The organism is Pseudomonas sp. LBUM1646, from assembly GCF_059716165.1.
Map to the genome: position 1 here is coordinate 6,240,001 of NZ_CP166810.1, position 57,671 is coordinate 6,297,671.

Sequence of the window (57,671 nt, forward strand, 5' to 3'; positions counted from 1 at the left end):
GCGATCAACAACCTCACCATCTATACGCACGCCACCAGAATTCAGGAGGTCGCGCGCCACTGCCGAGTTCTTCACCAGGCCTGCCTTATTAAGGACAGCAGCAATCGGCATATCCTCAGCAGCAGTCAGTTCGATCTCTGGCAGATCATCCGGCAACTCGCCTTCCTTCATACGGTTACCCGCCGCACGGTGAGCATTGGCCGCAGCCTCTTCACCATGGAAGCGTGCAACGATCTCTTCAGCCAGCTTGATCTTGATATCCCGCGGATTGGCACCTGCCTCGACATCAGCACGGAACGCATTGATCTCATCCATGGAGCGGAAGCTCAGCAATTCGAAATAGCGCCACATCAAAGCATCCGGAATGGAAACTAGCTTGCTGTACATGACGCCCGGCGCTTCCTGGATACCGACGTAGTTGCCCAACGACTTGGACATCTTCTTCACGCCATCCAGACCTTCGAGCAGCGGCATGGTCAGAATGCACTGAGGCTCCTGACCATAACCACGCTGCAGCTCACGCCCCATCAACAGGTTGAATTTCTGATCGGCACCACCCAACTCGACATCCGCGCGCAAGGCGACCGAGTCATAACCCTGAACCAGCGGATAGAGGAACTCATGAATGGCGATAGGTTGATTAGTTGTGTAGCGCTTGTCGAAGTCATCGCGCTCAAGCATGCGAGCCACGGTGTACTGCGAAGTCAGGCGAATGAAGTCGGCCGGCCCCATCTGGTCCATCCAAGTGGAGTTGAACGCCACTTCGGTTTTGGCCGGATCAAGAATCTTGAAAACCTGAGTTTTGTAGGTCTCGGCATTCTCGAGAACCTGCTCGCGGGTCAGCGGAGGACGGGTAGCACTCTTGCCACTCGGATCACCGATCATCCCGGTGAAGTCCCCTATAAGGAAGATCACCTGGTGCCCCAGCTCCTGGAACTGACGCAGCTTATTAATAAGCACCGTGTGCCCCAGGTGCAAATCCGGCGCAGTCGGATCGAAGCCTGCCTTAATACGTAGCGGCTGGCCACGCTTGAGCTTTTCGATCAGCTCGGACTCGACCAACAGTTCTTCCGCACCACGTTTGATCAGCGCTAGCTGCTCTTCAACCGACTTCATAACAGACCCGCAAGGCTCGAATTCAAAGGGAACCAACCATACAAGATCGCACGTCAAATACAAGGTTTGCCCGGCGCACGGACGCCAATCCACGGGCAGAATGTCCGCGGACTTGCTTCAGAGATGATTTGGTTATATTTTATACAGTTATTTCATCTTCATCATGTCATTCATCTTTTCCAATTCATCTTTTCAAAGTCAAAAACTACCTATGACCACAGAACCGTCTAAAGCGCCCCCGCTTTACCCGAAGACCCACCTGCTTGCCGCAAGTGGCATCGCCGCCCTTCTCAGCCTGGCTCTCCTGGTATTCCCTTCCAGTGATGTTGAAGCCAAAAAGACGACCCTGAGCCTGGAACTGGAAAGTCCTGCTGAACAACTGACACAAGATCAAGACGCTGCCGAAGCCGTCCAAGCCACAAATGAACCGGCAGCCTCCCCTTTCGCGCAGATCGAAGACAGCACCGAAGACACCAAGGAAACCGCCCAGGCCGCCCCTGAGCCAGTGGTCGAACCCAAGAAAGCCCCCAACCACAAAGAAGTGATTGTTGGCAAAGGCGACACCCTCTCCACCCTATTCGAAAAAGTCGGCCTGCCCGCCGCCTCCGTGCACGAAATACTGGCCAGCGACAAGCAGGCCAAGCAGTTCAGCCAGCTCAAGCATGGCCAGAAGCTCGAGTTTGAACTGGGCTCCGACGGCCAACTGACCAACCTGCACAGCAAGGTCAGCGACCTCGAAAGCATCACCCTGACCAAGAATGACAAGGGTTATGTGTTCAACCGCGTTACCGCCAAACCAACCGTGCGCTCCGCCTACGTACATGGCGTGATCAACAGCTCACTGTCGCAGTCCGCTGCTCGCGCCGGCCTCTCCCACAGCCTGACCATGGATATGGCCAGTGTGTTTGGTTACGACGTCGACTTCGCCCAGGACATTCGCCAGGGCGACGAATTCGATGTGATCTACGAACAGAAGGTCGTCAACGGCAAGGCAGTCGGCAATGGTCCGATCCTGTCCGCACGCTTCACCAACCGCGGCAAGACCTACACCGCCGTGCGTTACACCAACAAACAAGGCAACAGCAGCTATTACACGGCTGATGGCAACAGCATGCGCAAGGCGTTCATCCGTACCCCGGTGGACTTCGCCCGCATCAGCTCGAAGTTCTCCATGGGCCGCAAACACCCGATCCTGAACAAGATCCGCGCGCACAAAGGTGTCGATTACGCCGCGCCACGCGGCACGCCGATCAAGGCTACCGGTGACGGCAAGGTGCTGTTGGCCGGTCGCCGTGGTGGCTACGGCAACACCATCATCATCCAGCACGGCAACACCTACCGTACTCTGTACGGCCACATGCAAGGCTTCGCCAAAGGCGTGCAGACTGGCGGTAGCGTCAAGCAAGGCCAGGTGATTGGCTACATTGGCACCACCGGCCTGTCGACCGGCCCGCATTTGCACTATGAGTTTCAGGTCAATGGTGTCCACGTCGACCCACTGGGCCAGAAGCTGCCGATGGCTGATCCGATCGCCAAAGCCGAGCGCTCGCGCTTCCTCGCGCAAAGCCAGCCGTTGATGGCCCGGATGGACCAAGAGAAGGCCACCATGCTCGCTTCGAGCAAGCGATAAGTAATGGCGCTCTATATAGGTGTGATGTCCGGGACCAGCCTCGATGGCCTGGACATTGCGCTGATCGAGCAAGCCCCGGCGCTCAAGCTGATCGCCACGCACTACATTCCCATGCCTGAATCCCTGCGCGCCGAGCTGCTTGGCTTGTGCGCCAGCGGTCCGGACGAGATTGCCCGCTCCGCCATCGCCCAGCAGAACTGGGTGAAACTGGCAGCACAGGGTATTCACACCCTCCTTGATCAACAAAACCTGAAACCCGAAAACATCCGCGCGATTGGCAGCCACGGCCAGACCATTCGCCACGAACCGGCACGCGGGTTCACCGTGCAAATCGGTAACCCAGCCCTGCTAGCCGAACTGACTGGCATCACCGTGGTCAGCGACTTCCGTAGCCGCGACGTCGCCGCCGGAGGCCAGGGCGCACCATTGGTTCCGGCTTTTCACGAAGCCTTGTTTGAAGAGCAACCAGGTAATCGCGCGGTATTGAACGTCGGAGGTTTCAGCAACTTGAGCCTGATCGAACCCGGCAAACCTGTCTCCGGTTTCGACTGCGGCCCGGGGAATGTCCTGCTGGACGCCTGGATTCACCAACAACGGGGCGATAATTTCGATCGCAACGGCCAATGGGCGGCCAGCGGCAAGGTTGAACCGACACTGCTGAACGAGCTACTCAGCGATCCATTCTTCTTGACCAAAGGCCCCAAGAGCACCGGCCGCGAAGTGTTTAACCTGCCTTGGTTGACGCAGCACCTGTCGCACTTGCCCACCTTCGCGGCAGAAGATGTACAGGCGACCCTGCTCGAACTGACAGCTCTGACCATCACCGAATCGCTGCAAAGCGCTCAGTCAGATACCCGTGAACTGTTAATCTGCGGTGGCGGAGCGCACAACGCTACACTGATGGCCCGTTTGGCGAGTTTGCTGCCGAACGCCAATGTCAGCAGCACCGCCGCTTACGGTGTCGACCCGGACTGGGTCGAAGCAATGGCCTTCGCCTGGTTGGCCCATTGCTGCCTCGAAGGCATCGCTGCCAACCGCCCCAGCGTCACCGGTGCCCGCGGTTTGCGCATACTCGGCGCCATCTACCCCGCTTGAATCCCAGACAGCAAAACGCCGCAGGGTCATGAAACCCTGCGGCGCTTTGTAATACAGTGAAGCGCGATCAGATCGAGAACGAAGAGCCGCAGCCACAGGTCGTGCTGGCGTTCGGATTCTTGATCACGAAACGCGAACCTTCCAGACCTTCCTGATAATCCACCTCGGCACCTGCCAAGTACTGGAAACTCATTGGATCGACTACCAGACTCACACCTTCGCGCTCGACGATGGTGTCGTCATCGGCCACTTCTTCATCGAAGGTAAAGCCGTACTGAAAACCTGAACAACCACCGCCCGTAACGAATACGCGCAGCTTCAAGCGATCATTCCCCTCTTCATCGACCAGGCTCTTCACCTTGTGCGCGGCACCGTGGGTGAATTGCAAAGCCGTGGGGGTGAAGGATTCGACGCTCATGCTAACTATCTCCCGGCGTTACGCCGCCATATGCGTGATGACGGGCATTATCCGCTTCTCCTAGAAAATTGGTCAACTATTGTTACGGTATATCAATCGATCCAATTGTCAGACCAGAATGCAAAAAGGCCCGTTTAACGGGCCTTTTTGCTGAGCGGGGTAAATCCTTACGGCAACATGCCCGCGTGGGACAGGCCCAGGCGCTCATCCAGCCCGAACAGGATGTTCAGGTTCTGCACCGCCTGACCCGACGCGCCCTTGACCAGGTTATCGATCACCGACAACACCACCACCAGATCACCATCCTGCGGTCGATGCACGGCAATACGGCAAACGTTGGCACCGCGAACGCTGCGGGTTTCAGGATGGCTACCCGCGGGCATCACATCGACGAACGGTTCGTTGGCATAACGTTTTTCAAACAGCGCCTGCAGATCTACCGAACGATCGACGACAGTCGCGTAGAGCGTCGAGTGAATCCCACGAATCATCGGGGTCAGGTGCGGAACGAAGGTCAGGCCAACCTCCTGACCCGATGCGCGACGCAGCCCCTGGCGAATTTCTGGCAGGTGACGGTGACCTTTGACCGCGTAAGCCTTCATGCTTTCCGACGTCTCGGAATACAGCGAACCTACAGCCGCCCCCCGACCGGCACCGCTGACACCGGATTTGCAGTCAGCGATCAGGCGGGATGTATCCGCCAGGCCGGCTTCGAGCAACGGCAGGAAACCCAATTGCGTGGCGGTCGGGTAGCAACCCGGCACGGCGATCAGGCGCGCTTGCTTAATCTGCTCGCGATTGACTTCCGGCAGGCCGTATACCGCCTCTTCCAGCAACTCCGGCGCACCGTGCGGCTGGCCGTACCATTTGGCCCATTCATCCGCGTCCTGCAAACGGAAGTCCGCCGACAGGTCGATCACCTTGGTCCCGGCCGCCAGCAGTTCACCTGCCAGGGCGTGGGCAACTCCGTGAGGCGTGGCGAAGAACACCACGTCGCAAGCGCCCAGGGTCTTGACGTCCGGAACGCTGAACGCCAGGCCGTCGTAATGGCCTCGCAGATTCGGGTACATATCAGCCACGGCCAGACCGGCCTCGGATCGGGAAGTGATGACCACCACTTCAGCTTGCGGATGCTGTGCCAACAGACGCAACAGTTCGACACCGGTGTAACCCGTGCCGCCGACGATACCGACCTTGACCATAAACCTGCCCTCAACGAACCCACTGGAAAGCCGTCGATAATAGGGGCCGCGCGGCCCTGCGACAACCGTCAAGGTGACGCGCGGCGGCTCAAGCCTCTACTATTCCCGCTACCGTGAACCTGGGAATAACTAAAAATGCTTTATCTGTGGCTCAAAGCGCTTCACATCGTCAGCATGGTCTGCTGGTTTGCCGGCCTGTTTTACCTGCCGCGACTGTTCGTCTACCACGCGCAAAGCGAAGACACCGTCAGCAAGGAACGCTTCAGCCTCATGGAGCGCAAGCTGTACCGGGGCATCATGGGGCCGGCGATGATCGCCACCCTGATTTTCGGTATTGCACTGATCTACCTCAACCCCAGCATATTCAGCCAGGGCGCGTGGATCCACGCCAAACTGACCCTGGTGGTGATCCTGATCGGCTACCACCACATGTGTGGCGCCCAGGTAAAACGTTTTGCCCGTGGCGAAAACACCCGCAGCCATGTCTTTTATCGCTGGTTCAATGAAGTGCCGGTTCTGATATTGCTGGCTATCGTAATTCTGGTCGTCGTTCGACCGTTCTAAACTCAATAAGCCGCAACTTACCGGGGTACTTCCAATGTCGCTGCCCGCTTTGCTCGAACAACGTCTGCGTCTGCCGGTAGTGGCCGCGCCGATGTTCCTGATTTCCAATCCTCAATTGGTGCTGGCCTGCTGCCGAAATGGCGTAGTGGGCAGCTTTCCGGCGCTGAACCAGCGCGAGAGCAGCGGCTTCAAGGCCTGGCTGGAAGAGATCGAAGCAGGCTTGGCGACACTGGAGAACCCGGCGCCTTACGCGGTGAACCTTATCGTCCACAACAGCAACCCGCGCCTGCAGGCGGATCTGGATATCTGTATCGAGCACAAGGTGCCGATCGTAATCACCAGTCTGGGTGCCGTGAAGGAGTTGGTGGACGCAGTACACAGTTATGGCGGCCTGGTGTTTCACGACGTGACGACTCGTCGTCATGCGGAGAAAGCCGCCGAGGCAGGTGTCGACGGTTTGATTGCCGTGGCTGCCGGCGCGGGTGGCCACGCCGGGACCTGGAGCCCGTTCTCGCTGATCGCAGAGATTCGCCAGTTCTTCGACAAGACCCTGCTGCTGGCCGGCTGCCTGAACCACGGCCACGAGATTCTAGCTGCACAATTGCTCGGTGCGGATTTGGCCTACTTCGGTACGCGATTTATCGGCACCACTGAAAGTCACGCGCCTGACGCCTACAAGGAGATGTTGCTGACTTCCAGAGCGGCGGACATCGTGCATACTCCAGCGGTGTCGGGCGTGCCGGCAAGCTTCATGCGCCAGAGCCTGGAAGCCGCCGGTTTCGACACAGCAGCCTTGCAAGGTAAGGGCGAAGTGAACTTCGGCTCCAAGCTCAAGCCTATCAGTGATGAAGCCAAAGCCTGGAAAACCGTATGGTCCGCCGGTCAAGGCGTCGGAGAGATCGATGACTTGCCGAGTGTCGACCAATTGGTCGCGCGACTGGACGCGGAATACCGCAAGGCCCTGGAACTGGCCGCACAATTGCCAAAACGCTGGCCGCGCTGAGATGAAAGTTTGGCCAGCCCCACCCGGCTGGCTTTACACTCCACACCTGTAACGTTTTCTAACTTAATTTTTCGCGACAAGGATGCCTCGCAATGAGCGACAACCGTTTCAAGATCGTTTTCGACGGCGCTCTGCTGCCAGGTGTTGATGTCACCACTGCCAAACTCAATCTCGCCGAACTGTATAAAAGCGAAGTGGCTGCTGTTGAACGGCTGTTCACCGGCAAGATGGTCACGCTCAAACAAGGCTTGTCGCAGACCGACGCGCAATCCTACCTGCAGGTGCTGACAAAAACCGGCATCGATGCCCGAATCGAAAGCGAACCGTCGATAGAGCTGAATCTGGCCGATGCTCACGAGCATGTGTCCGCCAGCAGTCAGCCTGTTTTCAGCGAGCCCTCCTCCCCTTACGCACCGCCCCGAGCCGCTGTTGGCGAAAGCCTGCCGGCGTTTGCCACGCTCAAGCCCTTCGGCGTCGAAGGCCGCATCGGCCGCCTGCGCTATCTCGCGTGGACGATGACCCTGACGCTGGTCATGCTGGCCGCAGGTACGGTAGCGGCCATACTGGCCATCGCGATCATCAGTGCCGATTCGACCGCAGGCCTGATTATTGGCGGCCTGGTAGCGCTCATCCTATGCACCGCCGTCGCCGTCGTCAGTATTCAGATCAGCGTCCAGCGCCTGCACGACATCGGCTGGTCCGGCTGGACCTGGCTATTGAACCTTGTACCGCTCCTGGGCAGTTTCTTCCCGTTCGTGATCATGGCGGTGCCGGGTAGCAACATTGCCAACCAATACGGCCCGCCTCCTCCACCGAATTCCACGGCGGTCAAGGTGTTGGCTTCGCTCTGGGTAGCCTTTATCGCGATCATGTTCATTGGCGCACTGGCCGGCGGTTTCACGGCTATCCAGCAAGAGTACGAAAATGCCGCGGAAACCAGCTACGACAGTGGCTCGGTGACCACTGACGAAGTGGAAGTCGAGCCAGCCGACGAGGCCGAGCAAGCACCCGACTCCGCAGACGATGAAGCCGAAGAAGCCCCGGCCCCTGTAGACTCTGCGAAAGAATGAACAGCGCTCCCCGCCCGTGACACCTGCGTCGCCGGCGCGGAGCTGTTGCGATGGAGAACTGCATGACCCGTTACGCTCTGATCACTGGCGCTTCCAGCGGCATCGGCCTGGCGCTGGCCGAAGCGCTGGCCCGGCGCGGCCGCAGCCTGATTCTGGTGGCCCGACAGCGTGATCAGCTGGAAAGTATTGCGATTGAACTGACTCAGCGTTTTGGTGTGGAGGTGTTATTCCGCGCCTGCGACTTGGGCGAGCCCTTAAGGCTGTCCGGGTTTCTGCTGGAACTGGAAGAAGGTGATCGCCAGATCGATCTGCTGATCAACTGCGCCGGCATTGGTACATGTGGCCCTTTCCTGGCCCAGGACTGGATGACCGAGCAGGATTTGATCGAGGTGAACATCCTGGCCCTCACCCGCCTGTGCCACGCCATCGGCAACAGTATGGCGCTGCAGGGCGGCGGGCAAATATTGAATGTCGCCTCGGTGGCGGCCTTCCATCCCGGCCCGTGGATGAGCACTTATTACGCGAGCAAGGCGTATGTGCTGCACTTTTCCGAAGGCTTGCGCGTCGAGCTGAAAAAATGTGCGGTCAAGGTGTCGGTCCTGTGCCCAGGTCCCACGCGTACGGCGTTTTTCCATACGGCACAACTGGACACCGTAAAAGTGACCGACAGCAGGTTGCTGATGAGCCCGGAAGAAGTCGCGCTGTACACCGTGCGGGCCCTGGCAAAAAATCGCGCCATCATTATTCCTGGCCGACTTAATCGCTGGTTTGCGTTCCTGCCGCGATTCGGCTCGCGATGGCTGACCCGGACAATCGCCGGCATGGTCAACAAGGCCTACTGCCCGCGCTGAAAAACCTCACAGGTAAATGGCTGGGCTCGGGTCTACCCCGTGGGTACACTCAGACCAGCCCAAACAACGGAGAAAACAGCTGTGGATACTCTGTTCACCAAGATCATCAACCGGGAAATCCCGGCCAAGATCATTTACGAGGACGACCAGGTACTGGCCTTCCACGACATCGCCCCACAGGCACCGGTGCATTTTCTGGTCATTCCGAAGAAAGCGGTGCGCACCCTCAATGACCTGACCGAAGAGGACAAGGCGCTGGCCGGGCACATCCTGTTCACCGCCCAACGCCTGGCGCTGGAACTGGGGTGCGAAAAAGGTTTCCGCGTTGTCATGAACTGTAATGAAGAAGGTGGGCAGACTGTCTATCACATTCATATGCACGTGCTGGGTCAACGTCAGATGCATTGGCCGCCGGGCTGATTTACCGCCCTGCCCTGTAGGAGCAAGGCTTGCCCGCGAAATGGCCGATGCGGTCATTCAGATAGACCGCGTTATTGTTCTTCGCGGGCAAGCCTCGCTGCTACAGGTTCGGTGGCAGCCTCATCAGAAATGACCCAGCGCAAACCTTCCCCGGCCGATTCGGTTAAACTGGCCGCCGAGATTCCTCCCGGAGGTCAGCATGACTACCCAACGTCACTACTCGCCAATTGACCGTCTTCTGCTGCAAGCCGATGCCGCGATGCGTACCCTGCTGCCCTTCAGTGGCCAGCCGTACCGTCCGTCGCCAGCCATCGTGCAGCCGGAAACGCAAATGAGCGACGAAGACACCCGGCATGTTGCCGGCCTGATGCGTATCAACCATACCGGCGAAGTCTGCGCCCAGGCGCTGTACCAGGGACAGGCCCTGACCGCCAAGCTGTCTCACGTGCGCGCTGCCATGGAACATGCGGCTGAAGAAGAAATCGATCATTTGGTCTGGTGCGAACAGCGCATCCACCAGTTGGGCAGCCACACCAGTATCCTCAATCCACTGTTTTATGGCATGTCGTTCGGGATTGGCGCTGTCGCCGGTTTGATCAGCGACAAAGTCAGTCTGGGGTTTGTGGCGGCTACCGAACATCAGGTGTGCAAACACTTGAACGAGCATCTTGAACAACTGCCGGCCGAGGACGAAAAGTCCCGGGCGATTCTTGAGCAGATGCGAATAGATGAAGAACACCATGCGGAGAGCGCGCTGGACGCTGGCGGTTTCCGCTTCCCGGCGCCGGTGAAGTTCGGGATGAGTCTGCTGGCCAAGGTGATGACCAAGAGTACTTATCGGATTTGATCGTAGGTACGTGGCTTGCTCCTACAAGGGCTTTGCGACAGCAATAAAAAAGGCGACTGCCGTGAGGTAGTCGCCTTTTTTGTACTCGAAAATCTTAACTCGGCATGTTGCGCGCGTAGAAGATTTCCAGCATTTCGTGTTTCACCCGATCGGTCACCTGGGCACGTTGCTCAGAGGACAGACTGTTGGTTGCGTCGCCGAACAGGTAGTCGTCCAGTTCGAAGTTCTTCAGCAGCATTTTGGTGTGGAACAGGTTTTCCTGGTACACGTTCACGTCAGTCATCTGGTAACTGTCGCGGGTGTCTTCGGAGAGGTAGTTCTGGATCGAATTGATCTCGTGGTCGATGAAGTGCTTTTTGCCTTCAACGTCACGTGTGAACCCGCGCACGCGATAATCCACGGTCACGATGTCCGAATCGAACTGGTGAATCAGGAAGTTGAGCGCTTTAAGCGGTGAAATGACACCACACGTCGACACGTCAATGTCCACACGGAATGTCGCAATACCGTCCACCGGATGGATTTCCGGGTAGGTGTGCACCGTGATGTGGCTCTTGTCGAGGTGGGCCAGGATAATCTCGGGCAACGGGCCCGGGGACTCTTCGATCTGGCTGTCGGTCGGGGTTACCGGCTCTTCAGAGATCAGAATCGTGACGCTGGCGCCCTGTGGATCATAGTCCTGACTGGCGATGTTCAGGATGTTGGCACCAATGATATCGACAACTTCTGTGAGGATCTGCGTCAGGCGCTTCGCGTTGTACTCTTCATTGATGTACTCGACGTAAGCCTGCTGGTCTTGCGGGGTTTCCGCGTAGCAGATGTCATAGATGTTGAAGCTCAAGGTCTTTGTCAGGTTATTGAACCCGTGGAGCTTGAGTTTGCTTTTCACCGTTAAAAACTCTCTATGTATTGCGGCCCGGGCCGCGTGATCAAGCATGCCCGTCAGATGCGAACAACGCAGCTGCGTAGGACGGTTAACACCTCTTCGCGATGGCGATTTTGGTTGTCTGTTCGGATCGGCGGCCTGTCGGTTGACGGACCACGACCCTGAAAAAAGTGGCGCATTATGCAGACGTCAGCTATGGATCGCCAGAGTCTGCACTGCTTTTATGATAGTTGAATGTCGAATCAACCGAGTTCGATGATTTCGTAGTCGTGGGTAATCGCCACGCCAGCCGCGCCGAGCATGATCGAGGCCGAGCAATACTTCTCGGCGGACAGTTCGATGGCGCGTTTGACCTGGGCTTCTTTCAGGCCCCGGCCCTTGACCACGAAGTGCATGTGGATCTTGGTGAAGACTTTTGGATCTTCCGTCGCGCGCTCGGCTTCGAGGAAGGCTTCACAGCTTTCGACAGCCTGGCGGGATTTCTTGAGGATGCTGACCACATCGAAGTTGCTGCAACCGCCGACACCCAACAGGAGCATTTCCATCGGGCGTACACCCAGGTTGCGACCACCGGCGTCCGGCGGACCGTCCATGACCACGACATGACCGCTGCCGGATTCACCGAGGAACATGGCTTCGCCAGCCCATTGGATGCGTGCCTTCATCGCCAAGACTCCACTGTATAAAAAAGGGTCGCCAGCTTAGCACAGGGCCCCGCAATGACAGCGCTTCGGCTTTCTAGGACGACCGTACCAATACTGTAGGCAAATTCTCGAATCTTGTAGGAATGTGTCTGTTAAGCTGGCGCCAATTCGCTGGCGCATAGCCCGCCTTGTAACGCCCGTCATCAGCAATTCATAAAAAAACCAACCACACCGTGCAGTCTTTTCGGGATACAACCATGGTTGCTATTACCCCAACACCCAAAATCAAGAACCTCGACAAGCTATTGATGCATTGCCAGCGCCGTCGGTACGCGGCCAAGAGCAACATCATCTGTGCCGGCGATCGTTCTGAAACCCTGTTCTTCATTATCAAGGGCTCGGTCACCATCCTGATCGAAGACGACGACGGCCGTGAGATGATCATCTCCTACCTGAACGCCGGGGACTTCTTCGGCGAACTCGGGCTGTTTGAACAAGCCGGCCTGGAGCAGGAACGCAGTGCCTGGGTACGCGCCAAGGTCGAATGCGAAGTCGCGGAAATCAGCTACGCGAAGTTCCGCGAACTATCTCAGCAGGATCCAGACATTCTTTACGTGCTCAGCGGACAAATCGCACAGCGCCTGCGCAATACCACGCGCAAGGTCGGCGACCTGGCCTTCTTCGATGTGACCGGTCGTGTCGCCCGCTGCCTGCTGGAACTGTGCAAGCAGCCAGACGCCATGACCCACCCGGACGGCATGCAGATCAAGGTGACCCGTCAGGAGATCGGACGGATTGTCGGGTGTTCCCGGGAGATGGTCGGTCGTGTACTCAAAGATCTTGAGGAGCGCAACCTGGTGGATGTCAAAGGCAAGACCATGGTGGTCTTCGGCACGCGTTAAACCTCGAACATCTCTGCCAGCAATTGGCAGTACAGCGCATGGAGGCGCTCCAGCGCATCAGGCGCGGCGAACTTTTCATGCAAGGCGATGTGGCTTTCGGCGCGAACCCGCTGTTCCAGACCGCACGCTTCATTGAAGCGGTTGACTGCCGCGACCATCGAATCCCGTTCGTTATCCAGCAACAACGCCCCGTGCACCAACCCTACCGGACGCGTACCGCCCTTGCTCTCGCGCCAGCGCTGTGCGGTACCGACCATTTTGCGACCGTCGAGGTTGACGTTGAAGCGGCCATCACAGAAGGCACCGTCGACTTCGCCCAATGACGAGACACCGCCCAACTCATCAAGCAGCTGACAAATCGGGTCGCAGAGTCGACGGTAGGCGGTTTCAATTCGGTTCTGGTCACCTTCGCTGCGCGGTGCTGCATAGACCAGAGCAATGTTGATGGTTGCGGCCGATTGCGGCACCGGCTCACCGCCGGTTTCGCGCAGCAGCACCGGCCAACCTGCAGCAGCCGACACCTCGCACGCTGCGTCGAAACCCGGAAGACGATTCAACCGACGCGGCATGACCAGCGCCCGATCGCTTGGCCGCCAAAACAGCAGACCAAACTCAGAATCGCCGGCGCACACATGAGCCAACAGATCCTGCTCGGCAAGCAGGCCGGCTTCGACAGTCAGGGCAACGGGCTGGGTCATGGCAGTAAAAATCCTTTGTCGGGGCTATAAAAAAGCCGGCATCGCCGGCTTCTTCATTGAATCAGGTTCAGTCGAGTGTAGAACCGCTCACCGCAGTGCCGCGCTCTGGAAAGAACAAACGCTGCAGCTCAGTGCCCGGGCTTTCGGCGCGCATGAAGGCTTCGCCGACCAGGAACGCATACACGTCGCTGATTTCCATCAGCTCGACATCGGCCCGGTTGAAAATACCGCTCTCGGTAATCACCAGGCGATCACGGGGAATGCGCGGCAACAGGTCGAGGGTGGTTTCCAGGTTGACGTCAAAGGTGTGCAGGTTGCGGTTGTTCACGCCCACCAACGGCGTGTCGAGGGTTTTCAAGGCCCGCTCCAGTTCGTTGCCATCGTGAACTTCCACCAGCACATCGAGGCCGACGCTTTTGGCCACAGCGGCCAGTTCGGCCATTTTCACGTCGTCCAGCGCAGAGACGATCAACAGTACGCAGTCGGCGCCCAGGGCACGGGCTTCAACGATCTGGTACGGATCGATCATGAAGTCCTTGCGGATCACCGGCAGTTTGCATGCCGCGCGAGCCTGTTGCAGGTACGCATCGGCGCCCTGGAAGTAATCGATATCGGTGAGCACCGACAGGCAAGTGGCGCCGCCCTTCTCATAGCTTTTGGCGATGTCGGCGGGAACGAAGTTCTCGCGGATCACGCCTTTGCTCGGCGAGGCTTTCTTGATCTCGGCAATTACCGCTGGCTGCTTGAGCTTGGCCTGGGCGATCAGTGCCTGGGCAAAACCACGGGGTGCATCGGCCGCCTTGGCCAGGCTTTCCAGCTCGGCCAGGCTGACACGGGCACTACGTTCGGCAACTTCCTGGACCTTGCGGGCCAGAATGTTTTCCAGAACCGTCGGTACACTCATCCCTCATTCTCCACTCGAAATACCGCGGTAAACGCACCCAACTCCTCGAGTTTCTCCCGAGCGAGGCCGGTGTGCAGCGCGTCGTGCGCCAGGGCAACGCCCTCTTTCAAACTTGTTGCGTGGTCAGCGGCATACAGCGCGGCACCGGCATTGAGCACAATCATCTCGGCGGCTTTCTGGCCGTTCTCGGTCTTGCGCTTGCCCAGGGCATCGCGAATCAGTTCGAGGGACGCGGCCGGACTGTCCACTGCCAGACCGTGCAGGCTCTGGCTCTTCATGCCCAGGTCTTCCGGCTCGACCCAATACTCGGTGATCTGGTCGTTCTTCAGTTCCGCCACAAAAGTTGGCGCTGCGAGACTGAACTCGTCCAGGCCATCCTTCGAGTGCACGACCAGCACATGTTTGCTGCCCAGACGTTGCAAGACTTCGGCCAATGGCCGGCACAACGCCGGGTTGAATACGCCCACCACCTGATGTTTCACGCCGGCCGGATTCGTAAGCGGGCCGAGCATGTTGAACAGGGTACGCAGGCCAAGATCCTTGCGCGGGCCAGCCGCATACTTCATGGCGCTGTGGTGGGTCTGGGCGAACATGAAACCGATGCCGACATTATCGATGCAGCGCGCCACCTGGACCGGCGTCAGATTCAGGTAGATCCCGGCCGCCTCCAGCAAGTCAGCGCTGCCGCTTTTGCCCGAGACGGCACGGTTACCGTGCTTGGCCACGGTGCACCCGGCCGCCGCGACCACAAAAGAAGAAGCGGTCGAGACGTTGAAGATATTCGCACCGTCACCGCCGGTGCCGACCACGTCGACGACGCCGTCGAGGGTCTTGAGTTCGACCTTGTCCGCCAGCTCACGCATGACCGATACCGCGCCGACGATTTCGTCGATGCTTTCGCTCTTCATGCGCATGGCCATCATGAACGCGCCGATCTGCGCGTCCGTGCATTGCCCGGTCATGATTTCGCGCATCACATCGCGCATTTCATCGGTGCTGAGGTCGAGGTGATCAACGATACGGCCCAGGGCTGTCTTGATGTTCATGAAAAGTCCTTAGCGCGTGCCGCCGGTTTGTTTGAGGAAGTTGGCGAACAGCTCGTGGCCCTGCTCGGTGAGAATCGATTCCGGGTGAAATTGCACACCCTCGATGTTCAGCGTCTTGTGGCGCAGGCCCATGATTTCGTCGACCGAACCGTCTTCGAGCTGGGTCCAGGCAGTCAACTCCAGACAGTCAGGCAGAGTTTCGCGCTTAACGATCAGCGAGTGGTAGCGCGTGACCGTCAGGGGATGATTCAGGCCTTCGAAAACGCCCTTGTCCTCGTGGAATACCGGACTAGTCTTACCGTGCATAACCTGACGGGCGCGCACCACGTCACCACCAAAGGCTTGGCCGATGGACTGATGACCGAGGCAGACACCGAGGATTGGCAGTTTGCCCGCAAAGTGTTTGATCGCTTCGATGGAGATGCCGGCTTCGGTCGGCGTGCAAGGACCGGGGGACACAACGATGCGCTCAGGGTTGAGGGCTTCGATTTCGGCAATGGTGAGTTCGTCGTTGCGCACGACTTTGACCTGGGAGCCAAGCTCACCAAGGTACTGCACAACGTTGTAGGTAAAAGAGTCGTAGTTATCGATCATCAGCAACATGGCGCTGGGAACCTCTTGAATTCACTGACTTTAAGACAGCCTTCGAATGATTACCCGCAGTGCGCTGCGCTTTGTCAGGTGCTGGAGTGGCGCCAGCAAAGCGGCATTTCATACAGGTAAAGAAGGCAAAGCGGTACAGGTCCGGCGGGGCCGGCAAAAGAATTCAGGCGCGCCAACGCCAGCGGGCGTGTGCCTTGATGACTTGATCCAGGAGTTTGCTGATGATCAACACGGGAAAGGTCTCATTCATACGTCTTGGCACAGTAACTTAGCTGGGCAGAGCGTGCAATATGGCGCGCGTGAAGGGTTGCGAAACAAATGAAGGGTTCGCGACAGATGGCAAAAGGCCGGAAGTTTTTGGTACTGTCGTTTCGTTCACTACAACAATAAATAAACGGACTTGCTCATGATCAAACAGACGTTGTTTGTACCGCTTGCCAGTTGCCTGCTCGCCATGGCCTGCGCCCAGGCGAATGCGGCACCCAACCCTTACTCGAACTTCGTGGTCTTCGGCGACAGCCTCAACGACGCCGGGACGTTTGCCGACACCGGCGGACCGGCCGGGGCGACCCAGCGCTTCACCAACCGCACCGGCCCGGTCTATCTGGACGGCAGCGGTGAAGAACGCTCGCTCAATGCCACGCAAATTCTTGGGGGGAAACTGGGGTACTCAGCGGACCAGACGGCGTCCTCTTCCTCGGCGGTACGCGCCAACGAAGGCTTGCCCGATGGCAACAACTGGGCGGTCGGCGGTTATCGCACCGACCAGATCCTCGATTCGATCACCAGCACCTCCGCCACCGGCGAACGCACCCGCGCGGGTTATCTGCCGTCGAACAACTTTCGCGCCGACCCGAATGCGCTGTATTACCTCTCGGGCGGCGGTAACGACTTCCTGCAAGGTCGCGTGACCAGCCTGCCCCAGGCCAGCGCCGCCGCCGACCGTTTGGCCAGCAGCGCGCAAGCCCTGCAACAGGCCGGTGCCCGCTACATCATGGTCTGGTTGCTGCCGGACATCGGCTTTACCCCGGCTTTCAACGGTTCTCCACTGCAAGCGTTCACGTCCCAGCTCAGCAGCCAGTTCAACACCGAACTGGTGAGCCAACTGCAGAGCATCAATGCCAACATCATCCCGCTGAACATTCCGGTTCTGCTCAAAGAGACGTTTGCCAACCCCGGGCAGTTCGGCCTGGCCACCGACCAGAACCTGAGCGCCACCTGCTTCAGCGGCAACAGTTGCACCGAGAACGCCCGTTACGGGATCAACAGTGCTACCCCAGACCCGACGAAGCTGATCTACAACGACTCAGTGCACCCGACCGAAGCCGGCCAGCGCCTGATTGCCGATTACGCCTACTCGCTGTTGTCCGCGCCATGGGAGGCGACCCTGCTGCCGCAAATGGCCCAGGGGACTTTGCGCTCCCATCAGGATGAGTTGCGCAACCAGTGGCTGGCAGATTGGGAAAACTGGCAAGGCGTCGGTCAATGGCGCGCGATTGTTGCCGCTGGTGGCCAACATCAGGACTTCGACAGCCAGCGCAGCGGCGCCAGTGCTGACGGCAATGGCGCCAACCTGAACATAGGCGGCAGCTACCGACTGAATGAAGCATGGCGCGTTGGCCTGGCCGCTGGCTTCTACAACCAGAAACTCGAAGCCGGCGACAACGATTCGGACTACAAGCTCAACACTTACATGGGTACGGCGTTCGCCCAGTACCAGCAAAACCGCTGGTGGGGTGACGCGGCAGTGACGGCCGGGCATCTGGACTACGACAGTCTCAAACGCAAATTCCAGTTGGGGGTCAACGAGCGCGGGGAGAAAGGCGATACCGACGGTTACCTGGTCGCCATCAGCGGCCGCCTGGGTTACGACATCGCGCCGCTGGCGAGCAGCCCGTGGCACCTGTCACCGTTCGTGAGCGCCGACTTCGCCAAGGTTGAGGTCGACGGTTACTCGGAAAATGGCGCCGACTCTACTGCGTTGACGTTCGATGACCAGTCGCGCATCTCCCGACGTCTTGGCATTGGCCTTCAGGGCAAGTACCAGTTCACCTCGCAAACCCAAGTGTTCGGCGAACTGGCTCACGAGCGTGAGTACAACGACGACACCCAGGACGTGACCATGAACCTCAACAGCCTGCCGAATAACCGCTATACCCTGGCCGGCTATACCCCGCAGACCAACCTGAACCGTCTGAACCTGGGCGTGAGCCACAACCTCACCAAAGATTTGGCATTGCGGGCCAGTTATGACATTCGCAAGGATGATGACTTTACCCAGCAGGGCGTCAACGTGGGGGTGAGTCTGGACTTTTAAATCGCAAGATCAAAAGATCGCAGCCTGCGATCTTTTGATGATCTGAATTGTCAGGCAATAAAAAACGCGGCGCCCTCACAGGCGCCGCGTTTTTTATGGTGATGCGATCCTCAGACCTGAGACTCAAGCGTCCGGAGTTTGCTCGGCCAAAGCCACAGCGCGGAACATCGCGCGGCGCTTGTTCAGGGTTTCTTCCCACTCCAGCGCCGGCACCGAATCGGCGACGATGCCGCCACCGGCCTGCACATGCAGTTCGCCGTCCTTGATCACCGCCGTGCGGATCGCAATCGCGGTGTCCATGTTGCCGTTCCAGGCGAAGTAACCGACCGCCCCGCCGTAGACGCCACGCTTGACCGGTTCCAGTTCGTCGATGATTTCCATCGCCCGAATCTTCGGCGCGCCGGACAAGGTGCCCGCCGGCAGAATCGCGCGCAGAGCGTCCATCGCTGTCAGCCCGGCCTTCAGTTGCCCGGTGACGTTGGACACGATGTGCATCACGTTGGAATAACGCTCGATCACCATCTTCTCGGTGAGCTTCACCGAACCGATTTCCGAAACGCGCCCCGTGTCGTTACGGCCAAGGTCAATCAGCATCAAGTGCTCGGCGATTTCCTTGTCGTCGGACAGCAGGTCTTTTTCCAGCGCCAGATCCGCCTCTTCATTGGCCCCGCGTGGGCGGGTGCCGGCAATCGGGCGCACGGTGATCAGGTTGTCTTCGACCCGCACCAGCACTTCCGGCGAACTGCCAACGACATGGAAGTCGCCGAAGTTGAAGAAGTACATGTAAGGCGTCGGGTTGAAGCAACGCAGCGCCCGGTACAGATCAATCGGCGCAGCCTTGAAGTCAATCGACATGCGCTGGGACGGCACGACCTGCATGCAGTCACCGGCCAGGATGTATTCCTTGATGGTGTCGACGGCTTTTTCGTAATCGTCCTGAGTGAAGCTCGAACGGAACACCGGGTCAGCGGATTGCTGCTTACTGAAATCCAGGCCACGACGCGGGGTGATCGGCTGGCGAAGTTTCTCCAGCAATTCTTCCAGGCGCGCCTGACCTTGCTCGAAGGCATCGGCTTGCGCAGGGTCGGCCAGAACGATTGCGTGCATCTTGCCGGCGAGGTTGTCGAACACCACCACCGCGTCGGAGACCATCAGCAGAATGTCCGGTACGCCCAGCGGATCCGGGTTCGGGCACTTGCCCAGACGCTTCTCCACATAACGCACACAGTCATAACCGAAGTAACCCACCAGCCCGCCGTTGAAGCGCGGCAGGCCAGGGATAGTCGGTACGTTGTAGCGGGCTTTGAATTCTTCAACGAACGCCAATGGATCTTCGGCTTCGTGGCTTTCGATCTCGACGCCGTCGTGGGTCACGCTCACCTGGTGATCGTGAACCCGCAACACGGTGCGGCACGGCAAGCCGATGATCGAGTAACGGCCCCACTTCTCCCCGCCCTGCACCGACTCCAGCAGATAGGAGTTCGGCTCGTCGGCCAGTTTCAGGTAGATCGACAGCGGCGTGTCGAAGTCGGCCAGGGTTTCGCAGGCCATCGGGATACGGTTATAGCCGGCAGCGGCCAAACGCAGGAATTCTTCGCGGATCATGGGGTAGCCTCGTGGCTTGAGGGTCTAACAGTCAGGTATGCAAACGCGCCGGTATGCCGGCCAGGAACAAGTCAGGCGCGCCAACGCCAGCGGGCCAGGGCCTTGATGACTTTCATCCAGAGTTTGCGAGTGACCACCACGATGGCGTTTCCAGAAGGGGGTTGAACAGCGTCGGGCAACGTTATCTCAGCCGTCAGATCCAGGCAACCGGGAATTAGCTTGCGCAGATCGTCGATCACCAGCGCCGGCGACTCTTCGGCAATCGGCCGGCCATGGTTGTAGCCATAACTCAGCGCCACGCACTTGACCCCCGCCGCTTTCGCCGCCAGTACATCACTGCGCGAATCGCCGACAAACAACGATTGCGATGCCGGAATGTTGGCCATTTTCATCACGAAGAACAGCGCCGCCGGGTCGGGTTTCTTCTTCGGCAAGGTGTCGCCGCCGATGATCCACTTGAAGTAACGACCGATCTTCATCTGATCCAACAGCGGCGCGACAAAGCATTCCGGCTTGTTGGTGATCAGCGCCATCTCGACGCCCTGCTTGTGCAGCCATTTCAAGGTATCGCGCACGCCGGGGTAGACCACGGTCAGCTCATGGCTGCCACCGTAGGCTTCCATGAAAATCTCCAGCGCGCCTTCGGCCTCGCCGTCGTCGACACTTGAATGGTCGATGCCGCCAGCCAGCGCGCGGCGAACCAGCACCGGCGCGCCGTTGCCGACCCACTCGCGCACCGACTCGAGGCCGGCGGGTTCACGGCCCATTTTGAGCAGCATGTTATCCACGGCAACCGCGAGGTCGGGGACCGAATCGATCAGCGTGCCATCCAGATCGAACATCACCAGCCGCGGCAGACGCCCCGGGAACAGTTGCTCAAAGCCACTCATGGACGAGCCAGCGCCAGTTCGGCGCGCATCTTCTCGATCACTTCCTGGTAGTTCGGCGCATTGAAGATCGCCGAGCCGGCCACAAAGGTATCGGCGCCAGCGGCGGCGATTTCACGAATATTGTTCACGTTCACCCCACCGTCGATTTCCAGACGAATGTCGCGCCCGGACGCATCGATCAGCGCACGAGCCTGACGCAGTTTGTCGAGGGTGCCGGGAATGAACTTCTGCCCGCCGAAGCCTGGGTTGACGCTCATCAGCAAGATCATGTCGACCTTGTCCATCACGTACTCAAGCACGCTCAGCGGCGTGGCCGGATTGAACACCAGGCCCGCCTTGCAGCCGCCCTCGCGGATCAGTTGCAGGGAACGGTCGACGTGCTGCGTGGCTTCCGGGTGGAAGGTGATGTAAGTCGCGCCGGCCTCGATGAAGTCGCCAACGATGCGATCCACCGGGCTGACCATCAGGTGTGCATCGATCGGCGCGGTCACGCCGTACTTGCGCAGTGCCGCGCACACCATCGGGCCGATGGTCAGGTTAGGCACGTAGTGGTTGTCCATGACGTCGAAGTGCACGAAGTCGGCGCCAGCGGCCAGGACGTTGTCCACTTCTTCACCCAGGCGGGCGAAGTCGGCGGAGAGAATCGACGGAGCAATTACGAAGGGCTGCATGACGCACCTTTTTTGAGCAGAATCACGATGGCGCGCATTGTATACCTCATGCTTTGACGCGCGCACTGTGACCGCGATGATTGGGCCTGCCTTCAATCATTAAGCGCTAGTACGCCGCGCGGTAGATCTTCTCGATATCGACGGCGCTCAACTTGCGTGGGTTGTTGCGCATCAGGCGCTCGATCCCCGCCGCTTCCACGGCCATGGCCGGGATCGCATCCTCGGGCACGCCGAAGCTGCGCAGGCCCAGGGGGATTTCCACTGCCAGGCACAACGCGGTCATCGCCTCCACGGCTTTGTCCGCCGCATCGGTGGCGCTCAGGTGCGCGGTTTTCACGCCCATGGCCTCGGCAATATCCTGCATGCGCTCGACGCAGGCCAACTTGTTCCATGTCATCACATAGGGCAGCAGCAAGGCATTACTGACGCCATGGGCAATGTTGTAGCGCCCGCCCAGCGGATACGCCAGCGCATGCACCGCGCCGACCCCGGCATTGCCGAACGCCATGCCGGCCATCAGGCTGGCGGTGGCCATGTCTTCGCGGGCTTGCAGGTTGGCCGGGTTGGCGTAGGCCTTGGGGAGCGCCTGGGTAATCAGCTTGATCGCGCCAATCGCCAGGGCATCGGTGATCGCCGAGGCATTCAGCGACAGGTAGGACTCGACCGCATGCACCAATGCATCGACGCCACTGGCGGCGGTGACACTGCGCGGGCAGGTCAGGGTCATTTGCGGGCTGACCAGCGCCACGTCCGGTAATAGATAGTCGCTGACGATGCCTTTCTTCAGCTGCGCGACCTTGTCGGAGAGGATCGCCACATTGGTGACTTCCGAACCGGTGCCGGCAGTGGTCGGGATCGCGATCAGCGGCGGGCCTTTGCGCGGTACCTGATCGACGCCGAACAAATCTTCCAGCGCGCCGTGGTAACCGGCATAAGCCGCCACGCTTTTGGCGATATCGATGGCACTGCCGCCGCCGAGGCCGATCAACCCGTCATGCCCGCCTTCGCGGTAGACGCGCATGCAGTCTTCGACGATGGCGATTTCCGGGTCGGGCAGGACGCGGTCGAAGATTTCGTAGGTGCGGTCGCCCAGTTGCGCCAGCGCCAGCTCGACCGTGCCGGACTTGACCAGGGCGGCATCGGTGACGATCAGCGGGTTATCCACATCCAGGCGGGTCAGCTCGGCCGCCAGTTGCTCGATGGCACCGGCGCCGGTGATCAGTTTGTGGGCAATTTTGAAAGAGGAAAGACTCATGTGCGCAGCCTCTTATCGATAGGGAGCTGGGCACAATAGTAGCTGGGGATTGGGGTTTGTCTGTTATTCAGCCAATGAATGACCAAACATCGCGACTGCCGCACAAAACCACTGCGCTGATCGTTCCCACGCTCTGCGTGGGAATGCAGCCGGGTACGCTCTGCGTCCCAAGAGCGGACGCGGAGCGTCCGGTGAGGCATTCCCACGCGGAGCGTGGGAACGATCATCAAAAGCCAGTCAGACCTGCGCGGTACGCAGTTTTTCGCTGCGGCCACGCAACCATTCCAGCGTCAGCAGCAGAATCACCGAGAAGGCAATCAGCAGCGTCGCCGCAGCTGCAATCGTCGGGCTGAGGTTTTCGCGGATACCGCTGAACATCTGCCGAGGTAAGGTCGCTTGTTCGGGACCGGCGAGGAACAGCGTCACCACTACCTCATCGAACGAGGTGGCGAAGGCAAACAGCGCCCCGGAGATCACACCCGGCGCGATCAGCGGCAAGGTCACCCGACGAAACGCAGTCAGCGGCGAAGCACCGAGGCTCGCAGCGGCCCGCACCAGGTTGTGGTTGAACCCCTGCAAGGTTGCCGACACTGTGATGATCACAAACGGCACACCCAACACCGCGTGCACCACGATCAGCGAGAAGAAGCTGTTGCCCAGGCCCAGCGGGGCGAAGAACAGATAACTCGCCACACCAATAATCACCACTGGCACCACCATCGGCGAAATCACCAGCGCCATCACCAGCGCCTTCCCCGGGAAGTCACCGCGGGTCAGGCCAATTGCCGCCAGCGTGCCAAAAATCATCGCCAGCACCGTGGCCGCCGGGGCGACGATGATGCTGTTCTTCAACGATCGCATCCATTCGGCCGAGGCGAAGAAGTCCTGGTACCAGTGCAGCGAGAAGCCCTGCAACGGGTACACCAGGAAACTGCCCGAGTTGAACGACAGCGGAATGATCACCAGCACCGGCAGGATCAGGAACAACAGCACCAGCCCGCAGAGAATGCGCAAACTGTAGAACCACACCCGTTCAATGGGCGACATATAAGGACTCAGCATTTCATTCTCCCCTTAGCTCAGGCGCAGGCGACTGGCGCCCACCAGCCAGCTGTAAATCAGATAAAGCACCACGGTCGCCAACAGCAGCAGCCCACCGAGCGCGGTCGCCATGCCCCAGTTGATACTGGTGTTGGTGTAGAAGGCGACGAAGTAGCTGACCATCTGATCGTTCGGGCTGCCCAGCAACGCCGGGGTGATGTAGTAGCCGATGGCGAGGATGAACACCAACAGGCAACCGGCGCCGACACCGGCATAGGTCTGCGGGAAGTACACCCGCCAGAAACTGGCGAACGGGTGGCAACCGAGGGAAATCGCCGCTCGCATGTAGGTCGGCGAGATGCCTTTCATCACGCTGTAGATCGGCAGGATCATGAACGGCAGCAGGATGTGCACCATCGAGATGTAAACCCCGGTGCGGTTGAACACCAGTTCCAACGGCTTATCGATGATGCCCATGGCCATCAGGCCGCTGTTGATCAATCCGCCGGACTGCAGCAACACGATCCACGCCGCGACGCGCACCAGGATCGACGTCCAGAACGGCAGCAGCACCAGAATCATCAACAGGTTGCTTTGGCGCGATGGCAGGTTCGCCAACAAGTAGGCCAACGGGTACGCCAGTACCAGGCAGATCACGGTAATGACCAGGCCCATCCAGAACGTGCGGGCGAAGATGTCGAGGTAGATCGCTTGATCGGGGGTCGCCGGGGCCACTTCGCCGAGGTCATCGATCCGGTGATCGACCGCCGCCAGCAAGTAGTACGGCGTGATGCTGCTGGTGTTGCGCCGCACAGCCTGCCAATAGGCCGGATCGCCCCAGCGTTCGTCGAGCCCTTCCAGCGCTTCTTTATAAGAGGCCGGTTCAGTGGCGAACGGCAAGGCGCGGGCGGTTTTGGTCAGCAGGCTGCGGTAGCCGGCCAATTCCATGTTCAAGCGCTTGGACAGGTCGCCCAAGGTCTGGTTTTTGCGCGCTTCAGCGAGGTCTTCGCTGGCGGCCTTATAAACCGCTTCTGCTGGAAGGCCGCGGCCGTCCCAACTGGCGATAGCCGTCACAGTGCGCGGCATGCCGCCGACCACTTCCGGGTTACCGACACTTTTGTAGAGCAGCGCCACAATCGGCACCAGGAACACCAGCAGCAGAAACAGCACCAGCGGCGCAATCAAGGCCTGGGCCTTCCAGCGATTGATCCGCTCGGCGTGCTTGAGCCGCTGCTTCAAGGTGGGGTCAGTGCCCGCGTTCAGGGGAACGGCGATAGCCATGGCGTACTCCGGAAATCTTTGATCGTTACAGAGGAAGCAAACGCGACCTCGAACTTTGGGTACTGATCGTTCCCACGCTCTGCGTGGTAACGCATCCAGTGACGCTCTGCGTCACAGGGACGCGGAGCGTCCCGGGCGGCATTCCCACGCGGAGCGTGGGAACGATCACAGGGGGCAAGCCCACAGGGTTGTGCTTATTTGGCAGCCCAGGAATTGAAGCGCTGCTCCAATTGCTCGCCGTTATCAGCCCAGAAGCTGACGTCGATCTGCACTTGGTTGGCGATGTTTTCCGGGGTGGTCGGCATGTCTTTCAACACATCCTTGGCCAGCAACGGAACGGCCTGGATGTTCGCCGGGCCGTAGGCGATGTTTTCCGAGTAGGTCTTTTGCTGCTGTGGAGCCACCGAGTAAGCGATGAATTTCTTCGCCGCTTCGGCACGGGTTTTATCCAGGCCTTTTGGAATCGCCCAGGCGTCGAAGTCGTAGATCCCGCCGTTCCACACCACTTTCAGGTTGCTTTCTTTCTGTACCGCAGCAATCCGGCCGTTGTAGGCCGAGCTCATGACCACGTCACCGGAAGCGAGGTACTGCGGCGGCTGTGCGCCGGCTTCCCACCACTGGATGCTTGGTTTGAGTTCATCGAGTTTCTTGAACGCGCGGTCCTGGCCGTCTTTGCCGGCCAGCACTTTGTAGACGTCTTTCGGCGCGACGCCGTCGGCCATCAATGCGAATTCCAGGGTGTACTTGGCGCCTTTACGCAGGCCGCGTTTGCCCGGGAATTTCTTGGTGTCCCAGAAATCTACCCAGCTAGTCGGTGCGGAAGCCAATTTGTCGGCGTTGTAGGCCAACACGGTCGACCAGACGAAGAAGCCCACGCCGCACGGCTGGATCGCGCCTTTGACGTAATCTTCGGACTTGCCGAACAACTTCGGATCAAGCTGCTCGAACATGTCTTCGTCGCAACCACGGGACAGTTCTGGCGATTCAACCTCTACCAGGTCCCAGGACACGCTCTTGGTGTCGACCATGGCTTTGACCTTGGCCATCTCACCGTTGTATTCGCCAGCGACGATCTTGCCGTTGCCCGCCGCTTCCCACGGTGCGTAGAAAGCCTTGGTCTGCGCGGCCTTGTTCGCCCCGCCAAAGGACACCACGGTCAGGTCCGGGCCTGCCGCCATCGCGTGTGCCGCACCGATCATGCCCATGACCAAAGCGGTGAATTTCAGGGATCTCAACATTTATTGTTCTCTCCACGTGCAGGGTTGGTGTTGGTATTGCGGGGGGCGATCAATGCGCCTCTAAAAGAGGGTCGAGCGCGCGAACGTGCTCGACCTGCCAGCCAAGCGGTACCACGTCGCCAACCGCCAGTTCGGGATCGAGTTCGGCGATCGGTTGTTTCACAAAGAAGTCGGTCTTGCCGCAGACTTCCAGGCGAACCCGGACGTGGTCGCCCAGATAGATGAATTCCGCCACCCGCCCTGAGAAGCGGTTGACGCAGGACTCGCTCGAACCATTGAGGCTCACGCGTTCCGGGCGAATCGATAGCGTGACGGGTTCGCCGGTCTTGCCGACGTTGACCGCCAGCGCTTCAACCTTTTCCCCGCGCCCCAGCTCGACAATGCAGCGATCGCCGGTGTGGCTGTGCAAGCGGCCGTTGAGGCGGTTGTTCTCGCCGATGAAGTTGGCGACGAAGGTGTTCTTCGGTTCTTCGTAAAGCGAACGCGGCGGCGCGATCTGCTGGATTTCGCCCTGGTGGAACACCGCCACACGGTCAGACATGGTCAGGGCTTCGCCCTGGTCGTGGGTCACGTAGACCACGGTCACGCCGAGGCGCTGGTGCAGGTGTTTGATTTCCATCTGCATGTGTTCACGCAGTTGTTTGTCGAGGGCGCCGAGGGGTTCGTCCATCAGCACCAGTTGCGGTTCGAACACCAGCGCGCGGGCCAGGGCGACACGCTGTTGCTGGCCACCGGACAGTTGCGCCGGGTAGCGCTGGGCGAATGCATCGAGCTGGACCATGCTCAGGACTTTTTTGACCTTGTCGCTGACATCGCTCTTGTTCAAACCGCGCACGGTCAGCGGGAATGCGAGGTTCTCGGACACGGTCATGTGCGGGAACAGCGCGTAGTTCTGAAACACCATGCCGATGTCACGCTTGTGCGGCGGCACGTTGTTGATGGAGCGCCCGGCCAGCAGGATTTCGCCGGCAGTCGGGGTTTCGAAACCGGCGAGCATCATCAGGCTGGTGGTCTTGCCGGAGCCGGACGGCCCGAGCAGAGTGAGGAATTCGCCTTTGCGAATGTCCAGGTTGAGGTCTTTGACGATCAGGTTCTCGCCGTCGTAGCTCTTCTGCACTCCACGAAAGCTGACCAGAATGTCATTGGCCCCTGCACTTGAATCGACCTGGCTCATACCCACACCTTTGTTGTTGATGACTGCTTGTGGGCTAAGCCTAGTGGACACTGGGGACCACGCAAATCGGGGCGCAGGAGAGAATCGCCTCAGCCGGATGGAAGGTTGGGGGTAGGGATTGCCCTACACAGATGGCGCGTTTTGGCAAACGCAGCGGCAAGCGGTCAGTTGCAAGCCGCAAGAACAGGCAAAAGCAGGTTTGCGGGGTGTCGCAAATGGATATGCCACCGCGCGCCCCGTAGGAGCTGCCGAAGGCTGCGATCTTTCGGCGGCCTCAAGACTGCCGAAGATCAAGATCAAAAGATCGCAGCCTTCGGCAGCTCCTGCGGGGGACCGCGTTCTTTTTCAGAGGAGCTTGTGCTCCATCGCGTATTTGACCAGTTCCGCCAGGGAGGTGATGTTGAGCTTTTGCATCAGCCGCGCCTTGTGGGTGCTGATGGTTTTGCTGCTCAGGGCCAGTTGCTGGGCGATGTCGTTGACGTTGGCGCCCTGGGCCAGGCGTTCGAACACCGAGAATTCGCGCTCCGAGAGCAATGAGTGCAACGGCCGCGAATCAGTCAGGCCGACTTCGAAGACCATGCGGTCGGCCAGGTCCGGGTCGATATAGCGCCCGCCCGCCGCGACCTTGCGGATGGCGGTCAGCAGCAGCGCCGGATCGCTGTCCTTGGTCGCATAGCCGGCAGCGCCGACCTTCAATGCACGGGCGGCCATTTGCGCTTCATCGTGCATCGACAGCACCAGGATCGCCGGCGGATTGTTCAGCGCGCGGATCCGTGGAATCGCCTCCAGGCCGTTGACCCCGGGCATGGAGATGTCCAGCAACACCACTTCGCAGGGCACATGACGCAAGGTTTCGAGCAACTGCTCGCCATTGCTCGCCTCCCCGACCACCAGCAAATCCTTGGCCAGGCCGATCAATTGCTTGATGCCTTCCCGGACGATGGTGTGGTCTTCGGCTACCAGTACACGGATCACTTGCCTCTCCTCGTTTATTGCATTGACGCTGAAAAGATCGCAGCCTTCGGCAGCTCCTACAGGGTATGCGTTCGGCGTAGGAGCTGCCGCAGGCTGCGATCTTTAGCGGTCCAACGGCACGCGCACACTCAGGGTCGTGCCCTCCCCCGGCTCACTTTCAAGCGATAACTGCCCACCCATGATCAGCACCCGTTCGCGCATACCCACTACGCCAAAGGATGTTGGCCGACCGGTGGCTGGGACAAATCCTACGCCATCATCGCTGACGGTCAGGCACAACTCGTCGCCTTCCAGCACCAGTGTCAGTTCGACAGTATGCGCCTGGGCATGGCGCATGACATTGGTCAGCGCTTCCTGAAGGATGCGGAACAAGCCAATCGCCTTGGCATCGCTGAGCGCCGGCAGGTTCTCCGGCACCTGTACCAGGCACGGAATCTGCGTGCGCGCTTCGAAACGCCGGGCCTGCCATTCAATGGCCGAGGCGATCCCGGCATCGAGAATCGGTGGCCGCAGCGCCGTGGCCACATCCCGCACCAGTTGGAACAGTTGAGCGATCAAGCGCTTCATGCTGTTCAAGCGTTCGTGAAGACCAGGGTCAAGCTGCGCGTAGGCCAATTCGCACATGGAAGTTTCCAGTTTCAGCACGGTCAGCATCTGCCCCAGTTCGTCGTGAACTTCCCGGGCGATGCGGGCCTTCTCCTCTTCCCGCACGCTCTCCAGGTGGGCCGATAATTCGCGCAGTTGCTCCCGGGAACTGGCCAATTCCAGTTCGATGCGCTTGCTTTCGCTGATGTCCCAGACGATCCCGTCCCAGACATACGCGCCATCCTCCAGTCGCCGGGTAATGGCCTTGATCTCGGCCCAGCGCTGCTCGCCTGAACGGGTGAGAATCCGCCCCTGCCACGACCAGTCGCTATCGGTGTCCAGCGCATGATCCTGAGTCTGGTGATAACTGACCTTGTCGTCCGGGTGCACCAGACTGCGCAGACCTTTATCCCGATGAGCCAGGGTGGCTGGCGAATAACCGACCAGGCTCTCGCTGCCTTCACTGATGTAGGCAAAGTCGATCTGCCCTGTCACCGGCGCCCGCTCCAGACGAAAGACCAATCCCGGCACGTTGGCGGCGATCCCTTGCAACCGCGCCTCGCTTTCCTGCAGCGCGGCCAAGGCACGGCGGCGTTCTGTGACGTCATTCAGGTACACGACCAGGTATTCGCCCTCGCGAAAGCGCAGGAAGCTCAACGAAACATCCGCTGGCAGGATGCTGCCGTCGGCCCGCACGCAATTGGTTTCGAAACTTTGCGGTCCTTCTTCGCTGGCCCGGGCGCGTTTCCACAGGTTCAGCCAGCGGTCCATGTGCAGGCCGGGTTCAAAGTCGATCAACGGACGGTCGATGATCCCGCCGGACGGATAGCCGAGCATGGTTTCGGCGGCGCGGTTGGCGTAACGCACGTGGCTGTCCCAATTGACCCAAAGAATGCCGACGGTGCTTTGATCGATGGAGAACTGGGTCAGGCGCAGCGCTTCTTCGCTGGCCTGGCGCAGGGCAATGTCTTGCCGCGCCGCCAGCAGCCGCTGCTCCAGACTATGTTGTTGGCGCCGCTGCCAGAACACGATGGCGATGCTGCTGAGCAGCAACACTGCCAAGAGCAGACAAAGGTTCTGCCAGAATCCCGGGGACTCGGACAATCGCGGGTATTTGGGTTGCAGCCATTGGTTGTGCAGTTGCTCCAGATCCTTGGCCGGTATCGCCCGCAGCGCGCTTTCGACGATTCCAGCCAGCTCCGGCCAGTCCCGACGCGTGGCCACCCGCAGCAGTTGCGGCAACCCAATGTCGCCCACAACCACTAGCCCGGCGAATTCCGGCTCGGCGGAAAAACGCCCCAACTGCGCCTCGTCCACTACGGCATAGCCGGCCTGCTGACTCAACAGCAACTGCAACGCCTGGCGCTCGATCGGTACGCCTTGCAGGTTCAGATGGGGAAAGTTACTGCGCAAGTAATCGGCAGTGACGCTGGGCATGCGCACGGCGACGCGGGTCTGGCTGTCGAGTTTTTCCAGCTCCACCGCGCCGGTGCCCTTCTGGCCACTGACCACCAGTTGCGGCACGCGCATGTACGGATCGGAAAACTGCCAGAGCCGCAACCCACCAGGGGTTTGGGTCAGCCCCGGGACGATATCGACTTCACCCTCGCGCACCGCCGCTTCCAGTTGCTCCACGTCCGGGAAGTTGCGCCAGCTGAGCTCGACCTTGAGGGACTTGGCCAGCCACTTCATCAGCTCGACGTTCACCCCGGACAAACGCTGCAAGCGCCGATCGTATTGAGCGTACGGCGCCTGCAAAACCAGCCCGACGCGCAATTCACCATGCTGCGCCAGCCATTGCTGCTGGGCTGCCGACAACTGCGCAACGTGCGTCGGGGGCGCGGGCGCCGCCCAGCCCATCAAGGGAAACCACAAACAGCCGATAACCCACAGGCAGCGAAAACGCATCATTGAAGTCTCACACACTGACAAATACTGACCAACCCATTAGGCTGCCGGAATAACTTCTGGCCTGGAATATCCGATGCCCCCTGTCTACCGCCTGGCACTGCCAGCATTGTGCCTGTCGCTGATCCTGCCTTGCGCCTTTTCCGTCGAGGCCGCCGACCCTGCTCCTGCACCTGCGGAAAAACCTGCCGAAGCAAAACCGGTCGAACGTCAGCCGCTGCTTGAGCGTAGTCAGGAAGAAGCGACCGCACTTGAGCGAAAAATCCCCGCCCAGGAGCAGCAACAGCTTCAGGCCGGCGCCGACACGTTTCTCGCCTTGTGGAAACCGGCCAACACCGCCGAACCCAAGGGTGCGGTGATTATCATCCCTGGCGCCGGCGAGACCGTTGACTGGCCGCAAGCAATCAGCCCTTTGCGCAACAAACTGCCGGACGCCGAGTGGAGCAGCCTGAGTATCACCTTGCCGGACCTGCAAAGCGATGCCATTGCGCCACGCGTCGCCGAAGTCCCGCCGACGATCAAAGCCCCTGAGACCGGCAGCAAAGACTCGACCACTGCAACGCCCATCGAGCAAGCGGCCAGCGGTGAAGCGGACGTCGCCGACAAAGCTGTCGTGGAAACTACCGAAGAACAGTCCAAGGCTGACGCCGAGCGAATCTTCGCCCGCATCGACGCTGCCATCGCCTATGCCGAACAGCAAAGTGCGCGTCGCATCGTGGTGCTGGGGCATGGCACCGGGGCTTACTGGGCCGCGCGCTACCTGAGCGAGAAGCAGCCTTCGCAAGTGGAGAAATTCGTGATGGTCGCGGCACAGACGCCGAAGGCAGGTAAACCGGAGCTGGTAGAACTGACGCCAACCCTCAAGCTGCCGACTGCCGATCTCTTTTATATGGACAGACCACTGGATCGCAATGCGGCACTCGCGCGCTTGCAAGCCAGTAAACGCCTGAAAACGTCTACGTTCAGCCAGGTGTCGCTCAAGGCATTGCCAGGCAATACCAAGGCTGAGCAGGAGCAACTGTTTCGCCGGGTGCGTGGGTGGTTGAATCCACAGCCTGTGACGGAGTAACAAAAAGCAAAATCAAAAGCTCGCAGCCTTCGGCAGCTCCTACAGGTGTACGCATTACCTTTGTAGGAGCCGCCGAAGGCTGCGATCTTTTGATCTGCTAGCGAAAATCCCGCCGCGCCTTGATCAACGTATAGGCGTTATGCAATTCGCGTGTCTTGTCCGTCGCCTCACGCACCTGCAGCGCTGTCGCCCCGGAACCCGCAATCTTGTCCGGATGATGACGACTGAGCAGACGCCGATACGCCCGTTTGATCTGCGCTGGCTCACTGGTAGCCGACACACCCAATAGCCGCATGGCGTCCTGATAAGTCACGGCGCTGCTGACCTGCGGGCGTTTCTGCGGTTCATAGTCGTGCGCCAACGCCAACACCTGCTGTGGCGTCCAGCCCAACCATTTACCCCATTGGGCCAGCAGCTCACGCTCACTGCTGCCCGCGCGACCATCGGCCCAGACCATCCGCCAACAGGCGCGCAGCACGCCTTCGGCCGCATGGGGTTGAGCACTCAAGCGCCGCAGATAGCCACGCAACCGGTCATGTCCGGTTTTGCCACGATTGAACGCGGCAATCGCGCGACGTTGCGCCGAGTCGGTCATATCCAGTGAACGCATCTCCTGACGCGCCTGCTGGATATGACCATCCACCACTCGCCCATCGCACTTGGCCAACCGGCCCAGCAACACGAACAACAGTTCATCGTTGCGCAACGCCGACCGACCGCCGAGTTTTTCCCGCAAATGCGCCCAGCTCTGCAAGTGCAAGCGCCGGTCCAGCGCCTGTCCCAACAAGGCACCGAGCATGGCCCCCGGAATGCTGGCTATGGCAAAGCCCGCTCCGGCTCCGATCAGAGTCCCTGGCCACAACATGTCAGCGTCTCGCTTCTATCAGGGTTTCGGCTTCGGCGAGGCGTTCGTACGTACCGACATCCACCCAATGCCCGGCCAGGTGTTCACCGGACACTTGTCCCGCGGCCATGGCCTTGCGAAACAGTGGCGCGAGCTTGAATGCCCCGGCCGAGCAGTCTTCGAACAGCTTCGGGTGCAGCACCGCGATGCCGCTGTAGGTCAGGGTCTCGGCACCCGGTTGCCCGTCTCGTACCTGGCCGTCGACCAGAACGAAATCCCCGGTCGGGTGATGGGCAGGGTTGTCCGCCAGCACCAGATGAGCCAGCCCGGCAATGGGCTGGCGTAGCGCGCTGAAGTCGTAATCGGTCCAGATATCACCGTTGACCACTACAAACGCTTCTTCACCCAGCAACGGCAAGGCACGGAAAATCCCGCCGCCGGTCTCCAGCGGTTCACCTTCCGGCGAATACTGAATACTGAGGTCATAACGCGAACCATCGCCCAGGTAGTCTTCGATCTGCTGACCGAGCCAGGCGTGGTTGATCACGATCTCCTTGAACCCGGCAGCCGCCAAGGCGCGCAGGTGATACTCGATCAACGGCACACCGCCGGCACGCACCAGCGGTTTTGGCGTGGTCAGGGTCAGTGGGCGCATGCGTTCGCCTTTACCCGCGGCCAGAATCATTGCCTTCATGCAGGGGCTCCAGCACGCAGACTGGCCAGCAACACATCCAGCTCTGCCAGCTCGGGACGACGGGCAATCACCGCGTCTATATAAGCAAAGAAGCGTGGCACGTCGGCGAGGTAGCGCGGCTTGCCGTCGCGGTGGCAGATGCGCGAGAAGATGCCGATCACTTTCAAGTGGCGCTGCACGCCCATCAGGTCGCTGGCACGGCGGAACTCTTCAAAGTCAGGCTGGACCGGAATACCCAGCGCACCGGCCTGTTGCCAGTAATCCTGCAGCCAGGCGTACACGCGTTCTTCGGGCCAACTGAGGAACGCGTCCTTAAACAGGCAGGTCACGTCATAGGTCACCGGACCATAGACTGCGTCCTGGAAGTCGAGCACGCCGGGATTCGGCTCGCTGAGCATCAGGTTGCGCGGCATGTAGTCGCGGTGTACCAACACCTTTGGCTGGGCCAGGGCGCTGTCGATCAACAGATCGCTGACTTGCTGCCAGAGCGTTTGCTGTGCGGCGTCGAACTCGATGCCCAACTCGTGCTTCGCGTACCACTCGGGGAACAGTTCCAGCTCGCGACGCAGCAATGCCACGTCATAACTTGGCAGTGGCGCTACCATCGGTAATTGCTGAAAAGCCAACAGCGCCTGTAGGGCATCCTTGAACAAATCGTCGGCGTTTTCGTTGTCGATGACGTCCAGATACGTCTTGTTGCCCAGGTCATTGAGCAAAAGAAAACCACGTTCAAGGTCTTCGGCATAAATTTTCGGCACATTTATTCCGGATTTCGCCAGCAAAAAAGCGATATCCACGAAGGGTTTGCAGTTTTCCTGGGGCGGTGGAGCGTCCATAACGACGAAACTTTTGCCCTCGCCTTCCCAACGGAAATAGCGCCGGAAACTCGCGTCGCTACTGGCCGCGGTCAACGTGGCCGGGGGGACGGCTCCCCAGCCTTGCTCGGCAAAGAGGGTCGCCAACTGTTCGTCGAGCCAAACTTTCAGGTGTTGCAAGCGTACATCTTGGTCAGGCATTACAAGGGTCTCCGACGGCGCTAGCCGTCAAGCGGGTCATGCTTTATTATCCAGCATCTTTTTCAGACCATCGAGAGGCGTGCGGCCCACCACCGCGGGCAGATGGCACGCAGGAAGCCCGGACTAATAAGATGGCATTGAAATCCCCCGCGTTTCGTAAAAAATTTCCGTTGTTGGTTACCGGCAGTCTGCTGGCCCTGCAACCCCTAGCCACTTCCTACGTGGTCGCCGCGGAACAGTATGACTGCTCAGTCTCTGCTTCGGGTGCCTGGGACTGTGCGCCCAAGTCGCCGGCAGCAGCCTTGCCGCCGCGACCCGTCCATGACGGCAGCGCAACAGCCACCGCGAACGGCGAAGCCCCGGCACAAAACGGCTCCAGCGAAGACACCGGCGCCAAGCCAGTGCTGGTGACCGAGTCCAAGGGCCGTGGCCTGAAGTCCCGTAGCGCAGACTACAGTCACCTCGACTGGGTTCCGCGCGAGAAGCTCACTGCTGCGCAGTTGGCCGAAACCGGTCCTTACTGCTCTGGTTCCTATATCGAACCAATTCGTCCTGGCATGAATGACAAGACGAATAAAAGTGACGCTCCGACCTTTATCGGCGCCAAGGCTTCGCGCTATAACACCGAAGATCAGATCGGCACGCTGGCCGGTGACGTGGTATTGCGTCAGGGCAGCATGCAGGCCGAAGCCGACGAGGCCAGCCTGTATCAGGCCGAGAGCCGTGGTGAACTGAGCGGTAACGTGCGCATTCGCGACAATGGCGCACTGATCGTGGGCGACCACGCCGACGTGCAGCTCGACACCGGTGAAGCCAAGGTCGATAACGCCGAATACGTGATGCACAAATCCCGTATCCGCGGGAACGCGCTGTACGCCAAACGTGCCGAGAACGCGATCATCCGCCTCAAGGATGGTACGTACACCACGTGCGAACCGAACAGCAACGCCTGGCAGCTCAAGGGCAACAACATCACCTTGAACCCGGCCACCGGTTTCGGTACCGCGACCAACGTGACCCTGCGGGTCAAGGACATTCCGGTCCTGTACACGCCTTATATCTACTTCCCGATCGACGACCGTCGTCAGTCCGGTTTCCTGCCGCCGACCATCGGCACCGGCAGCGATACCGGCTTCATGCTGGTCACACCGTACTACTTCAACCTGGCACCGAACTACGATGCCACGTTGTATCCGCGCTACATGAGCAAGCACGGCATGTTGGTGGAAGGCGAGTTCCGTTACCTGACCAAGTCCAGCGAAGGTCAGTTCGGAGCGGCGTACCTCAACGACGAAGATACCGATCGCAGCAAGCAGACCGATTACCAGAAAAACCGCTACATGTATAACTGGCAGCACAAGGGTGGCCTCGATTCGCGCGTACTCACGCAAGTCGACTACACCAAGATCAGCGATCCTTATTACTTCCAGGATCTGCAGACTGACCAGATTGGCGTGAAAAGCGCGGATTACGTGAATCAGCAGGCTTCCGTGACTTACCGTGGCGACAACTACACCGCCGCGGTAAATGCCCAGGCTTATCAGCTGGCGACCGTTTCGAACATCACGCCGTACAACCGCTTGCCGCAGATCACCTTTAATGGTGCGCTGCCATATCATCCAAACGGTCTTGATTTCAATTACGAGACAGAACTGGTTCGGTTCGATCGTGATTTAGAGGATGGTAACTTCGTAAACGAAGACGGCACCGTCGAGTCGCGGCTTGATAACAACGTGACTGGATTGGCACGGGCTACTGGCGACCGCTTGAATCTCAAACCAGGTGTCAGTTTGCCAATGAACTGGACCTACGGGTTCTTGAAGCCATCGCTCAAGTATCAGTACACCCAGTACCAATTGGATCTCGACGGCACTGGCAAGAGTCAAATCGTTGCTCAAGAGAACGCCGCAGCGGCTGCTGGCACCGACTATGTCGGTGGGAAATTCGGCAGCAATCAGAATCGCGGCGTTCCGATTGCCAGCATCGACAGCGGCCTGTACTTCGACCGCAATACCCAGTGGTTCGGCAAAAACTATCGCCAGACCCTGGAACCTCGCCTGTTCTACCTCTATGTCCCCGAGGAAGATCAGAAAGATATCCCGGTATTCGACACCAGCGAGTACACCTTCAACTACGCATCGCTGTTCCGCGACAACCGTTTCTCCGGCTCCGACCGCGTCGGCGACGAGAACAAGTTGTCCCTGGGCATTACCAACCGCTGGATCGAAGATAACGGTTTCGAACGTCAACGCATCAGCGTCGGCCAGGCCCTGTACTTCAAGGATCGCGAAGTCCAGTTGCCGGGTATCGATGCAAAAACCCGCGATGATGCGCATTCCAACGTTTCGCCTTATGCGCTGGAATACGAATACCGCTGGAACCGCGATTGGCGCACCACGGCCGACTACAACTGGGATCCGGACAGCCGCAGTCCACGTTCGGGTAGTGCGATGTTCCACTACCAGCCAGAAGACAACCCGAACAAGGTTATCAACGCCGGTTATCGCTATCGCAATGACCAGGTCCGTTACGACCAGAACACCGGTAAGTGGTCGGTGGGTGGCGGTGACTATGGCACCCCGGGCACCCCTGGCTACGTGAAGGATTACTACAAGATCCAACAGCACGACTTCTCGGTGATCTGGCCGATCGTGCCGCAATGGAACGCCATCAGCCGCTGGCAGTATGACTACAACCGCAACCGTACCCTGGAAGCCTTCGGTGGTTTCGAGTACGACAACTGCTGCTGGAAACTGCGCCTGATCAACCGTTACTGGGTCAGCTATGACGAATTCAGTCAGAACGCCCCGGAAAACGAAAAAGGCGACCATGGCATCTTCCTCCAAATTGTTCTGAAGGGACTCGGCGGCCTCACCGGCGCCAAGGTAGAGAGCTTCCTCGACAAAGGCATTCAAGGTTATCGTGAACGTGAAGACCAAGCTTTCTGATTGTCTGCGCCCGCTGTTGCTGGGCGCGCTGTTCCTGGGTACCGCGGCTAACGCCGCGGTACAGTCCATCGATAAAGTGGTGGCGATCGTCGATAACGACGTGGTCATGCAGAGCCAACTGGACCAACGGGTTCACGAGGTTCAGCAAACCATCGCCAAGCGCGGCGCAGCCGTACCGCCGACCAGCGTGCTGGATCAGCAGGTACTGGAGCGCCTGATCGTCGAAAACCTGCAATTGCAGATCGGCGAACGTTCCGGCATCCGCATTACCGATGAAGAACTGAACCAGGCCGTCGGCACCATTGCCCAGCGCAACAACATGTCGATCGATCAATTCCGCGCCGCCCTGGCCCACGACGGTCTGTCTTATGACGACGCCCGCGACCAGATTCGCCGCGAAATGATCATCAGCCGTGTACGTCAGCGCCGGGTGGCCGAGCGCATCCAGGTGTCCGAGCAGGAAGTGAAGAATTTCCTGGCGTCCGACCTGGGCAAAATGCAGCTGTCCGAAGAGTTCCGTCTGGCCAACATCCTGATCCCTACGCCGGAAAGCGCCAACTCCGACGCGATTCAGGCTGCGGCCAAACAAGCGGACGCGGTGTACCAGCAACTCAAGCAAGGCGCTGACTTCGGTCAGTTGGCGATCGCCAAATCCGCCAGCGAAACCGCACTGGAAGGCGGCGACATGGGCTTCCGTAAAGCGGCTCAATTGCCACCTCCGTTCGATCGCATGCTGAGCACCATGGCTGTCGGTGATATCACTCAGCCAATGCGTACACCGGGCGGCTTCATCATCCTGAAGATCCTCGACAAGCGTGGCGGCGAGACCCAGGTACGTGACGAAGTGCACGTGCGTCATATCCTGGTCAAACCTAGCCCGATCCGTGACGAAGCAAAAACCAAGGCTTTGGCTCAGTCGCTCTATACCCGAATCGAAGCGGGCGAAGATTTCGGCGAACTGGCGAAGAGCTTCTCGGAAGATCCGGGTTCCGCCCTCAACGGTGGCGACCTGAACTGGATCGACCCGAATGCATTGGTGCCTGAATTCCGCGAAGTGATGGCCAAGACCCCACAAGGTCAGCTGTCCAAGCCGTTCCAGACCCAATACGGCTGGCACGTCCTGGAAGTCCTTGGCCGTCGCGCCACTGACAGCACCACCCAGGCCCGTGAGCAGCAAGCAATGACCGTACTGCGTAACCGCAAATACGACGAAGAGCTGCAAACCTGGCTGCGTCAGATCCGTGATGAAGCGTACGTAGAGATCAAACTCCCTGGTGCAGACCAGGCAGCGCAGTGAAACCGAAGCGTTTCGCGCTGACACCCGGCGAGCCGGCCGGCATAGGTCCTGACCTGTGCCTGCTGCTCGCCTCGCAAGCCCAGCCACATCCCCTGATTGCCATTACCAGCCGCGACCTGCTCATTGAGCGGGCCGCGCAGTTGGGCGTGGCCGTCAAGCTGTTGCCGGTCACGCCGGACCACTGGCCAGATGCTCCGGCTCCGGCCAATAGCCTGTATGTCTGGGATACACCGCTCAACGCCAAGGTCACCGCCGGGCAACTGGACAAGGCCAATGCGGCGTTCGTCCTGGAAACCCTGACGCGTGCCGGCCAAGGCTGCATGGACGGGCATTTCGCCGGAATGATCACCGCCCCGGTCCACAAGGGCGTGATCAATGAATCCGGGATCGCCTTTTCCGGGCACACGGAATTTCTCGCCGACCTGACCCATACCGCACAAGTGGTGATGATGCTCGCTACCCGTGGATTGCGCGTGGCGCTGGTCACCACTCACCTGCCACTTCGCGAGATTGCCGACGCAATCACCCCGGAGCGTCTGGAGCGGGTCACGCGAATCCTGTACGCCGACCTGCAAGAAAAATTCGGCATAGCCCAGCCTCGTATCCTGGTGTGCGGGCTCAACCCTCACGCCGGCGAAGGCGGACACCTGGGCCATGAAGAAATCGACATCATTGAACCCACCTTAGAGCGCCTGCGCGGCGAGGGCATGGACCTTCGTGGTCCCCTGCCCGCCGACACTCTGTTTACCCCCAAATATCTGGAGCACTGCGACGCAGTGCTGGCGATGTACCACGACCAGGGTCTGCCGGTGCTGAAGTACAAAGGCTTCGGCGCGGCAGTCAACGTGACCCTCGGCTTGCCGATCATCCGCACATCGGTGGACCACGGCACAGCCCTGGACCTGGCCGGTAGCGGCAACATCGACACCGGCAGCCTGCAAGTCGCCCTGGAAACCGCCTACCAGATGGCCGAGACCCGTTTATGACCGAGCATTACCAACACAAGGCGCGCAAACGCTTTGGCCAAAACTTCCTGCACGATGCCGGTGTTATCGACCGCATCCTGCGTGCCATCCGCGCCAAACCTGAAGACCGCTTGCTGGAAATCGGCCCGGGCCAGGGTGCGCTGACTCAAGGCCTGCTCAACAGCGGCGCGCAGTTGGACGTGGTGGAGCTGGACAAGGACCTGATCCCGATCCTCAACCAGCAGTTCGCCAGCAAGGAAAACTTCAACCTGCATCAGGGCGATGCACTGAAGTTCGACTTCAACAGCCTGAACGCCGCGCCGAACAGCCTGCGCGTGGTCGGTAACCTGCCGTACAACATCTCCACGCCATTGATTTTCCACCTGTTGAACAATGCCGGCATCATTCGCGACATGCACTTCATGCTGCAAAAGGAAGTGGTCGAGCGTCTGGCGGCGGGTCCTGGTGGCGGTGACTGGGGTCGTCTGTCGATCATGGTTCAGTACCACTGCCGGGTCGAGCATCTGTTCAACGTTGGCCCGGGCGCGTTCAACCCGCCGCCGAAAGTTGATTCGGCCATCGTGCGCCTGGTGCCCCACGACGTACTGCCGCACCCGGCCAAGGATCACAAGCTGCTGGAGCGCGTCGTTCGCGAAGCCTTCAACCAGCGCCGCAAGACCCTGCGTAACACCCTCAAGTTGCTGCTGAGCAACGACGAGATCGAAGCCGCCGGCGTCGATGGCAGCCTGCGTCCCGAGCAACTCGACCTGGCTGCCTTCGTGCGCCTTGCCGACAAGCTCAGCGAACAAGTCCTACAGGCTCCTGTTGCCGACTGACAGGCGATGAGCGTTATCGGGTAGGACGCCAGACGCGATGTCTGGTTTACTACCCGATACTTGGCCTAGACTGAATCCCATCAGCTACGCCCCGCGTCCCGCTCCGTTTTTAAGGCCTCTTGCATGTCCGATCCTCGTTATCAGGTCGACGTCAGCGTCGTCACCCGCTATCTGGCAGAACAATCGCAACCCGAGCACAACCGCTTTGCCTTCGCCTACACCATCACCGTGCACAACAATGGCGAGCTACCGGCCAAGTTGTTGTCGCGGCACTGGGTGATCACCGACGGTGACGGGCATGTGGAAGAGGTTCGCGGTGCGGGCGTCGTGGGTTTGCAGCCGCTGATCCAGGCCGGCGACAACCACACCTACAGCAGCGGCACGGTGATGACCACCAAGGTCGGCACCATGCAAGGCACTTATCAGATGATTGCCGACGACGGTAAGCACTTCGATGCCGTGATCTCGCCTTTCCGTCTGGCGGTGCCCGGAGCCCTGCACTGATGGCAACGTACGCCGTCGGCGACCTGCAAGGCTGCCTCGAACCGCTGCAATGCCTGCTCAAGCAAGTGGCCTTCGACCCTGCCCAGGACAAACTGTGGCTGGTGGGCGATCTGGTCAACCGCGGCCCACAGTCGCTGGAAACCTTGCGCTTCCTCTATAGCCTCCGCGAATCGCTGGTGTGCGTGCTCGGCAACCACGACCTGCACTTGCTGGCCGCCGGGCACAACATCGAACGCCTGAAGAAAAACGACACCCTGCGCGAAATCCTCGAAGCGCCTGATCGCGCGGAACTGCTGGAGTGGCTGCGTCAGCAAAAACTCATGCACTACGACGAACAGCGCAATATCGCCCTGGTCCACGCCGGCATACCGCCCCAATGGTCGCTGCGCAAAGCCTTGAAGTGCGCCGGCGAAGTTGAAGCCGCCCTGCGTGACGACAATCTTTTCGCCCCGTATCTGGATGGCATGTACGGCAACGAGCCGACCAAATGGAACAGTGACCTCACTGGCGTCGATCGCTTGCGGGTGATCACCAACTATTTCACCCGCATGCGTTTTTGCACCAGCGAAGGCAAGCTCGACCTCAAGGGCAAGGAAGGCGTCGACACCGCACCACCGGGTTACGCCCCGTGGTTCAAGTACAAAGAGCGCAAGACCAAAGGTCTGAAGATCATCTTCGGCCATTGGGCAGCCCTTGAAGGCAAGTGTGACGAGCCAGGCATTTTCGCCCTCGACACCGGTTGCGTCTGGGGCGGTGCCATGACTCTGATGAACGTCGACACCCTGGAACGCCTGAGCTGCAAATGCGATGAACAGAGCCACACCAAGCCGTCAGTCGCCCCACTTATTCCCGAACAAACGTCAGCCAGCGCCCAGCGCTAGACTGCGCTTTCAGCCGAGCCACAGGAGCCCGCCATGAGCGAATTCAAACGTATCCCCCCAGAACAGGCCCAGACCCTGCGCGAACAAGGCGCAGTGGTGGTCGATGTTCGCGACCCTGCGACCTTTGCGGCCTTGCACATCAGCGGCTCGAAGCATCTGGACAATGTTTCCATCTCGGATTTCATCCGTGCCGCCGACCTCGACGCGCCGACTGTGGTGGTCTGCTATCACGGCAATTCCAGCCAGAGCGCCGCGGCGTACCTGATCAGCCAGGGCTTCTCCGACGTCTACAGCATGGATGGTGGCTTTGAGCTGTGGCGCACGACTTATCCCTCGGAAACAGCGCAAGGCACTTCCGAATAATTTTTTTGTAACGTGCAAGCCCCGGCCCCCGTGGGCTCGCGCGGTGGCAGACGAACGGTCTGCCACAACTAATTACGCATCTCGCCTTTACCTCCCGAATAAGCAACTATCCTTAAGCGCAGGCCATCCAAAACAGGGGAGAGCCGGTACACCGGCGCGCGGGTCATCGGGAGTAGCTTTCGGGGCGGTCAGCTGCGAAAGAGTTCTGGGGGGTAAACAGCAACTGACTATTCGGTTGCTGCCAGCATCGACTGAGTGATCCGGCGTCGGCTCCACGTATCGAGCGAGGTGACGTCATGAGTATCTTTAGCCACTTCCAACAACGCTTCGAGTCCACACGCCAGGAAGAACTCTCGCTGCAAGAGTACCTGGAGCTGTGTAAAAAGGACCGCAGCGCCTACGTTTCCGCCGCCGAGCGCTTGCTGCTGGCCATCGGAGAACCGGAGCTGCTCGACACCTCGGCCAACTCGAGACTGTCGCGAATCTTTTCCAACAAGGTGATCCGCCGCTATCCGGCCTTTGAAGACTTCCACGGGATGGAAGAATGCATCGACCAGATCGTGTCGTATTTCCGCCATGCCGCCCAAGGCCTGGAAGAGAAGAAACAAATTCTCTACCTGCTCGGTCCCGTCGGTGGCGGTAAATCGTCCCTGGCCGAAAAGCTCAAACAGCTGATCGAGAAAGTGCCCTTCTACGCGATCAAGGGCTCCCCGGTATTCGAATCGCCCCTGGGTCTGTTCAACGCCACTGAAGATGGCGCGATCCTCGAGGAAGACTTCGGCATCCCGAGGCGCTACGTCAACACCATCATGTCGCCATGGGCGACCAAACGCCTGGCCGAGTTCGGCGGTGACATCAGCCAGTTCCGGGTGGTGAAACTCTATCCGTCGATCCTCAATCAGATCGCCGTGGCCAAAACCGAACCGGGCGATGAAAACAACCAGGACATCTCGGCGCTGGTGGGTAAGGTCGATATCCGCAAACTGGAAGAATTCCCACAAAACGACGCCGACGCCTACAGCTACTCGGGCGCACTGTGCCGGGCCAACCAAGGCCTGATGGAATTCGTCGAAATGTTCAAGGCGCCGATCAAGGTGCTGCACCCATTGCTGACCGCCACCCAGGAAGGTAACTACAACAGTACCGAAGGCCTGGGCGCGATTCCGTTTACCGGGATCCTGCTGGCGCACTCCAACGAATCGGAGTGGCACACCTTCCGCAACAACAAGAACAACGAAGCGTTCATCGACCGGATCTACATCGTCAAAGTGCCGTACTGCCTGCGGGTCAGCGACGAAGTGAAGATCTACGACAAGCTGCTGTTCAACAGTTCGCTGGCCAAGGCCCATTGCGCGCCCGACACCCTGAAAATGCTCGCCCAGTTCACCGTGCTCTCGCGCCTCAAAGAGCCGGAAAACTCGAACATCTACTCCAAGATGCGCGTGTATGACGGCGAGAACCTCAAGGACACCGACCCGAAAGCCAAGTCGATCCAGGAATACCGCGACAACGCCGGTGTCGATGAAGGCATGAACGGCCTGTCGACCCGGTTCGCGTTCAAGATCCTGTCGAAAGTCTTCAACTTCGACCCGCACGAAATCGCCGCCAACCCGGTGCACCTGCTCTACGTGCTGGAACAACAGATCGAACAGGAGCAATTCCAGGCCGAGACCCGCGAACGTTACCTGCGCTTCCTCAAGGAATACCTGGCGCCGCGTTATATCGAATTCATCGGCAAGGAGATCCAGACCGCCTACCTCGAGTCTTACAGCGAGTACGGCCAGAACATCTTCGATCGCTACGTGCTGTACGCCGACTTCTGGATCCAGGACCAGGAATACCGCGACCCGGAAACCGGCGAGATCCTCAACCGCGTAGCGCTGAACGAAGAACTGGAGAAAATCGAAAAACCGGCCGGCATCAGCAATCCGAAGGATTTCCGCAACGAAATCGTCAACTTCGTGCTGCGCGCCCGGGCCAACAACAACGGCAAGAATCCAACCTGGCTCAGCTACGAAAAACTGCGGGTGGTCATCGAGAAGAAAATGTTCTCCAACACCGAGGACCTGCTGCCGGTCATCAGCTTCAACGCCAAGGCCAGCAAAGAGGACCAGCAGAAGCACAACGACTTCGTCACAAGGATGGTCGAGCGCGGCTACACCGACAAACAGGTACGACTGCTGTCCGAGTGGTATCTGCGGGTCAGAAAATCACAGTAACCCGCTGCCGGTAAGACCGGTTGTCGTCAGCCAGAGGCCTGTGTACGTTTTTTCTGTTACACAGACCTCTGGAAGGTGTTCGAAAGTCGGTAACGAGGTTCAGGCAGTATCCAAAAGCGCTTGGGGGAGCGTGATCATCCCTTGGCACCGGTCCGATGCTGCATAACCGCTCGCCCCTTTCAGGACAGCTTCTAAGGAGCAGTCATGAGCTATGTGATCGACCGACGTCTCAATGGCAAGAACAAGAGCACGGTGAACCGCCAGCGGTTCCTGCGGCGCTACCGTGATCACATCAAAAAGGCCGTCGAAGAGGCGGTCAGCCGGCGTTCCATTACCGATATGGAACATGGCGAGCAGATCAGCATCCCCGGTCGCGACATCGACGAACCGGTGCTTCACCACGGCCGCGGCGGCAAGCAGACCGTCGTGCACCCCGGCAACAAAGAATTCACCAGCGGCGAGCACATTGCCCGGCCACCCGGAGGTGGCGGCGGCAGAGGCCCCGGCAAGGCCGGCAACTCTGGCGAGGGCATGGACGAGTTCGTCTTCCAGATCACCCAGGAGGAATTTCTCGAATTCATGTTCGAGGACCTCGAACTGCCAAACCTGGTCAAGCGCAACCTGACCGGCACAGACACCTTCAAGACAGTTCGCGCCGGCATCAGTAACGAAGGTAACCCGTCGCGGATCAACATCATCCGCACCCTGCGCTCGGCCCATGCCCGGCGTATCGCCCTATCCGGCAGCAGCCGCAAGCGGCTACGTGACGCCAAAGAGGAACTGGCCCGACTCAAACGGGAGGAACCGGATAACTTCGGTGATATTCAGGAAATCGAAGCAGAAATCGAGAAACTCAGCGCGCGGATTCACCGAGTGCCGTTCCTCGACACCTTCGACCTCAAGTACAACTTGCTCATCAAGCAGCCCAACCCCAGCTCCAAAGCGGTGATGTTCTGCCTGATGGACGTGTCCGGCTCGATGACCCAGGCGACCAAGGACATCGCCAAGCGCTTCTTCATCCTGCTGTACCTGTTTCTCAAGCGTAACTACGACAAGATTGACGTCGTGTTCATCCGCCACCACACCAGCGCCCGGGAAGTGGATGAGGAAGAGTTCTTCTACTCACGGGAAACCGGCGGCACTATCGTCTCCAGCGCTTTGAAACTGATGCAGGAGATCATGGCCGAGCGTTATCCGAGCAACGAGTGGAACATCTACGCCGCCCAGGCTTCCGACGGCGACAACTGGAACGACGACTCGCCGATCTGCCGCGACATCCTGATCAACCAGATCATGCCGTTTGTGCAGTACTACACTTACGTTGAGATCACCCCGCGCGAACACCAGGCCCTGTGGTTCGAGTACGAACGCATCGCCGAAGCCTTCTCTGACACTTTTGCCCAGCAGCAACTGGTCTCGGCCGGGGATATCTATCCGGTCTTCCGTGAACTCTTCCAGCGCAGGTTAGTGACATGACCGCCAAAGAGCAGAAGCGCCAACCCATTTCCACCGGGTCCGAATGGACGTTCGAGCTGATCCAGGCCTACGACAAGGAAATCAGTCGTCTGGCGGCTCGTTATGCCCTGGATACCTACCCCAACCAGATCGAAGTGATCACCGCCGAGCAGATGATGGACGCCTACGCCTCCGTCGGTATGCCGCTGGGTTATCACCATTGGTCCTACGGCAAGCACTTCCTCAGCACCGAGAAGTCCTACACCCGCGGCCAGATGGGTCTGGCCTACGAGATCGTGATCAATTCGGATCCTTGTATTGCCTACCTGATGGAAGAAAACACCATCTGCATGCAGGCGCTGGTGGTGGCTCACGCGTGCTATGGCCACAACAGCTTCTTCAAGGGCAATTACCTGTTCCGCACCTGGACCGACGCCAGTTCGATCATCGATTACCTGGTGTTCGCCAAGCAATACATCATGCAGTGCGAGGAACGCCATGGCATCGATGCGGTAGAAGACCTGCTCGATTCCTGCCACGCCCTGATGAATTACGGCGTTGACCGCTACAAACGCCCGTATCCGATTTCCGCCGAAGAAGAACGCCGTCGGCAGAAGGATCGTGAAGAGCATCTGCAGAAGCAGATCAACGATCTGTGGCGCACCATTCCCAAAGGCGCGGACAAGTACAGCGACAAGGACAACGCACGCTTCCCCGCCGAACCCCAGGAAAACATCCTGTACTTCATCGAAAAACACGCGCCGCTGCTGGAGCCGTGGCAGCGGGAAATCGTGCGGATCGTGCGCAAGATCGCCCAGTATTTCTACCCGCAACGCCAGACCCAGGTGATGAACGAAGGCTGGGCGACGTTCTGGCACTACACGCTGATGAACGACCTGTATGACGAAGGGCTGGTCACCGATGGCTTCATGATGGAATTCCTCACGTCCCACACCAGTGTGGTGATGCAACCGGGTTTCGACAGCCCCTACTACAGCGGCATCAACCCCTACGCGCTGGGTTTTGCGATGTACCGAGACATCCGGCGCATGTGCGAACACCCCACCGAAGAGGATTACCGCTGGTTCCCGGACATCGCGGGTACCGACTGGCTGCCGACCATCAAGTTCGCCATGAGCAGCTTCAAGGATGAGAGTTTCATCCTGCAGTATCTGTCGCCACAAGTGATCCGCGACCTGAAGCTGTTCAGCATCCTTGATGACGACCAGAAGGACGATTTACTGGTCCCGGCCATTCACGATGAGCCCGGCTACCGGACCATCCGTGAAACCCTGGCCGCCCAGTACAACCTGGGCAATCGCGAACCCAACGTGCAGATCTACAGCATCGATCGGCGCGGCGACCGCTCCCTGACTTTGCGTCACCAGCAACACGACCGTAAACCGTTGGGCGAGTCCACCGAAGAAGTGCTCAAGCATCTGCACCGGCTATGGGGTTTCGACATTCACCTGGAAACCCTGCAAGGCGATCAAGTAATGAAAGTCCATCACGTTCCGCCAAGAAGTGAGCACGCCGAGGGGGATTACGGTCGACTTGACCTGGCTGTCATTCATCTTTGATTTGGTTTCTGCCTCCGGAAGTTCGACGCAACGGTTATTCTGTCGAGCTAACGGAGGTTTTTTATGCAGATTTTTAAAGTTGGCGGCGCCGTACGCGATCGCCTGCTGGGCAAGCCTGTCACCGATATCGACTGGGTCGTGGTAGGCGCCACCACCGAAGAAATGCTCGCCAAGGGCTTTCGCCCGGTGGGCTCGGACTTCCCGGTGTTTCTTCACCCCAAAAGCGGTGAGGAATATGCCCTTGCCCGGACCGAACGCAAAAGCGGACGCGGTTACGGCGGCTTCACGTTTCACGCCAGCCCCGAAGTTACCCTCGAAGAAGACTTGATCCGCCGTGACCTGACGATCAATGCCATGGCCGAGGACGATCAGCAAACGCTGACCGATCCTTACCACGGCCAGCGCGATCTTGAAGCACGCCTGCTTCGCCACGTTTCCCCCGCGTTCGCCGAAGATCCGCTCAGAGTCCTGCGTGTTGCCCGCTTTGCCGCGCGCTATGCCGGGCTGGGCTTCACCGTCGCACCCGAGACCCTGGAACTGATGCGCCAGCTCAGCGATTCAGGCGAACTGGAAGCATTGACGGCTGAACGCAGCTGGAAAGAAATCTCTCGGGCCCTGATGGAAGATCAGCCACAGGTATTCATCGAAGTCCTGCGTGCGTGCGATGCGCTGAAGGTGTTGATGCCGGAAGTCGACGCGCTGTTCGGCGTACCGCAACCCGAAGTCCATCACCCGGAAATCGATACCGGCGTACACACCTTGAGCGTGCTGGCACAAGCTGCGCTGCACAAACAACCGCTGACCGTGCGCTGGGCCTGCCTGCTGCACGATCTGGGCAAAGGGCTGACACCCAAGGAAGACTGGCCGCGGCACATTGCTCACGAGCACACGGGCTTGAAGCTGATCAAAGCGGTGAGCGAACGGTTCAAGGCACCGAAAGACTGTCAGGAACTGGCGTTGCTGGTGGGCCAATACCACACCCATGGGCATCGAGCGCTGGAGCTGAAACCGTCGACCTTGCTGGAGTTGCTGCAAAGTTTTGATGTGTACCGTCGACCGCAGCGATTTGAAGAGTTTATTGCGGCGTGCGAGATGGATGCTCGGGGGCGTAAAGGCCTGGAGCAGAGAAGTTATCCACAGGCGGATTATTTGCGCGGGGCGGCGACTGCGGCACGGAGCGTGGCGGTGCAGCCGTTGCTGGAGAAGGGGTTCAAAGGACCGGAGCTGGGCGAGGCGATAACGCGTGAGCGGCTTAAGGCGCTGAAGGCCTACAAAGAACAAACGTAAGCAAGATCAAAAGATCGCAGCCTTCGGCAGCTCCTACGGGTGTACATCAATCCTCTGTAGGAGCTGCCGAAGGCTGCGATCTTTTTGCCTCACAACAAATCTGAAGGCGTCAACTGCTGCCCACGCCACTCAAACGCCACCGGCGCCAGCACCTGATCAATCTGCGCTTCACTCCACAGTGTCGCAAAGCTTTTGCCTACACCCGGGTGCACTCGGTCCGGCGCAATCAGCGACAACGGCCACAGCACAAAGGCGTTTTTCAGGATTTCTGCCCGAGGCAGGATCAAGCCATCGAAGTTGCCCACCAGATCACCGAACAACAGCACGTCAATATCCAGCGGCAAGCCCTTGCGGTCCGGCGCATAACGGCCGTTGTCCGCCTCGATGAATTTCAGTCGACGGTCGAGCTCCATCAGCGGCAGGTCGGTGAAGGCCGACACCACGAAATTGAAGAACGGACCGCTCTTGATCCCCACCGGCTGGCTTTCAAACACCGCGGAGCAGCGGATATCCACCAGAAAACCCGCCAGGGCTTCCAGGCCAGCCTGCAAATGGGATTCACGCTCGATATTACTACCGAGCCCGAGGTACACCTGAGTCAGCGACATCCGCGCTCGATCTCCACGCCGACGCCACCGGTGGCCGCCGGGACAGCGCCCGGCTTGGTCAGCTTGAGGCGCATCCAGGTGATCTTGAATTCGCTCATCAAGACTTCAACCAAACGTTCGGCAAAGGTCTCGACGAGCTGGAACTGCGCCTGCTCGGCAAACGCCTGGATCCGCGACGAAACGCTCGCGTAGTCGAGCGCCAGGGTCAGGTCATCACCCGCCGCTGCCGGGCGATTGTCCCAAGCGAAGCTCAGATCAAGTCGCAGGCACTGTCGGATGCCTCGCTCCCAGTCATAGGCACCAATCACGGTGTCGACTTCCAGGCCCTCGATAAACACTCTGTCCAAGCACTTCTCTCCGCTGCACGACAAGGGCGCAATGCGCCGTTAGAATCAGGGCGTCCTCGCCCGGAATAGTTAGCATGTTTTGGTTATTGGCGACCCTCGCCTACCTGCTCGGCTCTCTGTCCTTCGCCATTTTGCTCAGCCGCCTGACCGGTAACCCCGATCCGCGAATGAGTGGCTCTGGCAATGCCGGCGCCACCAACATGTTGCGCCTGGTCGGCAAGAAACTCGCCGTCCTGACGTTGCTCGGCGACTTGTGCAAAGGCTTGTTGCCTGTGCTGATCGCCGGTGGTGCCGGTCTTTCGCTGCAAGAACAGGCCTGGATCGGCGTGTGTGCCGTCATCGGTCACCTGTTCCCGCTGTACTTCCGCTTTCGCGGCGGCAAGGGTGTCGCCACCGCGGCCGGCATGCTGCTGGGCCTCTACCCGCCTGCTGCCTTGCTGGCGGTCTGTGCCTGGCTGCTGACGTTCTACCTGACCCGCACCAGCTCACTGGCGGCGCTGATCGCCACACCGCTGACCCTGCCATTGCTCGCCTGGCAAGAGCCGGCGGCACTGCTGCCCATGAGCGCACTCACGGCACTGATCGTCTGGCGTCATCGCGGCAATCTACGCGACCTGTTTGCCGGGCGCGAACGGCATTTTTAAATACCGGACATGAGCGCGGCTCATCACAGCGCCGACAATTGCTCCATCGGCCAGCGCGCCTGCACGCTGATCGCCAGGCTTTCGTGTTGACCGGCCTGCAAACGTTGACAGCCGGCAAACGCAATCATCGCGCCGTTGTCGGTGCAGAACTCGGGACGGGCATAAAACACCTCGCCCTTCATGTCCCCGAGCATTTTTTCCAGCGAAGTCCGCAGTGCCTTGTTGGCGCTGACGCCCCCAGCGATCACCAGACGCTTCATGTCCGCCGCTTTCAGGGCTCGCTTGCACTTGATGGTCAAAGTCTCCACCACGGCCTGCTGGAACGCCAGCGAGATGTCGCAACGGGCTTGCTCACCGTCGTCCCCGGCGCTGACGCATTGCTGCCAGGTGTTCAGGGCGGAGGTTTTCAAGCCGCTGAAGCTGAAGGCCAGGCCCGGACGGTCGCACATCGGCCGCGGGAACGTGAATCGCCCCGCCACACCTTGCTCCGCCAGACGCGCGATCTCCGGGCCGCCCGGATAATTGAGGCCCATCATCTTCGCAGTCTTGTCGAAGGCTTCACCGGCGGCATCGTCGAGGGTCTCGCCCAACAACGTGTATTGGCCGATCCCGTCGACCTGAACCAGCTGCGTATGACCGCCCGACACCAACAAAGCGACGAACGGGAATTCCGGCGGTTGTGGTTCCAGCATCGGCGCCAGCAAATGACCTTCCATGTGGTGCACGCCCAAGGCCGGAATGCCCCAGGCAAAGGCCAGCGCCTGGGCGCAGGAAGCGCCTACCAACAGCGCGCCAACCAGGCCGGGACCCGCGGTGTAAGCGATGGCGTCGATCTCGGTCGGCACGCAGCCGGCCTCGGCCAACACCTGACGGATCAAGGGCAGCATGCGTTTGACGTGATCACGCGAGGCCAGCTCCGGCACCACACCGCCATAGGCGCGATGCAGGTCGATCTGGCTGAACAGCGCGTCGGCCAGCAGGCCGCGTTCACTGTCATATAATGCGACACCGGTTTCGTCGCAGGAGGTTTCTAATCCCAGTACTAGCATGGGTTTGCGCCTTGTTTAGGCTGAATTCGAAGGCGCGCATAATAGTCGCCATAGGATGCCCCGACTAGCGGTTTTCGATCAGAGGCTTTGCATTCCGGTCGATGAGGAGTTAACATCCGCAACCCTTAAAAACCGACGTCTTCAAGTGCTCTTTTGCCGCGAGGATGTTGACCCCGGTAATGAATGAAGGTAGCTCTGGATGCCAGCCGTCAAAGTAAAAGAGAACGAACCCTTCGACGTAGCTCTGCGTCGTTTCAAGCGCTCCTGCGAAAAAGCCGGTGTACTGGCTGAAGTTCGTAGCCGCGAATTTTACGAGAAGCCAACTTCTGAGCGTAAGCGTAAAGCAGCAGCCGCTGTTAAGCGTCACGCCAAGAAAGTACAGCGCGAACAGCGCCGCGCCGTTCGTCTGTACTAATACACAGACGTTCGTAGCAAGCTTCTGCCAAGCCCGGCCCTCAGCCGGGCTTATGGCATTTGCGTAAAACGCTTGATGCTTCACCGTCAACGCCGCAGACGCGACCGAGACAAACCTGCTTCACAGCGTCAGACCTGGCTCTTTTGCCAGCGGTGCACGTCTTTTCTGACGAGCCTTCCAAGGCTACTGACGAGCACACCCACTGATTCCTCTCACGACGATCAGCCCAAGGTACCTTCTTGCGTGCCCGCTTATGAGCTATCCGAGGCCATCGACTGGCCGCAGCGGATTTCAGCGCAACACTTTCAAATAGTCGAATACTGATTGGTACTAACGTCAGTGGATTTTCGGCAGATACACTTCCCGATAGCGATTACGCAGACGACACCGGTCGAGCCGCACATTTTGCGCGCCTCAAACAATGACCCGCGTTCGCCAGCCTTTGTTTTGGGTCCATTTCAGATGACGAGAACGCCATGGCCGGGCTAATTCCCCAGAGCTTCATTGACGACCTTCTGAACCGCACCGACATCGTCGATGTGGTCAGCTCGCGCCTGCAAATGAAAAAAGCCGGCAAGAACTACACCGCCTGCTGCCCGTTCCACAAAGAGAAAACCCCGTCGTTCAGCGTCAGCCCCGACAAACAGTTCTATTACTGCTTCGGCTGCGGCGCTGGCGGCAACGCCCTCGGCTTCATGATGGACCACGACAACCTGGATTTCGTCCAGGCTGTCGAAGAACTGGCCAAAGCCGCCGGCATGGAAATACCCCGCGAAGAAAGCGGCCGCCCGCATAAACCGCGGCAGCCGACCGATTCGCCGCTGTACCCGCTGCTCACCGCCGCCGCCGACTTCTACCGGCAGGCCCTGAAAAGCCATCCATCGCGCAAAGCCGCCGTGGATTACTTGAAAGGCCGCGGCCTGACCGGCGAAATCGCCCGGGACTTCGGCCTCGGTTTCGCCCCGCCCGGCTGGGACAATCTGTTCAAGCACTTGAGCAGCGACACCCTGCAACAGAAAGCCATGGTCGATGCCGGCCTGCTGATCGAGAACGCCGAAACCGGCAAACGCTATGACCGCTTCCGCGATCGCGTGATGTTCCCGATCCGTGACAGCCGCGGGCGCATCATTGCCTTCGGTGGCCGCGTCCTGGGCGATGACAAGCCGAAATACCTGAACTCACCGGAAACCCCGGTATTTCATAAAGGCCAAGAGCTTTACGGCCTTTATGAAGCGCGCAAGAACAACCGCAACCTCGACGAAATCATTGTCGTCGAAGGCTACATGGACGTCATCGCCCTCGCCCAGCAAGGCCTGCGCAATGCCGTCGCGACCCTGGGCACCGCTACCAGCGAAGAACACTTGAAGCGACTGTTTCGCGTCGTGCCCAACGTATTGTTCTGTTTCGATGGCGACCAGGCTGGTCGAAATGCTGCCTGGCGAGCACTGGAAGCGGCGTTGCCATGCCTGCAGGATGGTCGGCGAGCTCGTTTCCTGTTCCTGCCCGAGGGCGAAGACCCGGATACGCTGGTCCGCTCCGAGGGCACTGACGCCTTCCGCGCACGGATCAATCAGCACGCTCAGCCGCTGGCCGATTATTTCTTTCAGCAACTGACCGAGGAATCGGACCCGCGCTCGCTCGAAGGCAAGGCCCACATGGCCACCCTCGCGGCACCGCTGATCGATAAAGTCCCGGGGGCCAACCTGCGCATCCTGATGCGCCAGCGGCTGACCGAAATCACCGGCCTGACTGGCGAAGCCATGAGCCAACTGGTGCAAAGCGCTCCTCAGGAAGCGCCACCCGCCTACGATCCGGGCATCGATTACGACGCCATGCCGGATTACAGCGACTACCATCAGCCGCAGACACAAGAAACGTACGCGCCGCAGCAGGAATGGACGCCGAAGAAACCCGGCGCCGGCGGCAAGAAGTGGGACAAGAAACCCTGGGACAAGAATGGCAAGCGTGGCGGCGATCGCGATCAACCGAGCGCGCCACGCACACCGATTGCGGTGGAAGCCCCGACCTTGATTGCACTGCGTACGCTCATTCATCACCCGGACTTGGCTGGCAAGGTAGAAACCGCCGACCATTTCGCCAATGAGAGCAATACCTACGCGCAGTTGTTGGTGGCCCTGATCGGGGCCGTGCAAAAAAATCCTAAGCTAAACTCAATCCAGTTAATGGCCCGATGGCACGGGACCGAACAGGGGCGTTTGCTCAAGGCGTTAGCCGAAAAGGAATGGCTGATTGACGGTGACAACCTTGAACAACAGTTTTTAGACACCATTACTAGGTTATCGGCAACGCAACACACGGATAGCCTGGAAGTACTAATCAGGAAAGCAAGGCAGCCAGGACTGACCGCGGAGGAAGCAAATCAGATCGCAAATCAGATGCGCGACCTATTAAAACGCAATATGGCTGTATCAACCCCGACCTCAACTGGCGCGTGAGGTCATAGCTCAGGTATAATCCTCGGCTTGTTTTTTGCCCGCCAAGACCTTCAGTGGATAGGGTGTTATGTCCGGAAAAGCGCAACAGCAGTCTCGTATCAAAGAGTTGATCACACTTGGTCGTGAGCAGGGTTACCTGACTTACGCGGAGGTCAACGACCACCTGCCGGAGGATATTTCAGATCCGGAACAGGTGGAAGACATCATCCGCATGATCAACGACATGGGGATCAACGTATTCGAGGTTGCGCCAGATAAGGATTCCCTTATGCTGGCCGACGCCGATACTGACGAAGCCGCGGCCGAAGAGGCAGCAGCAGCGTTGGCAGCGGTCGAGACCGACATTGGTCGCACCACCGACCCAGTGCGCATGTACATGCGTGAAATGGGTACGGTAGAGCTCCTCACTCGTGAAGGCGAAATTGAAATCGCCAAGCGTATTGAAGAGGGCATCCGCGAAGTGATGGGCGCAATTGCGCACTTCCCTGGCACGGTTGACCACATTCTGTCCGAATACACTCGCGTCACCACCGAAGGTGGCCGCCTGTCCGACGTCCTGAGCGGTTATATCGACCCGGACGACGGCATTGCGCCGCCTGCAGCCGAAATACCGCCGCCTGTCGATCCGAAAGCCGTGAAAGCGGATGACGAAACCGACGACGACGAAGCTGAAGCCAGCACCGACGACGAAGAAGAAGCCGAAAGCGGTCCGGATCCGGTCATCGCAGCACAGCGTTTTGGCGCTGTCTCCGATCAGATGGAAATCACCCGCAAGGCGCTGAAGAAGCATGGTCGTGGCAACAAGGCGACGATTGCCGAACTGGTGCTGCTGGCTGAGCTGTTCATGCCGATCAAACTGGTGCCGAAGCAATTCGAAGGCCTGGTCGAGCGTGTTCGCAGCGCCCTGGATCGTCTGCGTCAGCAAGAGCGCGCGATCATGCAGCTCTGCGTTCGTGATGCGCGCATGCCGCGTGCCGACTTCCTGCGCCAGTTCCCGGGCAACGAAGTCGACGAAAGCTGGTCCGACGGCTTGGCCAAAGGCAAAGGCAAATACGCCGAAGCCATTGGTCGCCTGCAACCGGACATCCTTCGCTGCCAGCAGAAGCTGATCGCGCTGCAAACCGAAACCGGTTTGACGATCGCCGAGATCAAGGACATCAACCGTCGCATGTCGATCGGTGAGGCCAAGGCCCGCCGCGCGAAGAAAGAGATGGTTGAAGCGAACTTGCGTCTGGTGATCTCCATCGCCAAGAAGTACACCAACCGTGGCCTGCAATTCCTCGATCTGATCCAGGAAGGCAACATTGGCTTGATGAAAGCGGTAGACAAGTTCGAATACCGCCGCGGCTACAAATTCTCGACTTATGCCACCTGGTGGATCCGTCAGGCGATCACTCGCTCGATCGCCGACCAGGCCCGCACCATCCGTATTCCGGTGCACATGATCGAGACGATCAACAAGCTCAACCGTATTTCCCGGCAGATGTTGCAGGAAATGGGTCGCGAACCGACCCCGGAAGAGCTGGGCGAACGCATGGAAATGCCTGAGGACAAGATCCGCAAGGTATTGAAGATCGCTAAAGAGCCGATCTCCATGGAAACCCCGATCGGTGATGACGAAGACTCCCATTTGGGTGACTTCATCGAAGACTCGACCATGCAGTCGCCAATCGATGTTGCTACCGTTGAGAGCCTTAAAGAAGCGACTCGCGAAGTTCTCTCCGGCCTCACTGCCCGTGAAGCCAAGGTTCTGCGCATGCGCTTCGGTATCGACATGAATACTGACCACACCCTCGAGGAGGTTGGTAAGCAGTTCGACGTGACCCGTGAACGGATTCGTCAGATCGAAGCCAAGGCGCTGCGCAAGCTGCGCCACCCGACGAGAAGCGAGCATTTGCGCTCTTTCCTCGACGAGTGATCACAGAACCCCCGGCCCAGGCCGGGGGTTTTGCTTTATGCAGATTAAATCCCCCGCAATACCCGCCCGCCGAATTGCCCGTCTACACTCGAAACATTCCCCCGAGCCATAACGAGACCGTTATGCCCAGATTGCCGACCGTGCTTTTTTTGCTGTCGCTGATGACCTGGACCGCAACGGCTGGCGCGCTGACTCTGACCGACGAAGAACGTAGCTGGCTGGCGGCTCACCCGGACTTGCGTCTGGGCGTCGACGCGTCCTGGCCACCTTTTGAGTTTCGCGACGAACAGGCCCGTTATCAGGGCCTGGCCGCGGACTACATCAACGTGATCCGCCAACGCCTGGACATCAAGCTCACCCCTATCGAGCCAGTCAGTTGGACAGTGGTCCTGGAACAGGTCAAACAGGGCAAGCTGGACCTGTTGCCGGGCATCATGTCGACCCCGGAACGCCAGACTTACCTGTCGTTCACCCGCCCCTACCTGGATTTTCCGATTGTCATCCTTGCCCATGTCGGGGGTGCCCAGCCGCGCAAAATCGAGGACTTGTACGGCCTGAAAATCGCCGTAGTGGAAAACTACGCCCCCCATGAGCTGCTGCGAACTCACCATCCGGACCTGAACCTGGTGGCGATGCCCAACGTCAGCTCAGCGTTGCAGGCGCTGGCCACCGATGAAGTGGACGCCGTGGTCGGCGATCTCGCCTCCAGCGTCTGGAGCCTGCGTCAGCTCAAGCTCGACGGGCTGTACGTCAGCGGCGAGACGCCCTATCGCTATCAATTGGCAATGGCGGTGCCGCCGAAAAACAAAGTGCTCGTGGGCATCATCGACAAAGTCCTGGCGGACATGAGCCCCAGTGAAATCCGCGCTATTCAGGAACATTGGGTCGGGAACGTCCTCGATCATCGGACTTTCTGGTCCGACTTGCTGGTGTATGGCCTGCCAGGCTTGCTGGTACTGATCATCGTGCTGGCGGTGGTCATCCGGATCAACCGTCGATTGAGCTCGGAAATTGCCCGGCGGGTCGACCTGGAACAGGAACTGCGCAGCAGCGAGTACCACTATCGCGGGCTGGTGGAGAGTCTGTCGGCCATTGCCTGGGAAGCGCGGATCAGCGATTTCACCTACAGCTATGTATCGCCTCACGCTGAAGACCTGCTCGGCTATCCCCTGTCCCATTGGCTGATTCCGGGGTTCTGGCGCAACATCATCCACCCTGCGGACCTGACTCGCGCCCAGACCTTCTGCGATCACGAAGTGCTGGCCGGGCGCGATCACAGCGTCGATTACCGGGTCATCACGGCCGATGGCCGCTGTCTGTGGGTGCGCGATATCGTCAGCCTGATCGAGCACGGCCATGAACCGGTGCTGCGCGGGTTGATGATCGACATCAGCGACGCCAAGCGCACCGAAGAGGCGTTGCGCCTGTCGGAACAGA

52 protein-coding genes (2 of these 52 only partly in view) are annotated in these 57,671 nt (G+C 59.4%); 27 read left to right on the forward strand and 25 right to left on the reverse strand.

Annotated elements, in window-relative coordinates; translation table 11 throughout:
• On the reverse strand, window positions 1-1,116 hold the 5' portion of the coding sequence (gene tyrS / locus ACA071_RS28530) for a tyrosine--tRNA ligase (protein WP_497642087.1). 84 nt of this gene lie to the left of the window's left edge; only the first 1,116 of its 1,200 coding nucleotides appear in the window; the start codon lies at window positions 1,114-1,116; the stop codon falls past the left edge of the window.
• Window positions 1,117-1,327: 211 nt separating this feature from the next.
• On the opposite strand from tyrS, the gene ACA071_RS28535 reads away from it, so the two are divergent.
• Both ACA071_RS28535 and ACA071_RS28540 read left to right on the forward strand, forming a co-directional pair.
• Entirely contained in the window at window positions 1,328-2,746 is a 1,419-nt protein-coding gene (locus ACA071_RS28535) for a peptidoglycan DD-metalloendopeptidase family protein (protein ID WP_497642088.1), read from the forward strand.
• 3 nt (window positions 2,747-2,749) lie between these two features.
• Window positions 2,750-3,841, forward strand: a complete 1,092-nt coding sequence (locus tag ACA071_RS28540) for an anhydro-N-acetylmuramic acid kinase (RefSeq protein WP_497642089.1) — start codon at window positions 2,750-2,752, stop codon at window positions 3,839-3,841.
• Between the two features lie 67 nt (window positions 3,842-3,908).
• On the opposite strand, the gene erpA is transcribed toward ACA071_RS28540, so the two are convergent.
• The gene (gene erpA, locus ACA071_RS28545) at window positions 3,909-4,259 is read right to left on the reverse strand and encodes an iron-sulfur cluster insertion protein ErpA (RefSeq protein ID WP_007947969.1); all 351 of its coding nucleotides are present in this window, start codon (window positions 4,257-4,259) and stop codon (window positions 3,909-3,911) included.
• 167 nt (window positions 4,260-4,426) lie between these two features.
• On the reverse strand, window positions 4,427-5,461 hold the full coding sequence (gene argC, locus ACA071_RS28550; RefSeq protein WP_497642090.1) for an N-acetyl-gamma-glutamyl-phosphate reductase: 1,035 nt from the start codon (window positions 5,459-5,461) through the stop codon (window positions 4,427-4,429).
• Window positions 5,462-5,596: 135 nt separating this feature from the next.
• Between argC and hemJ the strand changes: the two genes are divergently transcribed.
• From hemJ to coq7, 6 genes are all read left to right on the forward strand, one after another.
• A complete protein-coding gene (gene hemJ, locus ACA071_RS28555; protein ID WP_403025846.1) occupies window positions 5,597-6,025 on the forward strand; it encodes a protoporphyrinogen oxidase HemJ in 429 nt (142 codons plus the stop codon).
• A 34-nt stretch (window positions 6,026-6,059) separates the two neighbouring features.
• Entirely contained in the window at window positions 6,060-7,028 is a 969-nt protein-coding gene (locus ACA071_RS28560; RefSeq protein WP_497642091.1) for an NAD(P)H-dependent flavin oxidoreductase, read from the forward strand.
• Between the two features lie 92 nt (window positions 7,029-7,120).
• Window positions 7,121-8,098 (forward strand): DUF805 domain-containing protein, encoded by a 978-nt coding sequence (locus ACA071_RS28565; RefSeq protein WP_497642093.1) that lies wholly within the window; start codon window positions 7,121-7,123, stop codon window positions 8,096-8,098.
• 62 nt (window positions 8,099-8,160) lie between these two features.
• Window positions 8,161-8,949, forward strand: coding sequence for an SDR family NAD(P)-dependent oxidoreductase (locus tag ACA071_RS28570; protein ID WP_497642094.1), 789 nt, complete (start codon window positions 8,161-8,163; stop codon window positions 8,947-8,949).
• Between the two features lie 81 nt (window positions 8,950-9,030).
• Complete coding sequence (locus ACA071_RS28575) at window positions 9,031-9,369, forward strand: histidine triad nucleotide-binding protein (RefSeq protein ID WP_497642095.1); 339 nt, start codon at window positions 9,031-9,033, stop codon at window positions 9,367-9,369.
• Window positions 9,370-9,568: 199 nt separating this feature from the next.
• Window positions 9,569-10,216 carry a 2-polyprenyl-3-methyl-6-methoxy-1,4-benzoquinone monooxygenase gene (coq7, locus tag ACA071_RS28580; RefSeq protein ID WP_497642097.1) on the forward strand — a complete coding sequence of 216 codons (648 nt, stop codon included), beginning with the start codon at window positions 9,569-9,571 and terminating at the stop codon, window positions 10,214-10,216.
• Between the two features lie 94 nt (window positions 10,217-10,310).
• Here the strand turns inward: coq7 and speD are convergent, their stop codons facing one another.
• The gene (gene speD / locus ACA071_RS28585; RefSeq protein WP_497642098.1) at window positions 10,311-11,105 is read right to left on the reverse strand and encodes an adenosylmethionine decarboxylase; all 795 of its coding nucleotides are present in this window, start codon (window positions 11,103-11,105) and stop codon (window positions 10,311-10,313) included.
• 239 nt (window positions 11,106-11,344) lie between these two features.
• Window positions 11,345-11,767, reverse strand: coding sequence for an OsmC family protein (locus ACA071_RS28590; RefSeq protein WP_007941657.1), 423 nt, complete (start codon window positions 11,765-11,767; stop codon window positions 11,345-11,347).
• Window positions 11,768-12,003: 236 nt separating this feature from the next.
• On the opposite strand from ACA071_RS28590, the gene crp reads away from it, so the two are divergent.
• On the forward strand, window positions 12,004-12,648 hold the full coding sequence (gene crp / locus ACA071_RS28595; protein WP_497642099.1) for a cAMP-activated global transcriptional regulator CRP: 645 nt from the start codon (window positions 12,004-12,006) through the stop codon (window positions 12,646-12,648).
• Here crp and ACA071_RS28600 read toward each other — a convergent pair.
• From ACA071_RS28600 to ACA071_RS28615, 4 genes are all read right to left on the reverse strand, one after another.
• On the reverse strand, window positions 12,645-13,346 hold the full coding sequence (locus ACA071_RS28600; RefSeq protein WP_497642100.1) for a lipoate--protein ligase family protein: 702 nt from the start codon (window positions 13,344-13,346) through the stop codon (window positions 12,645-12,647). The two genes, crp and ACA071_RS28600, sit on opposite strands and share 4 nt — an antisense overlap.
• A 67-nt stretch (window positions 13,347-13,413) precedes the next feature.
• A complete protein-coding gene (gene trpC / locus ACA071_RS28605) occupies window positions 13,414-14,250 on the reverse strand; it encodes an indole-3-glycerol phosphate synthase TrpC (protein ID WP_497642102.1) in 837 nt (278 codons plus the stop codon).
• On the reverse strand, window positions 14,247-15,296 hold the full coding sequence (gene trpD, locus ACA071_RS28610) for an anthranilate phosphoribosyltransferase (protein ID WP_497642103.1): 1,050 nt from the start codon (window positions 15,294-15,296) through the stop codon (window positions 14,247-14,249). The genes trpC and trpD overlap by 4 nt, the downstream gene beginning before the upstream one ends.
• A 9-nt stretch (window positions 15,297-15,305) precedes the next feature.
• Complete coding sequence (locus tag ACA071_RS28615) at window positions 15,306-15,899, reverse strand: aminodeoxychorismate/anthranilate synthase component II (protein ID WP_157713839.1); 594 nt, start codon at window positions 15,897-15,899, stop codon at window positions 15,306-15,308.
• 406 nt (window positions 15,900-16,305) lie between these two features.
• Here ACA071_RS28615 and estP point away from each other — a divergent pair, with 406 nt between their 5' ends.
• Window positions 16,306-18,216, forward strand: coding sequence for an esterase EstP (gene estP, locus ACA071_RS28620; protein ID WP_497642104.1), 1,911 nt, complete (start codon window positions 16,306-16,308; stop codon window positions 18,214-18,216).
• 123 nt (window positions 18,217-18,339) lie between these two features.
• On the opposite strand, the gene trpE is transcribed toward estP, so the two are convergent.
• From trpE to ACA071_RS28670, 10 genes are all read right to left on the reverse strand, one after another.
• Window positions 18,340-19,821: an anthranilate synthase component I gene (trpE, locus tag ACA071_RS28625; protein WP_497642105.1), complete on the reverse strand. Its 1,482-nt coding sequence runs from the start codon at window positions 19,819-19,821 to the stop codon at window positions 18,340-18,342.
• A 71-nt stretch (window positions 19,822-19,892) separates the two neighbouring features.
• On the reverse strand, window positions 19,893-20,711 hold the full coding sequence (locus ACA071_RS28630; protein ID WP_497642106.1) for a phosphoglycolate phosphatase: 819 nt from the start codon (window positions 20,709-20,711) through the stop codon (window positions 19,893-19,895).
• Window positions 20,708-21,382, reverse strand: a complete 675-nt coding sequence (gene rpe / locus ACA071_RS28635; RefSeq protein WP_123410522.1) for a ribulose-phosphate 3-epimerase — start codon at window positions 21,380-21,382, stop codon at window positions 20,708-20,710. The genes ACA071_RS28630 and rpe overlap by 4 nt, the downstream gene beginning before the upstream one ends.
• Window positions 21,383-21,488: 106 nt before the next feature.
• Window positions 21,489-22,637 carry an iron-containing alcohol dehydrogenase gene (locus ACA071_RS28640; RefSeq protein ID WP_497642108.1) on the reverse strand — a complete coding sequence of 383 codons (1,149 nt, stop codon included), beginning with the start codon at window positions 22,635-22,637 and terminating at the stop codon, window positions 21,489-21,491.
• Between the two features lie 237 nt (window positions 22,638-22,874).
• On the reverse strand, window positions 22,875-23,699 hold the full coding sequence (locus ACA071_RS28645) for an ABC transporter permease (protein ID WP_169372820.1): 825 nt from the start codon (window positions 23,697-23,699) through the stop codon (window positions 22,875-22,877).
• A gap of 12 nt (window positions 23,700-23,711) precedes the next feature.
• Window positions 23,712-24,959, reverse strand: coding sequence for an ABC transporter permease (locus tag ACA071_RS28650; protein WP_497642110.1), 1,248 nt, complete (start codon window positions 24,957-24,959; stop codon window positions 23,712-23,714).
• 194 nt (window positions 24,960-25,153) lie between these two features.
• Entirely contained in the window at window positions 25,154-26,197 is a 1,044-nt protein-coding gene (locus ACA071_RS28655) for an ABC transporter substrate-binding protein (RefSeq protein ID WP_497642112.1), read from the reverse strand.
• A 49-nt stretch (window positions 26,198-26,246) separates the two neighbouring features.
• On the reverse strand, window positions 26,247-27,371 hold the full coding sequence (locus ACA071_RS28660; protein WP_497642113.1) for an ABC transporter ATP-binding protein: 1,125 nt from the start codon (window positions 27,369-27,371) through the stop codon (window positions 26,247-26,249).
• 345 nt (window positions 27,372-27,716) lie between these two features.
• Window positions 27,717-28,346 carry a response regulator gene (locus tag ACA071_RS28665; RefSeq protein ID WP_003210977.1) on the reverse strand — a complete coding sequence of 210 codons (630 nt, stop codon included), beginning with the start codon at window positions 28,344-28,346 and terminating at the stop codon, window positions 27,717-27,719.
• A 102-nt stretch (window positions 28,347-28,448) separates the two neighbouring features.
• Window positions 28,449-30,842: a PAS domain-containing sensor histidine kinase gene (locus tag ACA071_RS28670; protein ID WP_497642114.1), complete on the reverse strand. Its 2,394-nt coding sequence runs from the start codon at window positions 30,840-30,842 to the stop codon at window positions 28,449-28,451.
• Between the two features lie 73 nt (window positions 30,843-30,915).
• On the opposite strand from ACA071_RS28670, the gene ACA071_RS28675 reads away from it, so the two are divergent.
• The gene (locus ACA071_RS28675) at window positions 30,916-31,908 is read left to right on the forward strand and encodes an alpha/beta hydrolase family protein (RefSeq protein WP_497642115.1); all 993 of its coding nucleotides are present in this window, start codon (window positions 30,916-30,918) and stop codon (window positions 31,906-31,908) included.
• Window positions 31,909-32,005: 97 nt separating this feature from the next.
• On the opposite strand, the gene ACA071_RS28680 is transcribed toward ACA071_RS28675, so the two are convergent.
• Genes ACA071_RS28680 through ACA071_RS28690 form a run of 3 tightly spaced genes read right to left on the reverse strand, consistent with a single transcriptional unit; the run spans window position 32,006 to window position 34,462 of the window.
• Window positions 32,006-32,773: a TerB family tellurite resistance protein gene (locus ACA071_RS28680; protein WP_497642116.1), complete on the reverse strand. Its 768-nt coding sequence runs from the start codon at window positions 32,771-32,773 to the stop codon at window positions 32,006-32,008.
• Window position 32,774: 1 nt separating this feature from the next.
• A complete protein-coding gene (murU, locus tag ACA071_RS28685) occupies window positions 32,775-33,446 on the reverse strand; it encodes an N-acetylmuramate alpha-1-phosphate uridylyltransferase MurU (protein ID WP_497642117.1) in 672 nt (223 codons plus the stop codon).
• Window positions 33,443-34,462: an aminoglycoside phosphotransferase family protein gene (locus tag ACA071_RS28690; protein WP_497642118.1), complete on the reverse strand. Its 1,020-nt coding sequence runs from the start codon at window positions 34,460-34,462 to the stop codon at window positions 33,443-33,445. The genes murU and ACA071_RS28690 overlap by 4 nt, the downstream gene beginning before the upstream one ends.
• A gap of 131 nt (window positions 34,463-34,593) precedes the next feature.
• Between ACA071_RS28690 and ACA071_RS28695 the strand changes: the two genes are divergently transcribed.
• From ACA071_RS28695 to ACA071_RS28745, 11 genes are all read left to right on the forward strand, one after another.
• Window positions 34,594-37,410 (forward strand): LPS-assembly protein LptD, encoded by a 2,817-nt coding sequence (locus ACA071_RS28695; RefSeq protein WP_497642119.1) that lies wholly within the window; start codon window positions 34,594-34,596, stop codon window positions 37,408-37,410.
• A complete protein-coding gene (gene surA, locus ACA071_RS28700; RefSeq protein ID WP_497642120.1) occupies window positions 37,391-38,707 on the forward strand; it encodes a peptidylprolyl isomerase SurA in 1,317 nt (438 codons plus the stop codon). Before ACA071_RS28695 ends, surA begins: the two co-directional genes overlap by 20 nt.
• The gene (pdxA, locus tag ACA071_RS28705) at window positions 38,704-39,693 is read left to right on the forward strand and encodes a 4-hydroxythreonine-4-phosphate dehydrogenase PdxA (protein WP_497642121.1); all 990 of its coding nucleotides are present in this window, start codon (window positions 38,704-38,706) and stop codon (window positions 39,691-39,693) included. Before surA ends, pdxA begins: the two co-directional genes overlap by 4 nt.
• Window positions 39,690-40,508, forward strand: a complete 819-nt coding sequence (gene rsmA, locus ACA071_RS28710; protein ID WP_497642122.1) for a 16S rRNA (adenine(1518)-N(6)/adenine(1519)-N(6))-dimethyltransferase RsmA — start codon at window positions 39,690-39,692, stop codon at window positions 40,506-40,508. The genes pdxA and rsmA overlap by 4 nt, the downstream gene beginning before the upstream one ends.
• Window positions 40,509-40,631: 123 nt before the next feature.
• Window positions 40,632-41,012, forward strand: a complete 381-nt coding sequence (gene apaG / locus ACA071_RS28715; protein ID WP_497642123.1) for a Co2+/Mg2+ efflux facilitator ApaG/CorD — start codon at window positions 40,632-40,634, stop codon at window positions 41,010-41,012.
• Complete coding sequence (locus ACA071_RS28720) at window positions 41,012-41,893, forward strand: symmetrical bis(5'-nucleosyl)-tetraphosphatase (protein WP_497642124.1); 882 nt, start codon at window positions 41,012-41,014, stop codon at window positions 41,891-41,893. The genes apaG and ACA071_RS28720 overlap by 1 nt, the downstream gene beginning before the upstream one ends.
• A 33-nt stretch (window positions 41,894-41,926) precedes the next feature.
• Entirely contained in the window at window positions 41,927-42,256 is a 330-nt protein-coding gene (gene glpE, locus ACA071_RS28725) for a thiosulfate sulfurtransferase GlpE (protein WP_401217733.1), read from the forward strand.
• 296 nt (window positions 42,257-42,552) lie between these two features.
• Window positions 42,553-44,475: a PrkA family serine protein kinase gene (locus tag ACA071_RS28730; protein ID WP_054044143.1), complete on the forward strand. Its 1,923-nt coding sequence runs from the start codon at window positions 42,553-42,555 to the stop codon at window positions 44,473-44,475.
• A 204-nt stretch (window positions 44,476-44,679) separates the two neighbouring features.
• On the forward strand, window positions 44,680-45,951 hold the full coding sequence (locus ACA071_RS28735) for a YeaH/YhbH family protein (protein WP_123410543.1): 1,272 nt from the start codon (window positions 44,680-44,682) through the stop codon (window positions 45,949-45,951).
• Window positions 45,948-47,510, forward strand: a complete 1,563-nt coding sequence (locus ACA071_RS28740; RefSeq protein ID WP_497642125.1) for a SpoVR family protein — start codon at window positions 45,948-45,950, stop codon at window positions 47,508-47,510. The genes ACA071_RS28735 and ACA071_RS28740 overlap by 4 nt, the downstream gene beginning before the upstream one ends.
• Window positions 47,511-47,573: 63 nt before the next feature.
• Window positions 47,574-48,797: a multifunctional CCA addition/repair protein gene (locus ACA071_RS28745; RefSeq protein WP_497642126.1), complete on the forward strand. Its 1,224-nt coding sequence runs from the start codon at window positions 47,574-47,576 to the stop codon at window positions 48,795-48,797.
• Window positions 48,798-48,886: 89 nt separating this feature from the next.
• Here the strand turns inward: ACA071_RS28745 and folK are convergent, their stop codons facing one another.
• Both folK and folB read right to left on the reverse strand, forming a co-directional pair.
• On the reverse strand, window positions 48,887-49,405 hold the full coding sequence (gene folK / locus ACA071_RS28750) for a 2-amino-4-hydroxy-6-hydroxymethyldihydropteridine diphosphokinase (protein WP_497642127.1): 519 nt from the start codon (window positions 49,403-49,405) through the stop codon (window positions 48,887-48,889).
• The gene (folB, locus tag ACA071_RS28755; protein WP_008051601.1) at window positions 49,396-49,752 is read right to left on the reverse strand and encodes a dihydroneopterin aldolase; all 357 of its coding nucleotides are present in this window, start codon (window positions 49,750-49,752) and stop codon (window positions 49,396-49,398) included. Before folB ends, folK begins: the two co-directional genes overlap by 10 nt.
• Window positions 49,753-49,826: 74 nt before the next feature.
• Between folB and plsY the strand changes: the two genes are divergently transcribed.
• Window positions 49,827-50,396, forward strand: coding sequence for a glycerol-3-phosphate 1-O-acyltransferase PlsY (gene plsY, locus ACA071_RS28760; RefSeq protein WP_497642128.1), 570 nt, complete (start codon window positions 49,827-49,829; stop codon window positions 50,394-50,396).
• A gap of 23 nt (window positions 50,397-50,419) precedes the next feature.
• Here plsY and tsaD read toward each other — a convergent pair whose 3' ends face one another.
• Window positions 50,420-51,445, reverse strand: coding sequence for a tRNA (adenosine(37)-N6)-threonylcarbamoyltransferase complex transferase subunit TsaD (tsaD, locus tag ACA071_RS28765; protein ID WP_497642129.1), 1,026 nt, complete (start codon window positions 51,443-51,445; stop codon window positions 50,420-50,422).
• Window positions 51,446-51,644: 199 nt separating this feature from the next.
• Between tsaD and rpsU the strand changes: the two genes are divergently transcribed.
• The 4 genes from rpsU to ACA071_RS28785 form a co-directional block, all read left to right on the forward strand.
• The gene (rpsU, locus tag ACA071_RS28770) at window positions 51,645-51,860 is read left to right on the forward strand and encodes a 30S ribosomal protein S21 (RefSeq protein ID WP_002551877.1); all 216 of its coding nucleotides are present in this window, start codon (window positions 51,645-51,647) and stop codon (window positions 51,858-51,860) included.
• 476 nt (window positions 51,861-52,336) lie between these two features.
• Complete coding sequence (gene dnaG / locus ACA071_RS28775; protein ID WP_497642130.1) at window positions 52,337-54,316, forward strand: DNA primase; 1,980 nt, start codon at window positions 52,337-52,339, stop codon at window positions 54,314-54,316.
• A gap of 67 nt (window positions 54,317-54,383) precedes the next feature.
• A complete protein-coding gene (gene rpoD / locus ACA071_RS28780; protein WP_497642131.1) occupies window positions 54,384-56,234 on the forward strand; it encodes an RNA polymerase sigma factor RpoD in 1,851 nt (616 codons plus the stop codon).
• Between the two features lie 122 nt (window positions 56,235-56,356).
• Window positions 56,357-57,671: the start of an EAL domain-containing protein gene (locus tag ACA071_RS28785; RefSeq protein WP_497642132.1), read on the forward strand. The gene runs 2,432 nt beyond the window's last position; 1,315 of the gene's 3,747 nt are visible here — the first part of the coding sequence; it begins with the start codon at window positions 56,357-56,359; the stop codon falls past the right edge of the window.

Coding starts and splice junctions, on each gene's coding strand:
- trpE (WP_497642105.1), bottom strand. CDS start 19,821: ATGATCCGCGAAGAATTCCTGCGTTTGGCCGCTGCCGGCTATAACCGT.
- glpE (WP_401217733.1), top strand. CDS start 41,927: ATGAGCGAATTCAAACGTATCCCCCCAGAACAGGCCCAGACCCTGCGC.
- ACA071_RS28655 (WP_497642112.1), bottom strand. CDS start 26,197: ATGTTGAGATCCCTGAAATTCACCGCTTTGGTCATGGGCATGATCGGT.
- folK (WP_497642127.1), bottom strand. CDS start 49,405: ATGTCGCTGACTCAGGTGTACCTCGGGCTCGGTAGTAATATCGAGCGT.
- dnaG (WP_497642130.1), top strand. CDS start 52,337: ATGGCCGGGCTAATTCCCCAGAGCTTCATTGACGACCTTCTGAACCGC.
- ACA071_RS28740 (WP_497642125.1), top strand. CDS start 45,948: ATGACCGCCAAAGAGCAGAAGCGCCAACCCATTTCCACCGGGTCCGAA.
- ACA071_RS28615 (WP_157713839.1), bottom strand. CDS start 15,899: ATGTTGCTGATGATCGATAACTACGACTCTTTTACCTACAACGTTGTG.
- estP (WP_497642104.1), top strand. CDS start 16,306: ATGATCAAACAGACGTTGTTTGTACCGCTTGCCAGTTGCCTGCTCGCC.
- ACA071_RS28570 (WP_497642094.1), top strand. CDS start 8,161: ATGACCCGTTACGCTCTGATCACTGGCGCTTCCAGCGGCATCGGCCTG.
- ACA071_RS28720 (WP_497642124.1), top strand. CDS start 41,012: ATGGCAACGTACGCCGTCGGCGACCTGCAAGGCTGCCTCGAACCGCTG.
- ACA071_RS28590 (WP_007941657.1), bottom strand. CDS start 11,767: ATGAAGGCACGCATCCAATGGGCTGGCGAAGCCATGTTCCTCGGTGAA.
- ACA071_RS28690 (WP_497642118.1), bottom strand. CDS start 34,462: ATGCCTGACCAAGATGTACGCTTGCAACACCTGAAAGTTTGGCTCGAC.
- crp (WP_497642099.1), top strand. CDS start 12,004: ATGGTTGCTATTACCCCAACACCCAAAATCAAGAACCTCGACAAGCTA.
- trpD (WP_497642103.1), bottom strand. CDS start 15,296: ATGAACATCAAGACAGCCCTGGGCCGTATCGTTGATCACCTCGACCTC.
- ACA071_RS28560 (WP_497642091.1), top strand. CDS start 6,060: ATGTCGCTGCCCGCTTTGCTCGAACAACGTCTGCGTCTGCCGGTAGTG.
- rpsU (WP_002551877.1), top strand. CDS start 51,645: ATGCCAGCCGTCAAAGTAAAAGAGAACGAACCCTTCGACGTAGCTCTG.
- ACA071_RS28640 (WP_497642108.1), bottom strand. CDS start 22,637: ATGAGTCTTTCCTCTTTCAAAATTGCCCACAAACTGATCACCGGCGCC.
- ACA071_RS28535 (WP_497642088.1), top strand. CDS start 1,328: ATGACCACAGAACCGTCTAAAGCGCCCCCGCTTTACCCGAAGACCCAC.
- ACA071_RS28695 (WP_497642119.1), top strand. CDS start 34,594: ATGGCATTGAAATCCCCCGCGTTTCGTAAAAAATTTCCGTTGTTGGTT.
- ACA071_RS28730 (WP_054044143.1), top strand. CDS start 42,553: ATGAGTATCTTTAGCCACTTCCAACAACGCTTCGAGTCCACACGCCAG.
- ACA071_RS28630 (WP_497642106.1), bottom strand. CDS start 20,711: ATGAGTGGCTTTGAGCAACTGTTCCCGGGGCGTCTGCCGCGGCTGGTG.
- rpoD (WP_497642131.1), top strand. CDS start 54,384: ATGTCCGGAAAAGCGCAACAGCAGTCTCGTATCAAAGAGTTGATCACA.
- ACA071_RS28540 (WP_497642089.1), top strand. CDS start 2,750: ATGGCGCTCTATATAGGTGTGATGTCCGGGACCAGCCTCGATGGCCTG.
- ACA071_RS28645 (WP_169372820.1), bottom strand. CDS start 23,699: ATGCTGAGTCCTTATATGTCGCCCATTGAACGGGTGTGGTTCTACAGT.
- ACA071_RS28650 (WP_497642110.1), bottom strand. CDS start 24,959: ATGGCTATCGCCGTTCCCCTGAACGCGGGCACTGACCCCACCTTGAAG.
- murU (WP_497642117.1), bottom strand. CDS start 33,446: ATGAAGGCAATGATTCTGGCCGCGGGTAAAGGCGAACGCATGCGCCCA.
- ACA071_RS28565 (WP_497642093.1), top strand. CDS start 7,121: ATGAGCGACAACCGTTTCAAGATCGTTTTCGACGGCGCTCTGCTGCCA.
- hemJ (WP_403025846.1), top strand. CDS start 5,597: ATGCTTTATCTGTGGCTCAAAGCGCTTCACATCGTCAGCATGGTCTGC.
- ACA071_RS28670 (WP_497642114.1), bottom strand. CDS start 30,842: ATGATGCGTTTTCGCTGCCTGTGGGTTATCGGCTGTTTGTGGTTTCCC.
- plsY (WP_497642128.1), top strand. CDS start 49,827: ATGTTTTGGTTATTGGCGACCCTCGCCTACCTGCTCGGCTCTCTGTCC.
- tsaD (WP_497642129.1), bottom strand. CDS start 51,445: ATGCTAGTACTGGGATTAGAAACCTCCTGCGACGAAACCGGTGTCGCA.
- apaG (WP_497642123.1), top strand. CDS start 40,632: ATGTCCGATCCTCGTTATCAGGTCGACGTCAGCGTCGTCACCCGCTAT.
- ACA071_RS28680 (WP_497642116.1), bottom strand. CDS start 32,773: ATGTTGTGGCCAGGGACTCTGATCGGAGCCGGAGCGGGCTTTGCCATA.
- ACA071_RS28735 (WP_123410543.1), top strand. CDS start 44,680: ATGAGCTATGTGATCGACCGACGTCTCAATGGCAAGAACAAGAGCACG.
- coq7 (WP_497642097.1), top strand. CDS start 9,569: ATGACTACCCAACGTCACTACTCGCCAATTGACCGTCTTCTGCTGCAA.
- ACA071_RS28745 (WP_497642126.1), top strand. CDS start 47,574: ATGCAGATTTTTAAAGTTGGCGGCGCCGTACGCGATCGCCTGCTGGGC.
- rsmA (WP_497642122.1), top strand. CDS start 39,690: ATGACCGAGCATTACCAACACAAGGCGCGCAAACGCTTTGGCCAAAAC.
- ACA071_RS28675 (WP_497642115.1), top strand. CDS start 30,916: ATGCCCCCTGTCTACCGCCTGGCACTGCCAGCATTGTGCCTGTCGCTG.
- ACA071_RS28660 (WP_497642113.1), bottom strand. CDS start 27,371: ATGAGCCAGGTCGATTCAAGTGCAGGGGCCAATGACATTCTGGTCAGC.
- erpA (WP_007947969.1), bottom strand. CDS start 4,259: ATGAGCGTCGAATCCTTCACCCCCACGGCTTTGCAATTCACCCACGGT.
- rpe (WP_123410522.1), bottom strand. CDS start 21,382: ATGCAGCCCTTCGTAATTGCTCCGTCGATTCTCTCCGCCGACTTCGCC.
- ACA071_RS28600 (WP_497642100.1), bottom strand. CDS start 13,346: ATGACCCAGCCCGTTGCCCTGACTGTCGAAGCCGGCCTGCTTGCCGAG.
- trpC (WP_497642102.1), bottom strand. CDS start 14,250: ATGAGTGTACCGACGGTTCTGGAAAACATTCTGGCCCGCAAGGTCCAG.
- argC (WP_497642090.1), bottom strand. CDS start 5,461: ATGGTCAAGGTCGGTATCGTCGGCGGCACGGGTTACACCGGTGTCGAA.